At 43.3% G+C, this 57,671-nt stretch carries 58 protein-coding genes and 1 pseudogene (1 of these 59 cut by a window edge); 32 read left to right on the plus strand and 27 right to left on the minus strand.

Features of this window, described 5'->3' with window-relative positions; all coding sequences use genetic code 11:
- A protein-coding gene (gene lysS / locus EBB54_RS28915) for a lysine--tRNA ligase (RefSeq protein ID WP_125130275.1) crosses the window boundary here: on the plus strand, positions 1 to 428 show its 3' end. The gene continues 1,504 nt to the left of window position 1, outside the view; only the last 428 of its 1,932 coding nucleotides appear in the window; its start codon lies off the left edge, out of view; it ends in the stop codon at positions 426 to 428.
- A gap of 222 nt (positions 429 to 650) precedes the next feature.
- Here lysS and EBB54_RS28920 read toward each other — a convergent pair whose 3' ends face one another.
- Positions 651 to 1,001 carry a winged helix-turn-helix transcriptional regulator gene (locus EBB54_RS28920; protein ID WP_125130277.1) on the minus strand — a complete coding sequence of 117 codons (351 nt, stop codon included), beginning with the start codon at positions 999 to 1,001 and terminating at the stop codon, positions 651 to 653.
- Between the two features lie 138 nt (positions 1,002 to 1,139).
- Here EBB54_RS28920 and EBB54_RS28925 point away from each other — a divergent pair, with 138 nt between their 5' ends.
- Positions 1,140 to 1,658, plus strand: coding sequence for a nitroreductase family protein (locus EBB54_RS28925; RefSeq protein ID WP_125130279.1), 519 nt, complete (start codon positions 1,140 to 1,142; stop codon positions 1,656 to 1,658).
- A gap of 180 nt (positions 1,659 to 1,838) precedes the next feature.
- On the opposite strand, the gene tnpB (EBB54_RS28930) is transcribed toward EBB54_RS28925, so the two are convergent.
- A complete protein-coding gene (tnpB, locus tag EBB54_RS28930; protein WP_125130282.1) occupies positions 1,839 to 2,219 on the minus strand; it encodes an IS66 family insertion sequence element accessory protein TnpB in 381 nt (126 codons plus the stop codon).
- A 59-nt stretch (positions 2,220 to 2,278) separates the two neighbouring features.
- Between tnpB (EBB54_RS28930) and EBB54_RS30735 the strand changes: the two genes are divergently transcribed.
- On the plus strand, positions 2,279 to 2,632 hold the full coding sequence (locus EBB54_RS30735) for a hypothetical protein (RefSeq protein WP_205128772.1): 354 nt from the start codon (positions 2,279 to 2,281) through the stop codon (positions 2,630 to 2,632).
- Between the two features lie 51 nt (positions 2,633 to 2,683).
- Here the strand turns inward: EBB54_RS30735 and EBB54_RS28940 are convergent, their stop codons facing one another.
- Positions 2,684 to 3,298: a response regulator transcription factor gene (locus tag EBB54_RS28940; protein ID WP_004083121.1), complete on the minus strand. Its 615-nt coding sequence runs from the start codon at positions 3,296 to 3,298 to the stop codon at positions 2,684 to 2,686.
- Positions 3,267 to 4,511, minus strand: a complete 1,245-nt coding sequence (locus EBB54_RS28945; protein WP_125130284.1) for a sensor histidine kinase — start codon at positions 4,509 to 4,511, stop codon at positions 3,267 to 3,269. Before EBB54_RS28945 ends, EBB54_RS28940 begins: the two co-directional genes overlap by 32 nt.
- 140 nt (positions 4,512 to 4,651) lie before the next feature.
- Here EBB54_RS28945 and tnpA point away from each other — a divergent pair, with 140 nt between their 5' ends.
- The 3 genes from tnpA to tnpC all read left to right on the plus strand — a co-directional run bounded on the left by tnpA (position 4,652) and on the right by tnpC (position 7,122).
- Complete coding sequence (gene tnpA / locus EBB54_RS28950; RefSeq protein WP_125126868.1) at positions 4,652 to 4,990, plus strand: IS66 family insertion sequence element accessory protein TnpA; 339 nt, start codon at positions 4,652 to 4,654, stop codon at positions 4,988 to 4,990.
- Entirely contained in the window at positions 4,984 to 5,361 is a 378-nt protein-coding gene (tnpB, locus tag EBB54_RS28955) for an IS66 family insertion sequence element accessory protein TnpB (RefSeq protein ID WP_125128754.1), read from the plus strand. Before tnpA ends, tnpB (EBB54_RS28955) begins: the two co-directional genes overlap by 7 nt.
- Positions 5,362 to 5,496: 135 nt before the next feature.
- A complete protein-coding gene (gene tnpC, locus EBB54_RS28960; RefSeq protein ID WP_243127744.1) occupies positions 5,497 to 7,122 on the plus strand; it encodes an IS66 family transposase in 1,626 nt (541 codons plus the stop codon).
- A 64-nt stretch (positions 7,123 to 7,186) separates the two neighbouring features.
- Here tnpC and EBB54_RS28965 read toward each other — a convergent pair whose 3' ends face one another.
- The 3 genes from EBB54_RS28965 to EBB54_RS28975 all read right to left on the minus strand — a co-directional run bounded on the left by EBB54_RS28965 (position 7,187) and on the right by EBB54_RS28975 (position 10,303).
- Entirely contained in the window at positions 7,187 to 7,462 is a 276-nt protein-coding gene (locus tag EBB54_RS28965; protein ID WP_193554397.1) for a hypothetical protein, read from the minus strand.
- Between the two features lie 74 nt (positions 7,463 to 7,536).
- Positions 7,537 to 9,543, minus strand: coding sequence for an FtsX-like permease family protein (locus EBB54_RS28970; protein ID WP_125130286.1), 2,007 nt, complete (start codon positions 9,541 to 9,543; stop codon positions 7,537 to 7,539).
- Positions 9,544 to 9,553: 10 nt separating this feature from the next.
- A complete protein-coding gene (locus EBB54_RS28975; RefSeq protein ID WP_125130288.1) occupies positions 9,554 to 10,303 on the minus strand; it encodes an ABC transporter ATP-binding protein in 750 nt (249 codons plus the stop codon).
- 617 nt (positions 10,304 to 10,920) lie between these two features.
- On the opposite strand from EBB54_RS28975, the gene EBB54_RS28985 reads away from it, so the two are divergent.
- The 9 genes from EBB54_RS28985 to allB all read left to right on the plus strand — a co-directional run bounded on the left by EBB54_RS28985 (position 10,921) and on the right by allB (position 21,743).
- Positions 10,921 to 11,598: a response regulator transcription factor gene (locus EBB54_RS28985; RefSeq protein WP_125130290.1), complete on the plus strand. Its 678-nt coding sequence runs from the start codon at positions 10,921 to 10,923 to the stop codon at positions 11,596 to 11,598.
- Complete coding sequence (locus tag EBB54_RS28990) at positions 11,586 to 12,686, plus strand: HAMP domain-containing sensor histidine kinase (protein WP_125130293.1); 1,101 nt, start codon at positions 11,586 to 11,588, stop codon at positions 12,684 to 12,686. Before EBB54_RS28985 ends, EBB54_RS28990 begins: the two co-directional genes overlap by 13 nt.
- 93 nt (positions 12,687 to 12,779) lie before the next feature.
- Positions 12,780 to 13,532 carry an ABC transporter ATP-binding protein gene (locus EBB54_RS28995; protein ID WP_125130295.1) on the plus strand — a complete coding sequence of 251 codons (753 nt, stop codon included), beginning with the start codon at positions 12,780 to 12,782 and terminating at the stop codon, positions 13,530 to 13,532.
- On the plus strand, positions 13,529 to 15,580 hold the full coding sequence (locus EBB54_RS29000) for an FtsX-like permease family protein (protein ID WP_125130297.1): 2,052 nt from the start codon (positions 13,529 to 13,531) through the stop codon (positions 15,578 to 15,580). The genes EBB54_RS28995 and EBB54_RS29000 overlap by 4 nt, the downstream gene beginning before the upstream one ends.
- A gap of 5 nt (positions 15,581 to 15,585) precedes the next feature.
- Positions 15,586 to 16,506 carry an ABC transporter ATP-binding protein gene (locus EBB54_RS29005; protein WP_125130299.1) on the plus strand — a complete coding sequence of 307 codons (921 nt, stop codon included), beginning with the start codon at positions 15,586 to 15,588 and terminating at the stop codon, positions 16,504 to 16,506.
- Positions 16,499 to 17,227 carry an ABC transporter permease gene (locus tag EBB54_RS29010; protein ID WP_125130301.1) on the plus strand — a complete coding sequence of 243 codons (729 nt, stop codon included), beginning with the start codon at positions 16,499 to 16,501 and terminating at the stop codon, positions 17,225 to 17,227. The genes EBB54_RS29005 and EBB54_RS29010 overlap by 8 nt, the downstream gene beginning before the upstream one ends.
- A gap of 414 nt (positions 17,228 to 17,641) precedes the next feature.
- A complete protein-coding gene (locus EBB54_RS29015) occupies positions 17,642 to 18,910 on the plus strand; it encodes a Zn-dependent hydrolase (protein WP_125130303.1) in 1,269 nt (422 codons plus the stop codon).
- Positions 18,911 to 18,936: 26 nt separating this feature from the next.
- Positions 18,937 to 20,376: an amidohydrolase family protein gene (locus EBB54_RS29020; RefSeq protein ID WP_125130305.1), complete on the plus strand. Its 1,440-nt coding sequence runs from the start codon at positions 18,937 to 18,939 to the stop codon at positions 20,374 to 20,376.
- A 17-nt stretch (positions 20,377 to 20,393) separates the two neighbouring features.
- Positions 20,394 to 21,743 carry an allantoinase AllB gene (allB, locus tag EBB54_RS29025; protein WP_125130307.1) on the plus strand — a complete coding sequence of 450 codons (1,350 nt, stop codon included), beginning with the start codon at positions 20,394 to 20,396 and terminating at the stop codon, positions 21,741 to 21,743.
- A 117-nt stretch (positions 21,744 to 21,860) separates the two neighbouring features.
- On the opposite strand, the gene EBB54_RS29030 is transcribed toward allB, so the two are convergent.
- Positions 21,861 to 22,889, minus strand: a complete 1,029-nt coding sequence (locus EBB54_RS29030; RefSeq protein ID WP_004083110.1) for a LacI family DNA-binding transcriptional regulator — start codon at positions 22,887 to 22,889, stop codon at positions 21,861 to 21,863.
- Between the two features lie 193 nt (positions 22,890 to 23,082).
- On the opposite strand from EBB54_RS29030, the gene EBB54_RS29035 reads away from it, so the two are divergent.
- The 6 genes and pseudogenes from EBB54_RS29035 to EBB54_RS29065 all read left to right on the plus strand — a co-directional run bounded on the left by EBB54_RS29035 (position 23,083) and on the right by EBB54_RS29065 (position 27,534).
- Positions 23,083 to 23,835, plus strand: a complete 753-nt coding sequence (locus tag EBB54_RS29035; protein ID WP_125130309.1) for an SDR family NAD(P)-dependent oxidoreductase — start codon at positions 23,083 to 23,085, stop codon at positions 23,833 to 23,835.
- 16 nt (positions 23,836 to 23,851) lie between these two features.
- Positions 23,852 to 25,204, plus strand: coding sequence for an amino acid permease (locus tag EBB54_RS29040; RefSeq protein ID WP_125130311.1), 1,353 nt, complete (start codon positions 23,852 to 23,854; stop codon positions 25,202 to 25,204).
- Between the two features lie 15 nt (positions 25,205 to 25,219).
- Positions 25,220 to 25,609, plus strand: a complete 390-nt coding sequence (locus EBB54_RS29045; protein ID WP_004083098.1) for a RidA family protein — start codon at positions 25,220 to 25,222, stop codon at positions 25,607 to 25,609.
- Positions 25,610 to 25,802: 193 nt separating this feature from the next.
- A pseudogene (locus tag EBB54_RS29055) lies at positions 25,803 to 26,243 on the plus strand (nitroreductase family protein); the annotation flags it as partial.
- Positions 26,244 to 26,354: 111 nt separating this feature from the next.
- On the plus strand, positions 26,355 to 26,705 hold the full coding sequence (locus EBB54_RS29060) for a hypothetical protein (protein WP_125130317.1): 351 nt from the start codon (positions 26,355 to 26,357) through the stop codon (positions 26,703 to 26,705).
- A gap of 541 nt (positions 26,706 to 27,246) precedes the next feature.
- Positions 27,247 to 27,534, plus strand: a complete 288-nt coding sequence (locus tag EBB54_RS29065) for a CD3324 family protein (protein WP_125130319.1) — start codon at positions 27,247 to 27,249, stop codon at positions 27,532 to 27,534.
- A 75-nt stretch (positions 27,535 to 27,609) separates the two neighbouring features.
- Here EBB54_RS29065 and EBB54_RS29070 read toward each other — a convergent pair whose 3' ends face one another.
- From EBB54_RS29070 to EBB54_RS29085, 4 genes are all read right to left on the minus strand, one after another.
- On the minus strand, positions 27,610 to 29,502 hold the full coding sequence (locus EBB54_RS29070; protein WP_125130321.1) for an acyltransferase family protein: 1,893 nt from the start codon (positions 29,500 to 29,502) through the stop codon (positions 27,610 to 27,612).
- 75 nt (positions 29,503 to 29,577) lie between these two features.
- Positions 29,578 to 30,000: a hypothetical protein gene (locus tag EBB54_RS29075; protein ID WP_125130324.1), complete on the minus strand. Its 423-nt coding sequence runs from the start codon at positions 29,998 to 30,000 to the stop codon at positions 29,578 to 29,580.
- Positions 30,001 to 30,088: 88 nt separating this feature from the next.
- A complete protein-coding gene (locus EBB54_RS29080; protein WP_125130325.1) occupies positions 30,089 to 31,420 on the minus strand; it encodes a sensor histidine kinase in 1,332 nt (443 codons plus the stop codon).
- A complete protein-coding gene (locus EBB54_RS29085) occupies positions 31,417 to 32,148 on the minus strand; it encodes a LytR/AlgR family response regulator transcription factor (protein WP_125130327.1) in 732 nt (243 codons plus the stop codon). The genes EBB54_RS29080 and EBB54_RS29085 overlap by 4 nt, the downstream gene beginning before the upstream one ends.
- A 325-nt stretch (positions 32,149 to 32,473) precedes the next feature.
- On the opposite strand from EBB54_RS29085, the gene EBB54_RS29090 reads away from it, so the two are divergent.
- The 3 genes from EBB54_RS29090 (at position 32,474) to EBB54_RS29100 (ending at position 35,303) form a co-directional block, all read left to right on the plus strand.
- On the plus strand, positions 32,474 to 33,505 hold the full coding sequence (locus tag EBB54_RS29090) for a glycosyltransferase family 2 protein (protein ID WP_125130329.1): 1,032 nt from the start codon (positions 32,474 to 32,476) through the stop codon (positions 33,503 to 33,505).
- Between the two features lie 144 nt (positions 33,506 to 33,649).
- The gene (locus EBB54_RS29095; RefSeq protein WP_125130330.1) at positions 33,650 to 34,222 is read left to right on the plus strand and encodes a hypothetical protein; all 573 of its coding nucleotides are present in this window, start codon (positions 33,650 to 33,652) and stop codon (positions 34,220 to 34,222) included.
- On the plus strand, positions 34,212 to 35,303 hold the full coding sequence (locus tag EBB54_RS29100) for a lysylphosphatidylglycerol synthase transmembrane domain-containing protein (RefSeq protein WP_125130332.1): 1,092 nt from the start codon (positions 34,212 to 34,214) through the stop codon (positions 35,301 to 35,303). Before EBB54_RS29095 ends, EBB54_RS29100 begins: the two co-directional genes overlap by 11 nt.
- Before the next feature lie 124 nt (positions 35,304 to 35,427).
- Here the strand turns inward: EBB54_RS29100 and rd are convergent, their stop codons facing one another.
- On the minus strand, positions 35,428 to 35,589 hold the full coding sequence (gene rd, locus EBB54_RS29105) for a rubredoxin (protein WP_125130334.1): 162 nt from the start codon (positions 35,587 to 35,589) through the stop codon (positions 35,428 to 35,430).
- Between the two features lie 272 nt (positions 35,590 to 35,861).
- On the opposite strand from rd, the gene EBB54_RS29110 reads away from it, so the two are divergent.
- Positions 35,862 to 37,556: an AAA family ATPase gene (locus EBB54_RS29110; protein WP_125130336.1), complete on the plus strand. Its 1,695-nt coding sequence runs from the start codon at positions 35,862 to 35,864 to the stop codon at positions 37,554 to 37,556.
- 566 nt (positions 37,557 to 38,122) lie between these two features.
- Here EBB54_RS29110 and EBB54_RS29120 read toward each other — a convergent pair.
- The 3 genes from EBB54_RS29120 to EBB54_RS29130 all read right to left on the minus strand — a co-directional run bounded on the left by EBB54_RS29120 (position 38,123) and on the right by EBB54_RS29130 (position 39,959).
- Positions 38,123 to 38,371 carry a hypothetical protein gene (locus tag EBB54_RS29120; protein ID WP_125130338.1) on the minus strand — a complete coding sequence of 83 codons (249 nt, stop codon included), beginning with the start codon at positions 38,369 to 38,371 and terminating at the stop codon, positions 38,123 to 38,125.
- A 20-nt stretch (positions 38,372 to 38,391) separates the two neighbouring features.
- Entirely contained in the window at positions 38,392 to 39,333 is a 942-nt protein-coding gene (locus tag EBB54_RS29125; protein ID WP_334295295.1) for a M56 family metallopeptidase, read from the minus strand.
- A gap of 254 nt (positions 39,334 to 39,587) precedes the next feature.
- A complete protein-coding gene (locus tag EBB54_RS29130; protein WP_125130342.1) occupies positions 39,588 to 39,959 on the minus strand; it encodes a BlaI/MecI/CopY family transcriptional regulator in 372 nt (123 codons plus the stop codon).
- Positions 39,960 to 40,340: 381 nt separating this feature from the next.
- Between EBB54_RS29130 and EBB54_RS29135 the strand changes: the two genes are divergently transcribed.
- From EBB54_RS29135 to EBB54_RS29160, 6 genes are all read left to right on the plus strand, one after another.
- Positions 40,341 to 40,580 (plus strand): hypothetical protein, encoded by a 240-nt coding sequence (locus tag EBB54_RS29135; RefSeq protein WP_125130344.1) that lies wholly within the window; start codon positions 40,341 to 40,343, stop codon positions 40,578 to 40,580.
- Positions 40,581 to 40,703: 123 nt separating this feature from the next.
- Positions 40,704 to 41,735: a hypothetical protein gene (locus EBB54_RS29140; RefSeq protein WP_162307235.1), complete on the plus strand. Its 1,032-nt coding sequence runs from the start codon at positions 40,704 to 40,706 to the stop codon at positions 41,733 to 41,735.
- A gap of 39 nt (positions 41,736 to 41,774) precedes the next feature.
- Entirely contained in the window at positions 41,775 to 42,539 is a 765-nt protein-coding gene (locus EBB54_RS29145; protein WP_148099411.1) for a hypothetical protein, read from the plus strand.
- A gap of 10 nt (positions 42,540 to 42,549) precedes the next feature.
- Positions 42,550 to 43,422, plus strand: a complete 873-nt coding sequence (locus tag EBB54_RS29150) for a hypothetical protein (RefSeq protein WP_125130350.1) — start codon at positions 42,550 to 42,552, stop codon at positions 43,420 to 43,422.
- 42 nt (positions 43,423 to 43,464) lie between these two features.
- Entirely contained in the window at positions 43,465 to 44,112 is a 648-nt protein-coding gene (locus EBB54_RS29155) for an ATP-binding cassette domain-containing protein (protein ID WP_125130352.1), read from the plus strand.
- Positions 44,113 to 44,155: 43 nt separating this feature from the next.
- Entirely contained in the window at positions 44,156 to 46,273 is a 2,118-nt protein-coding gene (locus EBB54_RS29160) for an extracellular solute-binding protein (protein ID WP_125130354.1), read from the plus strand.
- A 198-nt stretch (positions 46,274 to 46,471) separates the two neighbouring features.
- On the opposite strand, the gene EBB54_RS29165 is transcribed toward EBB54_RS29160, so the two are convergent.
- The 9 genes from EBB54_RS29165 to EBB54_RS29215 form a co-directional block, all read right to left on the minus strand.
- Complete coding sequence (locus tag EBB54_RS29165) at positions 46,472 to 47,668, minus strand: tyrosine-type recombinase/integrase (protein ID WP_125130357.1); 1,197 nt, start codon at positions 47,666 to 47,668, stop codon at positions 46,472 to 46,474.
- A gap of 89 nt (positions 47,669 to 47,757) precedes the next feature.
- The gene (locus EBB54_RS29170; RefSeq protein ID WP_016284327.1) at positions 47,758 to 47,961 is read right to left on the minus strand and encodes an excisionase; all 204 of its coding nucleotides are present in this window, start codon (positions 47,959 to 47,961) and stop codon (positions 47,758 to 47,760) included.
- A gap of 445 nt (positions 47,962 to 48,406) precedes the next feature.
- Positions 48,407 to 48,658, minus strand: coding sequence for a helix-turn-helix domain-containing protein (locus tag EBB54_RS29180; RefSeq protein ID WP_125130359.1), 252 nt, complete (start codon positions 48,656 to 48,658; stop codon positions 48,407 to 48,409).
- Positions 48,642 to 49,082, minus strand: a complete 441-nt coding sequence (locus EBB54_RS29185) for an RNA polymerase sigma factor (protein WP_125130361.1) — start codon at positions 49,080 to 49,082, stop codon at positions 48,642 to 48,644. The genes EBB54_RS29180 and EBB54_RS29185 overlap by 17 nt, the downstream gene beginning before the upstream one ends.
- Positions 49,083 to 49,557: 475 nt before the next feature.
- Positions 49,558 to 51,777, minus strand: a complete 2,220-nt coding sequence (locus EBB54_RS29195; RefSeq protein WP_125130363.1) for an FtsX-like permease family protein — start codon at positions 51,775 to 51,777, stop codon at positions 49,558 to 49,560.
- Complete coding sequence (locus tag EBB54_RS29200) at positions 51,767 to 52,534, minus strand: ABC transporter ATP-binding protein (protein WP_125130365.1); 768 nt, start codon at positions 52,532 to 52,534, stop codon at positions 51,767 to 51,769. The genes EBB54_RS29195 and EBB54_RS29200 overlap by 11 nt, the downstream gene beginning before the upstream one ends.
- Before the next feature lie 97 nt (positions 52,535 to 52,631).
- Positions 52,632 to 53,645, minus strand: a complete 1,014-nt coding sequence (locus EBB54_RS29205; protein WP_125130367.1) for a sensor histidine kinase — start codon at positions 53,643 to 53,645, stop codon at positions 52,632 to 52,634.
- Complete coding sequence (locus tag EBB54_RS29210; protein WP_125130369.1) at positions 53,642 to 54,313, minus strand: response regulator transcription factor; 672 nt, start codon at positions 54,311 to 54,313, stop codon at positions 53,642 to 53,644. Before EBB54_RS29210 ends, EBB54_RS29205 begins: the two co-directional genes overlap by 4 nt.
- The gene (locus EBB54_RS29215) at positions 54,300 to 54,485 is read right to left on the minus strand and encodes a helix-turn-helix domain-containing protein (RefSeq protein ID WP_334295296.1); all 186 of its coding nucleotides are present in this window, start codon (positions 54,483 to 54,485) and stop codon (positions 54,300 to 54,302) included. Before EBB54_RS29215 ends, EBB54_RS29210 begins: the two co-directional genes overlap by 14 nt.
- A 162-nt stretch (positions 54,486 to 54,647) precedes the next feature.
- Between EBB54_RS29215 and EBB54_RS29220 the strand changes: the two genes are divergently transcribed.
- On the plus strand, positions 54,648 to 55,001 hold the full coding sequence (locus EBB54_RS29220; protein ID WP_125130373.1) for a helix-turn-helix transcriptional regulator: 354 nt from the start codon (positions 54,648 to 54,650) through the stop codon (positions 54,999 to 55,001).
- 200 nt (positions 55,002 to 55,201) lie between these two features.
- On the opposite strand, the gene EBB54_RS29225 is transcribed toward EBB54_RS29220, so the two are convergent.
- Both EBB54_RS29225 and EBB54_RS29230 read right to left on the minus strand, forming a co-directional pair.
- Entirely contained in the window at positions 55,202 to 56,887 is a 1,686-nt protein-coding gene (locus EBB54_RS29225; RefSeq protein WP_125130376.1) for a recombinase family protein, read from the minus strand.
- A 116-nt stretch (positions 56,888 to 57,003) separates the two neighbouring features.
- Positions 57,004 to 57,240 carry a DUF6870 family protein gene (locus tag EBB54_RS29230; protein WP_330554663.1) on the minus strand — a complete coding sequence of 79 codons (237 nt, stop codon included), beginning with the start codon at positions 57,238 to 57,240 and terminating at the stop codon, positions 57,004 to 57,006.
- Between the last annotated feature and the right edge of the window lie 431 nt (positions 57,241 to 57,671).

Here is a 57,671-nt window from a genome sequence, read left to right on the forward strand (position 1 = left end):
AAGGCCAGGAAAAGCCGGCGGAGAAATCCGCGGAAACGGTGAAGGAAGACATTGACTTTTCAAAGGTAAAGATCGAGCCGTTATTCTCGGATATGGTAGATTTTGAGACATTCAGTAAGTCGGACTTCAGAGCGGTAAAGGTAAAAGCATGCGCCGCAGTGCCGAAGAGCAAGAAGCTGCTGCAGTTTACCTTAGACGACGGAACAGATACGGAACGCACCATTTTAAGCGGTATTCATGAATATTACGAGCCTGAAGAGCTGGTAGGCAAGACCTTGATTGCCATTACAAATCTTCCGCCGAGAGCCATGATGGGGATTGACTCCTGCGGAATGATCATCAGTGCGCTTCATGAGGAAGAGGGAAAGGAAAAGCTTCATCTTCTGATGGTGGACGACCATATTCCGGCGGGGGCGAAGCTGTATTAAGGCGGATAGCAAGTTCAGATATGAAAATCAATTTAGTAAAAGGCGGCGGTTATACGCCGCCTTTCTAGTTTGTTCCAATGAGGAATACAGCTGGCCTGCCGCCGATACCCGTATTGAAGAAACGCTGTCATAATTGCCGTTGGCTACCGTGTCAACACCGGCAGGGCAACACAGTTCCGGCAATGGCAGATTGGGCTTCAAAGCTGGATACATTTCTGCAATTTAACGATGCAGAAGACATCTCCCTTTCCCCGCCCCGTCCAGATAGTCCGCCCCCCACGCGCACATAGCCTCCAGCACAGGAATCACGCTTTCTCCAAAGGAAGTCAGGGAATAGATCGTTCTCGGCGGCTTATGGGGAATGACTTCACGGCGGATCATGCCGATCTCTTCCAGGCTGCGGAGCTGTTGGGAGAGCATTTTCGGGGTGGCCTGGGGTATGAGCCGCTGCAGCTCCATATAATGCAGCGGCGCTGAAATCAGATGCCACAGGATCAGTGGCTTGTATTTCCCGCCGATCAAAGTGATGGTTGCTTCAACGGGACAGTTGAATTGTTCTTTTGTATAGTTCATAATGTGATGACTCCTGCTATCATTTTGGGTAGTATCTACCGGAAAAGTACATTCTTGCGGATTTCATTGCGTATGTTACAATAAATTCGATAGTTGCAGCAACATATTAAGAATAACACAAAGGAAAGGAAGAAAACAATGGATTTTATTCAAATTGCAAAACAACGTTGTTCCATGCGCAGTTATACGGAACGGAAGGTAGAACAGGAGAAGCTGGAACAGATCCTGGAGGCCGCGCATGTGGCTCCGACGGCGGCAAATCTGCAGCCCGTCCGCCTGCTTGTGGTTCAAAGTGACGAGGGGCTTGCCAAGATAGGAACGGCAGCCAATATCTACGGTGCGCCGTTGGCAATCATTGTATGCGCCGACCACAAAAAGGCGTGGGTGCGCCCCTTTGATCAGAAACAGACCTGCGATATCGACGCCTCCATTCTGACAGACCATATGATGCTGCAGGCCGCGGAGCTGGGGCTTGGAAGCGTGTGGATCTGCTATTTCAAACCGGATGTCCTGAAAAAAGCATTCGATCTGCCGGACCATCTGGAACCGGTCAACATTTTGGCAGTCGGTTATTCCAATGAGGAAGCCGCCGCTGCAGACCGTTTTGACAAAACACGGATTCCGGTGGAACAACTGGTCTCCTATGAAAAACTGTAAAGCGGCAGGTTCATATTTTCCGGAAATGATTATTTTATCCGAATCTAGGAATTTTTTGCGATAATATGGCATGATACAAAGAAAAAGCAGGAGCGGTTTCGGAAACACAATAACGGATGAGCAGGAAAGGGTTCGTTTTCAGAAATGAGAGGGATAAAGGATGGATCCCGCATGCCATCACTATCTTTTCCATCTGCTTTTGGGGTCGTTTACAAGAGGGATCCGTTTGGGCCCAACAGAGGGGTCAATGGAAAAGCCGTCCATCAGCCTTTTAAATTCCTCTGTAGTAATGCTTCTGGCTTCCTGTGCGGTTCTTGGCCACAGGAAGCATCCCTCTGCCAGCCGGATATACAGAAGGATGAATCTGTCCCCGATCCAGAGCAGTCCCTTGATCCGATCCCGTCTGGTGCCGCAGAACAAGAATAAGGTATCTTTTTCTAATGGGTCGAGGCCGTACTTGAACCTCACCATAGCGGCCAGTCCATCAATCCCTTTACGGAGATCGGATCTGCCCGTTGCCAGAATGAGCCTTGAGAAGGTAAAACCGTTTTCAGTCAGCATATTTTAACACCCTCAATACCACGGAAAGTTGTTTTTCATCTACACCGTCATTGAAATCTATGGAGAAACCCACACACCGGACGCTGATTCCCGTATTTCTGCAAATCGTATTGCCCGATGGATTGCGTACAGTTTGGGGCGGTGTCAATATTGCCTGTGTCATCATGGGGCTGTGCCTGTCCATTATCTGTGCTAAAAATAATGAAAGCCGGAGCCTGATAAATATTCTCTCTACAATTATCAGCGCCTTGTTGCTGATGCTGGTTATCGGGATTATATTTTCCAGCACAGCCTGTTCAGGATTGGACTCTTTTGCGGATAATCTGAAAAGTGGCGCGGAACAATTAATTAATGATGTTGCAATTGGACAGGATATTATAGGTAAGCGATTCAAAACTTACCGTAGTGTATAAAATCTGATTTTCTGCTATACTGCTTTTAAAAGAACAGAAGGAGATAAGAAATTAACAAATCGGCGGGAGGTACCCTAATTGAATCGCCTTGGTTACAGCTTCGACAGAGGAGGAAACATCAAGTTTTTCAAATATATGCTGTAAATGGTTGGAGAGGGTACGCTCGCTGATATAAAGTGTGCCTGCAATCTCTTTCCGCTTTCTGCCGTTAGCTATAAGCTGCAAAATCTGTTTTTCGCAGTCAGTTAATTCTTCTAAAAACGGAACCGAACTGTTGAAGATAAATTTTCCCTGCATGATCTGTGAAAGATAAGCGATCAGCATTTCCGGTTCTGTATTTTTGTTGATAAATCCTTTTGCCCCGATTTTTTTGGCTTCGTTGCGGTATACTGGAAGATCGTATCCGGACAGGATAACAATTTTCTGCTCCGGATGACGGTGTAATATCTGCTTTGCCAATTCCAGACCATCTTCAGATGTTATATTTTTTAAATTGATATCCATAAGCAGGATGTCCGGGGCATCTTCTTCAATGAATTTATCCAATAGGGAAATATCATTGATACTTTGAAAGGTTTTTATATCCGGGTAGTCTGATAATGCAATCTCCAGACTTTTGGAAAATAGAACGTGGTCATCGACTAATAAAATATTGATAAGAAGCATCTCCTTTCATTGGCAGGTTGATACAGACACAGATTCCACGTGGGAAATTTTGGGTTATACTTATAGTGCCATCCATGCTTTGCACACGGTCAGTGCTTAATGCAAGACCTCTATGTTTTGATGAGTCTGCATAGGTGAGGCTGCCGGCATCTGCACTCCCATTATCCTTTACGCATAATACGATCATTCCATTATCCTGTGTAAGTGTTATCCATGCTTTTTCTCCTGTAGAGTGTTTATAAACATTCGTTACGAGTTCTTTTAAAAGCCGGTATATGAAAATATCATATGGCGGAACTAAAAATAAAGAGTCTGGACAGTCAAAAACAATGCTGATGCGGCGCTCAGGAAATGATTGCGCAATATAGGCAAGCAAGTTTTGGTAATTCTCTTTTATAGTAAGTTTTGACAGTAATACAGGATGGTAATTCTGCATCTGCTCACGGATATAGATATTCATACTATCAAGAGTTTCTGTGATTATTTTCTGTATATCAGGTTTTGTTGATTTATACATCAAATTTTTTATGGAAAGCAGATCTTGAAGTATATTATCATGAAGAAAATTTGAAAATTCAAGATTGATCTGCTCTTCCTGCTGTAACTGTGCCAATGCTGCATTGTATTTACTTTCCATAACCATGTTGCCTCCTCCCTGCCTTAAATTAAAATCCAGAATGATATTGCAGACATAGATAAATACAAACATAGCGTCCAACATAAGAAGGAAGGATAACCAGCCGATCCCCAGAGTCATTGTAATCAGACCACAAATGGTAACACCGAAAAGCAGGATCAACATTAACTGGAATCTGCTAAATATGGCAGTCAATGGAAAACTGTGATGCTCTTTCAGTATAATACTATGAATACTCATGGAGAACAGCAGGACAGGGATATACACTCCAAAGTTTGAAAGATTTCCTTTTATTCCCATTGTGGTAAGACAGTATGCAATGAATAAAATGATGATTACCACAAGAGAGAACAGAATGGATTTCCATTCTGCTTTAAGGACAAAAGCAGTTCTTTTTCTATGGTAAACGACAACAAAAACGAAGCATAGCCAGCTTAGCAAAAACTGTATGTCATACAACAAAGCAAACACATTGTCTGATATTAAAATGCCGATAAGGGAGCAGATACAGGTTCCGGTCAGGCAGAGATTTGCTGCTTTTTTGAATTTATAACCGCTCCCCTGAAATAAAAACATAAGTATAAAATTTATGAAAATGCACCATATAATTGGACTTAAGGCATAAAAAACAGTAAGCGATTCAAAACCTACCGTAGTGCATAATCTCTCTTTCCCTGCTATACTGCTTCTAAAAGAGCAGAAGGAGGAATCAGTCAGTGAATGTACATTACAGCCATGAGGAATGGAGGATGATCTTTAGCCAGCGGCTCCAAAGTGGTCTCTCCGTTCGTAAGTGGTGTGAGAAGAACAACTTCAAATATGATACCTATAAATACTGGGAGAAAAAGATCCGGAGGATGGACACCGAACCAGAATCCTTTCCTGTTGCAGAACAGCCTTTCATAGAGCTCCCGCTCTTCCACCAGGAATTGCCAACGATACCGGAATCCCTTTCCCTAGAGGTCCGATACCACGAATTTCATGTGGGCATCCACAAAAACGCAGATATGGGACAGGTTTCAGGAGTACTGCGGCTCCTGCAGTCCCTATGCTGAGCATGATCACCCAGGGGGCGGAACATATCTTCCTCGCCTGTGGTGCGACGGATTTTCGAAAACAGATTGAGGGGCTCGCAGCCCTCGTTACTTTGAAATACCATTTGGATCCCTATTCCCCGGTCTGTGTATTTTTGTTCTGCAATAAAAAACGAGATTGTCTGAAAGCACTCCGTTTTGAAGGTGGAAACGGATTCCTCCTGGCAACAAAGAAGCTCCTGCCGGACATGCGTTTCCAATGGCCCAGGACACCTGACGATATCAAAGACATCACTGCGCAGCAGGTACGCTGGCTCCTGGAGGGGCTGTCTATTGAACAGAAATATGCGCATAAGCCGGTAAAGATACAGCCGGAGGATACCTGCTTCTGAGCAGAAAAAATGACGGATAACCCACGGATTATCCTTAAAAAATCAGCATTTTTCAGGTCAAAAAAAAGCCTGGAATGCTGATTTTTTCATAAAAAGATGTTAAAATGAAGGAAATGCGGGGAGGGAGGAAGAGCCATGCAGACAGCAGCACAACAGGAAGAAGTAACCAGACTGCGGGAACAGGTGGAATCTCTGAAAAAGATGCTGGGAGAACGGGATGCACAGATCGAAAGACAACGTATCCAGATCGAGAACCTGACCCAGGCAGTTTTGCATGCGCGTAAAAAGATGTATGGCCCATCCAGTGAGGCCACCCAGGTTACAGGACAGCTGAACCTGTTTCCGGAGCAGGAGCAGCTCCTGCAGGAACTGGCAAAACAACAGAAAGAGATCACAGTACCGGAGCATACACGGAAAGTACGTCAGGCAGGTGTGCGCTCAGAAATGCTCTCTTCTCTTGAAACAGAGATCGAACGCTGCGTAGTAAGTGAAGAAGAAACCTGCCCTGTATGCGGTGCACAACTGACAAAAGTAGGAGAAAAAGTAGTACGGACCGAAGTGGTATATGAACCAGCGAAGCTGAAAGTAAAACAGTATGTGCAGGAGATAAAAAAATGTACAAAATGCGGCAGCCAAGACAGTGAGAAGCTGTCCCCCACATTCGTAGCGGCCAGAGTCCCCAAAGGTTTGCTCCCACATTCGATCGCAAGTCCATCCCTGGTTGCAGGGATCCTATACCAGAAATATGATATGGGAATCCCCCTGGCAAGGCAGGAGCGGGACTGGTACCGCATTGGGCTTAGTATCTACCGTTCCACCATGTCGCATTGGGTGATCCGATGCAGTCAGGAATGGCTGGAGCCGATCTTCCTGAGGATGCACCAGGTCATCATGGAGACCTGCTCCGTATTGATGGGTGACGAAACCCGGATCCAATGCAACAAGGAACCGGGAAAGAAGGCCAGCAGCGAATCCTTCATGTGGGTGGTGCGGACCGGAAGCTTTGAAAAGATCCGCGCAGTGCTCTTCCACTATGCAAGGACCCGTTCCGGAGCAGAAGCAAAACGGCTGTATACCGGATTTGCTGGATATCTGGTAACAGATGCCTGCGACAGCTACGAAAAAGTAGAAGGAGTCAGCCGGGCTCTGTGCTGGTCGCATCTGCGTCGCTACTATATAGAGAGCATCCCGCTGGACTCTGCGGGAAAGGAGCTAAAGGGGAGCAAAGGAGCGGAGGCGCGAGAATGGTGCGACCAGCTTTTTAAAATCGAAAAAAAGATTCAGGGCCTAGAACCGCAGGAGCGGCTGGAGAAACGCAAAGAACTGAGCCAGCCGGTACTTGAGGCTTTTTGGTCATGGGTAGAAGAAACGAGCGAAAAATATACTGCCAACGAATCTTTGAAAAAGGCGCTGCAATACAGCCGGAACCAGAAAAAATATCTGAATACCTTCATGGAGGATGGAAGGCTTCCGATTTCGAATAATGAGTGCGAAGCCTGTATACGTCCCTTTGCAACCGGCCGTAAATCCTGGCTGTTTGCGGACACACCGGAAGGGGCGAGAGCCAGTGGGATTGTCTATTCACTGGTAGAATCATCGAAATTGAATCAATTGGATGTATTCCGATATCTGTCTTATCTGTTGGAAAAGATGCCGGAAATTGATTACCAGTATCAAAATGATCCAAGTATTTTGGATCCATATCTGCCATGGTCCAGGGAACTCCCGGAATACTGTAGAATTCAGAAAAAGATGAAATGATCTGTTATGGAAGTATTACCATAGCAGATCATTTTTTACAATACGGTTTCTTTTGCATCGCTTACTAAAAAACAATATCTGCTATAGTGTTGTCCGAAACGGAAAGGAGCATATACCAACCGTCTAATGCCAGCAGACCGCAAAACAAAGAGATAGCTTTATTATCTCTGATGTTGCAGGAACTCACATAAGTAGCGTCTATCAACATCAATGATGACAGGAGTAATGATACGATTTTGCTGATGCTGCACGGCATCTGAATGTTTATTTCCAGCCCCATATATATTATAAGCAGGGTAGAGTTTATAAAAAGCAAAAGCTTAGGATTAATGCGCTTCATATTTTTGCCCCCTTATCCATGCCTAAATTATATCATTTATCTGTGTGCATACAACTAAAATTTTCGCATAATCTTTATTTTCCCAAAACCATTTTACAGCAGGTATGGACAGTCATACAGTAATAAATCAGGTAAATAATTAGTGTCAGCGCAATAGCTAATATCGTAGGGGCGTATAAAACAATGCTGTTCGCCAAAAGGTTCTGCATAAGCGCTGTTTTATATACTAAGGTGGCAAAGATACAGTCTGCCAGCCCAAACAGGAACGGAATGCTAAAAAATGTAATTGCCTGTTTCCTGATGATTTTTTTTATCTTCCTGTTCGTATATCCCATTTTTGTAAGGATATCGTAATCGGATTTTGAATCGGCTATCGCCGAAATGTTATTAAAATACAGGATGCTTCCTGTTGCTATAAAGAATAATACCACAAGAAAGCCTATCAACAGGAAAGTAGAACTATTCAGGGAAACCACTTCGTGTATTCTGTGGGAATTGCCCTGCAGGTAAGGACTTTTATCCAAATATGCAGATAGAGCCTGAAACAGATCCTCGTTACCTGTTATGGAATTTCCATTTATACTTAAGACTTTTGTTTCGGGAGCAGCATGTTCAGATATCATTTTGTATAAACTGTCACTTACAATTAAAGTACCAACACTGTTCGCAAATGAAATAGGATTATCTAATGTGGTCATAGTCACAGTGACAGGTATTTCAGTATTGTTTATGAGCAGTGGATAAGTGCTGCCTGTTTCGTCCTTGCCGGAGGCCGGCTGGTATCTTACAAAAATACACTCATTGTTGTTTAGTGCTGTAAATTGCTCCAAAGCCTTTTGCCGCCCTTGTGCTTTCAGAATGGCAGTATAGTCAGAATATGAGATACATTCAAAACCTGCATTCCGAAGGATTTTTTCGTTGTCAGCATCTCCCTTGGAAGTTCCGACACTGTATTCCATGGGAAGCTGCCCGGCAGTAGAAGTAACTTTATAAATATCGGTCTGCAGAAATGTAATATCATCTCCGGATGAATCGTTATTTACGATCTCCATGATTGCGGACAGATCGTTCTCTTTTTCAATACGGCACTCTATTTCTGACGGCGCAATGCGGGATATTGCTGCAATCGGATAATACAGGGTTAGAGCCATAACACTTGAAACAGTCAGAGTTGCGGCTGACAGTAATGTGAGCATGATCAGCGTTTTTGAATTGGAGCGCATCCGGTATATAAAACCCGGTGAAGTGATGATTCTTGTTTCCGTATAAAATTTCTTCTTATTTTTCTTGCCAGTCTGTACCGCATAAGGGAGAAAAGATGCAATAAAAAGCACTGTCCCAAAAAGAATGAGAGTAAATGTAAGCATTCCAACAGCATAAAACCCGACTGAAAACCAGACAGATTTTTCGCCCCGTAGAATGTCAAGGGCAATACAGTATCCCAAAATGACAGAAACAAACCCGATTATGGAAGGAACGGCATGAAACTTTGTCTGCTTTTCCGCGCTTTTTTCAAACCGCACTAAATCCATCAGGGAAGATTTAAAAAGAAATCTGCTGTTGGACAGCGATAAAATGATAATAATGGCAAAAACAAAACATGCAGTCTTTACCATAGCATTCAGGTTAAAAAACGGAATCTCTGAATTGTTGATTGTCAAGCCCAGTAGTTTTGTAATGCCAAACACAATGCCTTTGTGAAACAGACCGCCCAAAAGGATTCCAATCACGAAAGCCCCGAAACAGGAGAGCAGATTTTCTGCTGTAAGCAGGGACAGTATCGTGGATTTCCGGTATCCTAATAATGCATAAATACCTAATTCCTTTGTACGTCGGCGCAGGAAGAAACGGTTTGAATATGACATATAAAAAATAACGAATGCCATAAGGAATATAGAAATCGTGTTGCACATGGTTTCTACCCGCCCGTCAACTGATATTTTTTCCAGCATGATTTTATTCATGGAAAACGAAGTGAAAGCAAAAAAAATAGTGATCACAAATGAAATGGATAATAAATAGAGGACATAAAAGGAAAAATTATTTTTTAGGTTCTTAAGTGCCATAGATAAATGATTCATGGGTACTGCCCTACCTTTCTGTGTCTAATTTTGCGGTTGTCTGTGCAATGGATTCATAGAATGCACGCCTGCCAGCATTTTGTTTCAATAATTCCTGAATGATGCAGCCATCTTTAAAAATCAGGATGCGGTCAGCAAAACTTGCGGCATAAGCATCGTGTGTGACCATTAGTATCGTAGTATGGAGTCTTTCGTTTGATTCCTTTAAAGTGTTCAGCAAATCTGTTGCGGAACTTGAATCCAATGCCCCAGTCGGTTCGTCCGCAAATAAAATGCTTGGACGTTTCACAATAGCCCTTAGAGCAGAAGCACGCTGCCTTTGCCCGCCTGAAAGTTCACTTGGATATTTATCTAACTGTGCGTCAATACCAAAGCTTTTCGCCAGGCTCCGTATCATGTTTTCTATTTTTTTAGGCGGGAGTTTCTGCAAAGTCAGTGGAACAGCGATATTCTCCAAAATTGTAAGGCTGTCTAACAGCAGATATTCCTGAAAAATAAAACCCAGATTATCCCTGCGGAAATCCGCTGCTTTGGAATCAGTCAGATTTTTAAGATGGATACCGTTTATTGTAATGCTGCCGCTCGAGGGTGTATCAATCGTAGAAAGAACATTAAGCAATGTGGTCTTTCCTGATCCGGAAGCCCCCATAATGGCGATAAATTCGCCGTCCGTTACGCTGAACGATACTTTATTAAGGCTTGGGTGCTGTGACTTCGCATAAATTTTTGTTACATTTTTCGCTTCCAATAATGCAGCCATTTCTTTTATTCTCCTTTGCTTTTTTGATGACAGTATTATAATTTGGGGGCTGTAAAAAAGAATGAGTAAATCACGCAGATTTTTTACGTGATTTACGTAAGCGATTCAAAACTTACCGTAGTGTATAAAATCTGATTTTCTGCTATACTGCTTTTAAAAGAACAGGAGGAAAAACAGACAGGCAGAATTTCCATAAAGGAAAAGCTGGCAGAGCCTGCCGGACAGGTCTTGGGGAAACTGGAAGTCATGAACGATGCGAAATTTGCAGGGGGCATTGGAAGCGGCAGAGTGATTAACGCAAATCTTTTATAGCATTATTCGCATAACGTGCTATAATTCTCTTAGTCAGATTAGAACGAGTAGGGATAGTCTGCGGTTGTCCTACTGGGGGAAATGATTTCAATAATCCAGCCGGGGGCGCCGCCACATCCGCGGTCAGATCGTTTGTTTTTGCTGTAGTAAGCGCCTTCCACATAAGGGGCTTCAATCGTGTCCGTGGGGATGTCGTCGAAGTAGAAGCCGGTACCGGCGCAGGCAATCTTTCCGAGGTGGGCCGAGAACTGTAACCACCTTTTTTTAGTTTGATTGCAGCCAAAGGCAAAGAAACGGAGATTTTTATGGAAAGATATAAGATTTTAATAGTTGATGATGAGCAGGGCATTGTCACTATGTTGAAGGATTATTTTCAATTTCATGGATATCTGGTAAATACAGCTATGAGTGGAACAGAAGCTCTTAAGGAAATCAATTCTAAACCTGATATTATTCTGCTTGATATAAATATGCCTGGCATGGATGGGCTTGAAGTATGCAGAACAATCAGAGATCATGTAGCATGCCCTATTATTTTTTTGACTGCAAGAATAGAAGAAATGGATGCAATTATTGGGTTTCAGTCAGGTGGAGATGATTATGTGGTAAAGCCCTTTAAGTTAGGCGAGTTAGGCGCAAGGGTAGAAGCGCATTTACGTCGTGAAAGCCGAGGGGGTTCTGGTTTTTCAGCAAAATTTTTTGAAAACCTTACCATAAATTATGACAAAAGGCAGGTGTCTTACCAAGACAAAGTGATACCGTTTACCAAAAAAGAATTTGATATTATTGAATTACTTACAAGGAATCCGGGACAGGTTTTTGATAAAGAAAGAATCTATGAAGTTATCTGGGGATATGATAGTGAGGGGAATAGTTCCATTATAGTAGAACATATGCGGAGGATTAGAAAAAAATTTATGGAGTATACGGAGAAAACTTATATTGAAACGGTCTGGGGGATAGGGTATAAATGGGAAAATTAAAAACAGTTTATAAAAATCTTTCTTTGAAAAAGGCTTTGACCATTACAATCGTGAGTTCTCTTTTTATCGCTTTTTTAGGGGCGATGACGATATTATTGGCAACACGTCCAAGCTATTATGCCATTGTAACAGAAAATCCAGAAAATCCGATTTTGCATTGGCATGATTTCCTTTCTATATCAATTACAGGTATTTATGTGGCTGTGGTAATTATTGCAGGTTCCTATTTTTTTTATAAGTTAAAACTTTCCGTTCCTTTAAAAGTATTAACGGAGGGAATAGAGCAGATAGCCGTAGATAATCTGGATTTTTCGATACAGTACGATTCAGAAGATGAATTAGGAACACTCTGTGGGTCTTTTGAACGGATGAAGAATGAATTGCAGAATAATTATAAGAAGATATGGCGAATGACAGAAGAACGCAGAAAACTCAATGCAGCCTTTGCACATGATCTACGTACACCGCTCACGGTATTGCAGGGATATACGGATTTTTTGGAAGAATATATCTTGTTTCCAGAAAAAGAAGATGCAAAACTTATGGAAACGAACCACATGATGGCATATTACATTAAGCGTTTGGAAGATTATGTCGGAGTTATGAACACAATCCAAAAATTAGAGGATACACCAGTGAAAATACAGACTGTACCAATAGATAGTTTTATGAGTATGTTAGATGACAACATAAAATTGACAGCTAAGGAATATGGGAAAGATATTTCCGTCACAAATGAAGCTGATCTACAAGAGGTTAGGGGGGATATTTCCTTGATTTTCAGAGTGTTAGAAAATGTTATGAGAAATGCCTGCCGATATTCTGAAAACAAAATTTTTGTGCATCTGTATGAGCAGAATCATTTGCTTTCTTTTGAAATGATCGATGATGGAGCAGGATTTAGTCCGAAAGCTCTGGAGCAAGCGCTAAATCCCTTTTATTCTTCCGGACAATCCGAATCCTCGCATTTAGGTCTTGGATTGAATATCTGTAAAATTCTATGTGAAAAACATGGTGGAGGCATTACGATCAGCAATACGCCGGATTCTGGTGCCAGAGTACAATTTTCATTTTTATTGGAAAAGTAGATACTTTTGTGATATTTTTCATTTACACTCTCCTTGTATTATTGAGGAGAGTCTTTATTTTCTCTGGAAAAATTTGTGAAGGAGTATCGGTATATGGAAAAAATATTATCTGTATCGGGATTGGAAAAATCCTATATTACAAAAGGGAATACCTATCCTGTACTAAAAGGTGTCAGCATGGAGGTAAGCAGAGGAGAGTTTGTGGCGGTCATGGGACCGTCCGGAAGTGGAAAAACGACACTGCTGAATATCGTGTCAGGTTTTTTATCAGCAGACAGCGGTAAAGTGAATGTGGGTTCAGTGGATATGCTTCATACGGATAAAGAAAAACAGGCTGAAATCCGTTCCGGTATATTAGGCTTTATCTTTCAGGATTTTATGCTGATAGATGGGTTGACAGTGCAGGAAAATATTTTTCTTTCACAGATTATCGCAAAAAAGCCTGCCGCAGATATGGAAAGAAAGACAAGAGAGCTGTTGTGCGCATTTGGCATTGAGGATATTTCTGATAAATATCCGGGCGAGCTTTCTGGCGGTCAAAAACAACGGGTGGCTATTGCAAGGGCTTTATCAAATGAGCCGTTGTTAATCTTAGCTGATGAGCCGACTGGCAATCTTGATTCAAAGTCAAGCAATGCTGTTATAGAAGCGTTTTTGTTTGCTAGGAAACAGTTGGGGGCTACAGTTTTGATGGTGACACATGATGCGATTGCTGCTTCTCATGCGGATCGTGTGATTGCTCTATCGGATGGGATGGTAGTAAGGGAATTGGTGCGTCAGAAAGAACAAAGGCAGTTTATGAATGATATTCTGGAATTTTTGAAAATTGTGGAGGTGGGACAATGACATTAAATGAAATTACCCGAAAGCTGATTTGTCAGAACAAAAGCCGATACATTCTTTTTGGACTGTCAATTTGCTTTGCAGTTGCCATGACCGGGGCTTATGGTGTCTTGCTTTTTAGCAAAGTTATAACCGATGTATTGATGACAGATGGATCGACTTACTTAATTTCACTTGGAATGTATGGAATTACACTGATCGGTATTATTGTTTTTCTTTTTTACGCTAATGCTATTTATATGCAGCTTCAAATGGGGGAGATTGGGGTATTCCTTTCCCTTGGTCTTTCACCAAAATCTGTTGGTAAAATGCAAAACCAGCAGCTTGACATCACATTTTTGATCGGAGGGGCTGCCGGTCTTGTTTTAGCTGTTCCGTTTTCTTTTGGCATATGGTCGCTGCTGTCTTTATTCATTTCCTATACGGATGGAGAATTTCGTGTGGGATGGGAAGGACTGCTGATTGCGGGAGGGTTATGGATATTGGTATGGGTTATCCTGCGTATCAGAAATGCAGTTCATATTGCAAGATTAGATGTGATTAGGATTCTGCGTTCATCATCTGAAGGAGAGGAAGTGAAAGCCTCCCACCCGGTTTTGGCTATTATAGGGCTGATAGCAGTTCCTTTGGGACTGATATTGTTTAATATTACTGCGGTTATCTATTGGTTGAAAAGTTTCTCCGTTTTCTTCCTTGGCGTTAGTGTGATTGGAATGTATATTCTGACGGCACAGATTACTTCTATAGGTAGAATTATAAAGTGTTTTTTTCCTAACGCATACCGAAAAGATATCTTGTTTTACAATCTTGTAAGGCAAAAAGGGAACCAATACACATTGTCCTTATTTGTTTCCTCACTGTTGATTACGCTTACGATATTTTCTATATGTTTTAATGGGGGTATGTTCTTGGAGCTTTATTATTTAATCAAGGAAGAACCATATGATTATGCTGTTTTAGCCGAGGAATCAGGAGAGAAGCTTGATGAAAGCAGGATATGCTCCTTTGCAGAAGAAAGCGGTATTTCTTTAAACGAATGGCATTCGTTGGATATGCTTCTGCTGGGACGGGAGCATCAGTATATGGATGTTTCAAGAAATGAGTGGGCATCGGAAATTGTTGTTAATGTGTCAGATTTTAATGCACTTTCCGGAATGAACCTGTCTGTTCCGGATGACGGATATATTTACTTTCAGGATTCTGATGATTCCATGTTTCAAACCTGCTCGGAAGATAGAGGACTGTTTTACAATCCATGTATAAAAGAAGACTTTACATTGCAAAAAATTAAGCTGGTCTCAAAGAGAAGTGTACTGAATGAAACCGCAAAGATAAATTCCTTTGCAGTCGTTAGTGATAATACTTTTTACAGAATAAGTGATACTTTGGATTCCTCATATAAAATGACCTATTATCTGTTTCATGGCAGCAATACTGAAAACAGCAGAGAATTTCAAAAGAGACTTCTGGCGGAGATTGTAGGAATAAACAGGGGGGAGATATTTGTTAGCTGGCAGAATCAGGTTATTAAAGATAAAATAAAGAATTATGAAGATATTTATATCCCTTATGATGGAAACGAATTGTATGCCGCCCGATGGTGGGAATTTTATCCTTATGCAAAACAGACGGAGCTTGATGTCCAGATGGAGGCAGGCGCAGTTTATCTGATCCTAATTTTCTTTATTGCCATTATTTCTTTTGTGTCAGCAACTATGATAATGGGATTGAAAATTGCAGGAACGATAATGCAGGATACTGAGAGCTACAAGAGGGCGATGTATCTTGGGCTAAAAGAAAATGACCTGAAAAAGATTATCCGGAAACAGATAGGGCTTATTTATTTTTTTCCTGTAATTTGCGGATGTGTCACAGCATCATTCATGATAAACCGTTTTATGGAAGCATCTTCTGCTACACGCATATTTGAAATAACGCTGGTCGCCATAGGATTATCGCTTATAGTATTCCTCATGCAGCTTATCATATTTTTCTTTCTTCAGAATAAATTGGTCGTTTCGACATCAAGGATAGTATATGAAGGCAGGTGACAGGATTGGAATATACGATACAGACTTATGAGTTATGCAAAAAATATGAGGGGTGTTCTGTTGTCCGGAATGTATCCATGCACATTCCGAAAGGACAGATATATGGGTTATTGGGCAGAAACGGGGCTGGTAAAACTACAATTATGAAAATGCTGCTTGGACTGGTGAAAAAAGATTCTGGCTCAGTGACATTATTTAATCAGGTGATGGCAGATTATCAGAGTGGGATTTATGCACGTATTGGAAGCACGATTGAATCCCCCGGCTTTTATTCAAATCTGACAGCGGTGGAAAACCTCTCAGTTTTTTCAAGATTAAGGGGAAAAGTGGATAGAAATAAGATACGCAAAGCACTCGGTGTCGTAGGACTTCCGTATCAGGATAAGAAGATATTCTCAAAGTATTCATTAGGAATGAAACAGCGGCTGGCAATCGCTAATGCAATCGTAAATGATCCTGAATTACTCATTTTTGACGAGCCGACAAATGGACTTGATCCTATTGGCATAGCAGAGATGCGGACACTTATACGGCGGTTGAGTCATGAGTGTGGGAAAACTATTTTAATATCCAGCCACCAGCTTTCGGAGATGGAGCAGATGGTGGACTGGATCGGAATTATCCATGAAGGCAGGATGTTGGAAGAATGTTCTTATCAACAGCTAGAGGAAAATAGACATTCTTATATACGATTAGTTGTGAAAGAACCAGAACAGGTATATGAGTACTTGAAAAAAAACCTTTCAATCGAAAATATTAAGAGACCAGAAGCATCTGTCATAGAGATTTATGATTTGAAATACGGCACTTTGGAATTAAACAGCAGACTCTTTGCTGCTGGTTTTGCAGTAGCTGAGATTTCTAAGTGCCAAAACAGTCTGGAAGATTATTTTAAGGAATTGACAGGAGGTGCTGGCATTGCATAATGCAGTTTGTTCTGAAATTATAAAATTCCGCAGGAATAAAATGGCATGGGTGGGAACTTTGATCATTGCTACAATTCCGCTTTTTATGATATGGAATCGTTTGGTTATTGACCCACAGAGAGAATATATGGAATGGTTGATGAGCGTACTCATGTTAAATACTCTCATATTACCTATCGTAAATGGATTTATAATCACTTCGAATATGCAAAGGGAATATCAGGACAGAACAATACGGAATGTCCTGACCGCTCCAGTATCGAGAGAAAAATTCCTGACAGCTAAATTAGTTGTGTGGTTTTTGTGGTATTTAATATCATTTTGTTTGTCTGAGGTGATAGTGATAGCAGGCTGTTATATCCTTTTTCCCGTTGAATTTACAACAAGGAATATGAGGTATGCTTTATCTTTATTTACCCAGAATAATTTCTTCTCTTTTATTGTGGGGATTCCTATTCTTTTGATATGCGTGAAACAGCAGGCATTGTTTTATCCGTCCATGCTTGCAACATTGGGAAGCGCAGTATTGCAGGCGGCAGGACTGCAAGTATCAGAAGAACTAATACTGCCAGCTTGTATATGCCCTTGGACGGCAGTATCCATTTCCGGTATGGTGGGTTGGGGAACGCAGTATTGGAGAATATGCACGATTACTATAACAGTTTGTGGGATAATCGGATTTATTGGAGCTTTAGTTTCTTTTAAAAGACAAGATCAATAAAAATGATAATATTGTTAATGTGATGTAAGATATCATATAGTAGTAGAAAAGCATATTTGCTTGCTGGCTATATTCCTTTTCGAGAGCATTATTCAATTTGTGCATGTGAGTGAAATGTCTGTGAATAGCAACCATAAAAACCATCTCTGTCAATGATAGTCCTGACTACCTCAAGTTATCGCCGATTCTGCCCCGGCATTCTTCTTTCAACTGTTCTGATATGTCTCAAAAGGCTTCAAAGCCCAGGAAAAGTTTCATTTTCTTATTGACGTGAAAACAGAACTAATATATAATTAAAACGTATTAATAATATATTGTTTGCTATTACGTTTAATTGTTTAATTTTACTGAAAAGATAAGTTTTATTTTTGTAAATCAAAAATGACTGGCGATCTTTGAAAAAGGAGGAATAAAATGGGCCGCTTAATTGATATCAATGGAGAGCGCTTATGGTCCCGTTTAAATCAGGTGGGCGCAGTTGGTACGGATGCGAGAGGTGGCATTAACCGCTTTGCATGGGAACCATCTTACAAAGAGGCAGTGAAAATGATGACAGGATGGATTGAGAAGGAGGGCTTAAGCTACCGTATAGATACGGTCGGAAATGTTTATGCGCGGTTAGAAGGAGAAGAGCCGGGTGAACAGACGGTACTGAGCGGTTCTCATTTTGATACCGTTCCCCAGGGGGGATATTTCGACGGTCTCGCAGGAGTAATGGGGGCACTGGAATCATTGGTTGCGATCAAAGAATCCGGGATTCCCCACAAGAGGCCGATAGAAATGGTGGCTTTTATCAATGAAGAAGCAAGTCAATTTCTCGGCGGTACGTTTGGCAGTAAGGCCATGTGCGGAATGCTCCCCCATGATTATGCATATCAACTCCGTCACAGACGGACAAATCAGCTCTTAAGTGATGCGATGAAAGAATATGGTTTTGGACTGGACCCGGATAATATTGAGGGGAGCATTATCAACCCGAAAGCATACTATGCATTTATTGAGATGCATATTGAGCAGGGGCGCTATCTGCTGGATAAGGACATTCCGTTATCTGTAGTACAGGCCGTTGCAGGAATCAAACAGTTTTACATAACGATCAACGGGGAAGCCGCGCATGCCGGGGGAATGGCCATGAAGGACCGTCATGATGCAATGGCGGCGGCAGCGGCGATCACAACAGAAGTGGAAAGGCTTGCCCATACAATCAGTGCTGATGCGCGCGGAACCGTTGGATACATAGAAACACATCCGGGAGAACATAATATTATAGCTGAAAAATGTATCATGCCGGTTGATTTTCGGGAGGCCGACCTGGAAAAATGGAAAAAAATGTATGATGATCTTATGCTGTTTACAGACCAGGAGTGTGAAAAAAGAGGATTGACCTGGTCTGTGCATTATACATGCAATCTGGAGCCGGCTCCCTGCAGGGAAGAACTCAGACAATTGATGGACAATACAGCGGATAAGTTAAATATAGTACATAATTCCATGATCAGCTTTCCGGCACATGATGCAATGAATATTTCCCGCATTATGCCGATGGGAATGATTTTTTTAAGAAGCTCTAACGGCGGAGTCAGCCATTGTCCTGAAGAGTTTACAACAAAGGAGGATATGGTAAAAGGAACCCGGCTGTTAGCAAATACGCTTTTGCAAATGGCTGCCGTAGATATTTTATGATTGATGGAACATAGGGAGTAAGTAAAATGGAGAATAAACTGGACATTTTATTTTTACATGCGATAGTGATTACGATGCGGGGAAATGGGGTTGGGATCATAGAAGACGGGGCGGTCGGCGTAAAAGGAACCAGGATTACGTTCGTCGGCAGCAGCGAAGAAGCTTCTGGCTATGTGGCTGAGCGGCTGATTGATGCTGCGAATCATAAAGTGATCATGCCGGGATTGATTGATGCACATATCCATTCAGGGGACGGACTGATCCGCGGAACAGCTCAGGATCTAAATCATTGGATGCAGCACGGGATCTGGCCATTTGAGCAGGCGCTGCGCCAGGATGAAGATGCGGTTATCAAAGGCTCGCTCATGAATATTATGGAAGCATTGAAAGCAGGAACTACCACATTCTGCGATTTTGATACACCAATGACTAAAATAGTAGAGAATCATGTCAAGCTGGGAACCAGAGCACGGGTAACGGAGCTGATCAGCGAACTTCCGAAAGAAAACAAGACGGCTATCGGTGAATTATATGAATTTGACCCGGCAGAAGGAAATGCAAAATTTGAAAGATGTAAGAAACTTTTTGACCGGTGGCATGGACAGGAGAATGGAAGAATCACGTGTATGTTCGGACCACAGGGAGCGGACATGCTTAGTAAGGAACTGCTTCTGGAAATAAAATCCGCAGCGGATCATCGGAAAACCGGAATCCACATGCATGTGTCCCAGGGCGACCGTGAGATTGACCAAATGATAAAAAGATATGGTATGCGTACAATTCCATTTTTAGAAGAAGTCGGTTATCTGGATGAACAATTGATGGCAGTGCATTTGACAGAGGCAACAGAGGAAGAGACCAGATTTCTGGCCGGCCGCGGCGCAGGAATGGTCCTGTGCAGCGGAAGCATCGCAATCATTGATGGAATTGTTCCGCCGGCCGCCGCTTTCCTGGAAGTCAGCGGTCGGCTGGCACTGGGATCAGATCAGGCCCCGGGCAATAATTGCAACAATATGTTTAACGAAATGAAGTTTACCGCAATACTGAATAAGTGTAAATTCGGAAATCCAAGCATTTTTCCTGCATGGAAAGTACTAAGAATGGCAACCATTGAAGCTGCCCGTGCAATCGGCCTCGGAGAGGAAACAGGTTCTATTGAGGTCGGAAAGAAAGCAGATATCATTATGGTTGACTTTACACAGCCATGTCTGGCGCCGATCATTCATTATCCGGTACGGAACATAGTTCCGAATCTGGTTTACTCAGCAAAAGGCAGTGAAGTTGAGATGGTTCTGGTGGATGGAAAGGTATTGATTGACGGCTTTAAAGTAGTATCCGTTGATGAAGGGAAGGTAGTCAGAGATGCGCAGGAGGCGGCATTCAGAGTAGCAAAAGCAGCGGAAGGACCATTTTCCAGGATTCCGGATACACCGCTGCGTGAAATGATGGAAAATGGGGAGTTGTAGGAGGTGTTTGGATATCAATGGATTTGATCATTTATAATGCCAATATTGTGACAGAAGAAAAAACAATTTCAGGATTTATTGGGATTGAAAACGGAAAATTTGCGGTTATCGGAGAGGGAAGACCTGAGATGGATGCAAAAGAAATGGAAGATGCCGGCGGTAATTATATTTTACCAGGAGCTATAGACACTCATCCGCATTTTTTTGATCCCGGGGCCGAATGGCGGGAAGACTTCAAACATGGAACAAGGGCGGCGGCAAGCGGCGGATTTACGACGGTTTTGGATATGCCTAATACGACTCCTCCGGTCAAGGACCGGAAAACATTCGAGCTGAAAATGCAGAGAGCAAAGGAAAATTCTCTGATTGATTTTGCTTTTTGGGGTTCGGCAATGCCGGACAATATCCATGAGTTTGAAGTATTAAAAGAATTAGGCTGCATAGCATTTAAGGCTTTTACAATTGATGCGGGGCCGAATTTCATGTGGTCGGACGAGTATGACCAGTTCAGAGAAATGGAAAAACTGGCTGAACTGGGATGTATATATGGAGCGCATGCCGAAAATCCCGGTATGGTAAAACGGTTTTCAGAAAAAAATATCAGCAGGGAATGGAGCCTGGAAGTCCACGATGCGGAGAGACCGTGGCAGGCGGAACTTACAGCGATTCACACACTGCTGCTGTATGCCGGATGTACGGGATGCAGGCTGCATATTTGTCATATGTCAATACCGGAGGGAGCCCGGCTTATAGCGGAAGCAAAGATGAAAGGCATCGATGTGACGGCAGAGACCTGCTCTCATTATCTTACACTGAATTATGAGGACCATGCAAAATACGGTACATTTGCAAGGATCAATCCTCCTCTTCGAAGCCGGGAACGTATGAACCGTCTTTGGGAATTTGTGCTGGATGGCACGATTGACTACTTGGGGACGGATCACGCCCCTTATCTGGAAGAGGAAAAGCTGTCTGGGGATGGGAATCTGAGGAACGCTATGTGCGGCGCGCCGGAAATTGATATAGCAATCCCTTTGTTGCTTGATGAAGGCGTAAAAAGAAGAAACATGTCATTGCAGAGGTTTGCTGCATTTACCGCTGCAAATGCGGCTAAGAGGTTTGGACTCTATCCGAAAAAAGGAGCAATTATGGTTGGCTCGGATGCCGATTTTTATATTGCCGATCTGAATGCCGGATGGATCTGCAGCAGAAAAAACACTTTTTCAAAGAGTAAAGTCTGCAAATTTGCACATGAAGGAAAAACATTGAGCTCCAGGATTGTAAGCACATATCTGCGAGGAAATGTAATCTTTGAAAACGGAAGAATAAAAAAAGAACCGGGATACGGACGATATATATCGGTATAGAAAAATTCGGTTTATATGGAGTTGTAAAAATGGCTGACGATATAGTAGGTGGTTCATGGAATGCTACCGCAATATATTGTCAGCCATTTTCCGACAGCCTGATAAGTGACCGAATGATTAAAGCGGCGCAGGCCCGGTTGATTCACCGATAATCAGTTTTGGCTCGCCGGATAGTTTTAACACATCGATACTGTTGTTATTTAGCAGCATATCAACGGCAAGCCTGCAGAGAGGTTCTGTACAGTATTCAACAGTTGTCAGTGTTGGATGGGCCATATGAGCCAGATAAGTATTATCAAAACCACAGATCGAAATATCCTCCGGGATACGGATACCGTCCATGTTAAGCGCTTTTGATAAAAGTCCAAATGATACCAAGTCATTTACACCGATAACGGCAGTGTTCCGCTTTTTTTTCAATATAGATTCCATAGCGGCAAATCCGGCGTTTGCCTCCAGATTATCGGAAGCAACGACGGGATTTGTAATGACTTCTAAAGCATCTTCACCCAGACCTGCATTCTGGACAGCGGCCTTGATTCCCTGCAGACGCATCTGCCGGGTCAATGAAACTGAGGTGACAGGACTCATTACATAGGCAATATTTTTATGTCCCAGCTGCAGTAAATGTTCTGTCAGAATCTTTCCGCATTGGAATCCATTCAGGCTGATGGTATTTATTGAAATATCCTCAGACTTTTCACTGATCAAAATAACCGGGATATTGTGAGAAATCCTGGTAATCTGCTTGACCCAGTTGGGTGTAAAGAGATAGATGATCCCATCTACCTGGTGTTCGACACATAAATCCAGATAAGATTTTTCTCGTTCTGCATTTCGATAGGTACAGCAAAGCATCACGTTATATCCAAGCTCAGCCGTATAATTTTCGATATATTGCATAAGCTTCTGATAAAATGGGTTGGCCATTGTAGGCAGAAAAATTCCCAGCAGTTTAGAGCGGCTTGTTTTTAACCCCTTTGCAAAGGAATTTGGTATGTAGTTCAGCTCTCTGGCCGCATCTAATACTTTCCGCCGTGTCTCATCGGATAAGGAGATGCCGGGGGTATTGTTTAAAACAAACGACACGGTAGTCTGTGAAACGCCGGCCAGCTTTGCTACGTCTTTGGAAGTTGCTCTCTTCATAAGGATACCTCATTACTAATATTTATTAATAATATTATACGTTCAGAGGTGTAAAATTTCAAGTTTTTTGCATTCTCTTTTTCAATAAAAAATTAATTTATTTCATTTTTCTATTGACATTCGCGTATATAAATAATAAAATTAAACAAACAATTAAAACGTATTAGTAAATAGATAAATAAAGGAGGAGAACATGAGATTAGAAAACTATGTGGCATTGATCACCGGAGGGGCGAGCGGAATTGGGGAAGCTACAGCGCGTTTGTTTGTTGAAAGAGGCGCGAAGGTTGTAATTGCGGATCTGGATGAGGAGAGAGGAAGGAAGATTGAAAGTGAACTGGCTCCAAACGCCGTATTCTGCAAAGTAGATGTGAGCAAGTCCGAACAGGTGGAAAAAATGTTCCGGATGACAGAGGAAAAATTTGGCGTTTTGGATGTCCTGTTCAACAATGCGGCATATTCGCTGAGCAAAACATTGTGGGATACGACGGAAGAGGACTGGGATCAGGTAATGACGGTGAATTTGAAAGGATATTTTTTATGCGCAAAATATGCGCTCCCACTATTGAAGAAAAGTTCCCATGGAGCGATTGTATGTACCGGAAGTGAACTGGGAATCGTAGGGTGTGTGGAGTCGCTTGCATACAATACATCCAAAGGCGGAATTATCCAGTTCGCGAAGAGCCTTGCACTGGAACTTGCACCGTTTGGTATCCGTGTTAACGCTGTGTGCCCGTCTGGTACAGAGACCCCGGCATTTGTAAAAGATATGTCGCGTTCCGGGGATTACGAAGGAGAATGCGCAAGGCTGATTGCAAGCTATCCGCTGCATCGATTGGGACAGCCGATTGATATTGCAAAAGCAGTTGCATTTTTAGCAAGTGAAGAGGCCTCATTTATCACGGGAACACATCTGATGGTTGATGGAGGATACACCGCACAATAGTTTAGGAGGAAAGAAAATGTCAAATACGGAAAAGAAACAGGGTGAATTAAAACGTAAATTAGGTGTCGGAGCGGCATTGGCAATTGCGGTCGGGACAACGGTTGGCTCAGGAATTTTTACTTCGCTTGCTGAAGTGGCAGGCGCATCCGGTTCGGCAGCTATGATGATTGCAAGCTTTATTATCGGCGGTTTGATAATGATTCCGCAGAATATGCTTTACGCAGAATTGTCGTCCGCATATCCAGAAGATGGGGGACAGTTTACATGGTTAAGGGAGGCGAATTGGAGACCTATCGCATTTTTGAATGGATGGCTGGCTTTTTGGGCAACAGATCCATGTACCTGCTCAGTTATGTCACTTTCTATTGCCAGTTATGTTGCCTTTTTTATTCCGTCGCTTCAGGGATTTCCGATTAAAATCATGGCAGTATGCATCATTCTGGCTTTTACATATCTGCACTATAGATCCGTAGAAGCAGGTGCAAAATTCCAGGAGCTTATCACAAGCCTGAAGATGCTTCCATTCTTTCTGCTGATCATCGTCGGACTGTTCTTTATGAATGGCTCCCAGTTGGCAGAACCTGCTATCGTTGGCGCGCCGGTCGGCATTGCGGCACTTTTGGCAGGCGTCTCCGCTACAACATGGTCTTATGACGGTGCAATCGGTGCATGCTATATGACAGGGGAGGTAAAAGACCCGTCAAAGACGATGCCGAAGGTTATGATTGGATGTATTGCGATCGTGATTTTACTATACGGAGGACTCTCGACGATAGCGGCAGGGCTGATACCGATCGGAGAGCTTGCAGCTACGGATACACCGATTGCGCTTGCATTTTCAGAAATTCCTATGATCGGAAAGGCAGCAGGCATCGTGACGGCGCTTCTGGCGATTCTTGTAATAACCGGCTCTATGTCCGGCGCAACAATGTATCAGCCGAGACTGGAATATGCGATGGCGAAAGACGGCTTATGGTACAGTCGTTTTGCAGAGGTTCATCCGGAATATAACACGCCTTCCTTTGCACTCGGCGCGCAGGCGGTATACGCTATTTTGCTGGTATTCCTGTCAGGAATCAATGATCTTCTTGGATACTTTACCGTAATCTGCCTTGTGAAAAACATGCTGGTATTCTGTACGATGTTTGTACACCGCAGTAAAGCGTCCTATAATCCGGGATGGAAATGTCCTGCGTGGAAGATTATGACGATCATAGCCATTTTTGCAAATGGAATCCTTTTGGTTTCCACGTTCCTCTGGGCGCCGGGAGCATCCTTGATCGCAGGTGTTGTTGCTCTCATAACAGGACTTCCGGCATACTATTATTTTGAACACAAAAATAAGAAAAAGCAGGCACAGGCCAGATAGGGGGAGGAAACGATTTTGAAAAAGGAATTGATTTCAACAGATCGGGCTGCACAGCCGGGAGGATGGTATTCCCAGGGGTTTCAAGTCGGAGATTTTGTTTTTACAGCCGGAATAACGGGAACAGATCCGGAAACCGGGAAGCTGGTTGGTCCGGACGATATCCAGGCTCAGACACATCAGATTATGAAGAACATGAAGGCGATCCTGGAAGCTGCCGGAACCGATCTGGAGCATGTATTCAAAACACTGGTATTTGTTGCCGATATCGATCAGTTTTCAATTTTCAACGAAACCTATAAGCAGTATTTTCCGGAAAATCCCCCTGCACGCTCTACGATGCAGGTTGGAAAATTTAATGGAGGAATGGCGATCGAGATTGAAGCGATCGCGGTAATAGAAAAGTAAATATATTTATAATATTAAGAAAAAGGGATGGTGCCTCTACGTATATTTATGTCACCATCCCTTTTTATCCGAGATTTCATTCACAGATTCTTTCCCGGCACATCTCCCTTTCCCCGCCCCGTCCAGATAGTCCGCCCCCCACGCGCACATAGCCTCCAGCACGGGAATCACGCTTTCTCCAAAGGAAGTCAGGGAACAGATCCTGGAGGCCGCGCATGTGGCTCCGACGGCGGCAAACCTGCAGCCCGTCCGCCTGCTTGTGGTTCAAAGTGACGAGGGGCTTGCCAAGATAGGAACGGCAGCCAATATCTACGGTGCGCCGTTGGCAATCATTGTATGCGCCGACCACAAAAAGGCGTGGGTGCGCCCCTTTGATCAGAAACAGACCTGCGATATCGACGCCTCCATTCTGACAGACCATATGATGCTGCAGGCCGCGGAGCTGGGGCTTGGAAGCGTGTGGATCTGCTATTTCAAACCGGATGTCCTGAAAAAAGCATTCGATCTGCCGGACCATCTGGAACCGGTCAACATTTTGGCAGTCGGTTATTCCAATGAGGAAGCCGCCGCTGCAGACCGCTTTGACAAAACACGGATTCCGGTGGAACAACTGGTCTCCTATGAAAAACTGTAAAGCCGCAGACTCATATTTTTCGGACATGATTATTTTTCCAAATCTAGGACTTTTTTGCGATAATATGGTATGATATAAAGAAAAAGCAGAAAGAATGGAGGAGAAATACAAATGATTCAGAAAATTGCCATCGTACCCTATGTAACGTATGGGAGACTTGCCCAGGCCGGATATGACGGTCACCTGAATGTGTTCAAAAAGAAGAGAAGCGCTGTGCTGAAAGAAAATCTGGAAGCTGCGATATCGGAGGAGAAGTGGAACATAGAGGTGATCGTGGATGTAAACCATGGAGACCTGCAGGGGCTGCAGCGTGAAGGTGTGGATTTATTTCTCATTCCGGAAGGAGCCGCAACCTATGCGGATTATGAGAACATCGACAAAAAGATGTGCTTCAAGCTGAATCAAGACGAATATGAAAACGGAACGGTCGGCCGGATCATAGAGTATATCAGAAACTTTTGATCTGTGATACATAAAATAGTTCCTGTTTTCACGGCACATTTTTAATTTTAAAGAAATATGTTCTGTGTTTTTCCGGGCGGCATGATACAATAGAAGAGTGGGAGATCAGGTACCCACGTATCATTCAAGGAAGGAGTGATTCTTGATGAAGGGGGAAAAAACAAATTTTCCGGCCCGGAAATACACAGCAGGTTTTCCATAGGAGCGCCGTCAGCACCTATTACCGATTCAGACGGATACCTTGTGAAAGGGCCGAATGGCCATGATTGGGTACCTTTAGGTATGACGTCTGGTACAACAAAAAAGAAAGGAATGCAGGATTGCTGATATCTGCCTGTCGTTATGGACTCTTTCGGCAGCAGGCTGCAGATTCGCCTGGGGCCCGCTGCCAAGTTTGAGAATAACATCAGTTATGAATGACCGATTAACTGAGCCGGATGATTCAATCCGTGCATAAGGCAAAATGAAATGAAAATATTGTTGTTTCCGGTTTCGCGGGTGCTTTTTTCGGGGGCGCTCAAGAAGATCAGGGGGGCATATTATGGATTACATACGTGCGGCTGAGATCCTGCCGCAGGAATTGATCGAACAATTGCAGCAATATGCAGACGGCGCCGTGATCTATATTCCGAAAAAGGAGGAGGAGAAGAAAGCCTGGGGCGAGCAGACAACCACGAAGAAAGAACTTGCGCGGAGAAATGCGGAAATATATGCGGATTCCCTGACCGGGAAGCCCATCAAAGAACTGGCAGAAACATATTTCCTTGCGGAAAAGAGTATCCAGCGGATCATTCGCCAGGAAAAGCGCAAATCGGAAAAACACCGTTGACCTGCCGTATATTGCAGCACACATATGTCAGACATCAGGTCAAAACACATGAGGGGCGGTATTCTCACCGTCCCTCTATTGATTTCGATATACCTCGGCTGCCGCTTCTTTGATCCCATTGACGTAAGCCTGACAGCCCTCATAAGTCAGATGAATCCCGTCTCCGGCAAAATATTCTCCGTGCCCTTCGCTGATCTTGTACCAGTCCACCAGATATGTATTTTCCCTGGCCTTTGTAAATGCATAGATTTCCTCATTGTTCGGTCCCTCCCAACTGACGTAAGGCACCCGGACCGTGACGAGGAACAGGGGCCTGTCCGGGCCGAGCATGTCACGCAGCGTATCCAGGGAATGATAAAGTAGCCCGTTGGCGCCCAGGGCGAAGATCACGCCGTCCCCGTTCCAGCCGTGTACATTTACATAGGTATCATAGATGCCGATGATCTCCGTCGTCTGACGCCCTACAGCCACATCGCTGATACTGCTGGGAAAAGCCGAGTAAAATTCATCCGTAGCGCCCATGGCGACGGAGTCCCCGATCAGCAGCAGGCGCAGCCCGCTTAAAAGTTCCTCATCCGCCAAGGCTGTCTCCACGCCGGCCTGGGCCGGATTCGGTTTTGCGGATTCCTTCCATTCCAGTGTTTTACGCCTTGCGATCTCTTTCGCTTTTTCCTCCTGCTGTTCCAGTTCTTCGATATGCTCCAATGCATTTTCACGGGGAACAAAAAGGATGCAGAGCAGGACGCCTGCTGCGATTACAAAAGCTGCGGACACCGCTCGTATGCTTCTTTTCAGCGTCCGGATCTGCTTTCGGCGTTCCCGTTTCGTCTCAGGTTCGCCGCGGATCACAGCAATGCTTTTCCCTATGATCCCATGGCGGATCGGAGTCTCGATAAAGCGGTATGACAAAGCGGACAGCAGGATTGTCAGCAGGATTTCCAAAATGCTGACCCACAAGGGGGCTTTCTTACCGCCGCTGATTAGAAGTATCACCGGATAATGCCACAGATAGATGCCATAGGAGCGGTCGCTGATCCATTTTAATGGGGCTGCGCTCAGAAGCCGGCTCAGGATGCCGTCCGTATTCAGAAGCGAACCGATCACCAGGACCGTGCAGACAGAGACGAGCCCCTGTCCGCCCCGGTACAGGAAGCTGCTGTATCCGTCCGTCCGGGCCGTCATATAGAGAATCACCAGAAGCCCGGCGATTCCCGCGGCATCACGGAACAGACAGGAGGCTGGCGTTCTCTTCTGCTTTCTTTTTGCAGAGCCGTCCCCTGCGGCAAATGCCAGAAAAGCTCCGAACAACAGGGAAAACACCCTGGTGTCGGTTCCGTAATATACCCGGCTGGGGTCATGGGAGGGATCAAACAGAACCCACATGGCGCCCATGGAAAGTATGGCCAGAAGGAGCGTTGTGCAGGCGGATCGTTTCCTCCAGTCCGGAAATTTTGCAAAAAAAATAAGCAGAAGCGGGTACACCAGATAAAACTGGGCTTCTACGGATAAAGACCAGCAGTGTGTAAGCGGTGACGGCATGCCTGCATTTTCAAAATAAGAGACATTTCTGAAGATCTGATGCCAGTTATTGTAGCAAAAAATCGCGGACAGCAGATCAGAACAGGTTTTTGTAAAAAGAACCCTGTTCCAGACGGCGCCCGCAAAGATCAAAAAGCTCACCATGACCAGGACCGCAGGCAGCAGTCTCCGGATTCGGCGGACCCAAAATTTTTTCAGATCAATTGTGCGGGTGCTTCCGAGCTCCGACACCAGTATCCGTGTGATTAAAAATCCCGAGATTACAAAAAATACAGTGACGCCGAGCAGCCCGCCCTTTGCAAATGGGAACTGCAGGTGATACGCAAGCACCATCAAAACCGCAATTGCCCGCAGACCGTCAATACCGGTGATGTATTGGCCCTGCTTACTGTAACTCTTCTTATCCGTTCTCATTTGTTCACCATCCACAGCATATGACCCCCTGCTCCCTCATAAGTGAGGAGCGGGGGGCCTGTATGACATTCCCTTTCCATTCGCGGTCGTTTAGTACTGGCCGGCCTTTTCGTTCAAAGAAGCTCCATAAGTATACAGTAGTGGAAAGAACAGCCCAAGGACCGCGCTGGTCAGAGCAGGAATGACCGGATCGCCCTGCAATATGGCAAAGATTGTATTGCTGGCTCCTGCGATCAATGACGCGAGAATCAGCAGAAATCCTTTTTTCTTCAGAAACGCTGCCTTTTCTGCGCAGTCACAATATTTGATCCCTATCGCAGCGGCATGAAATTCCAGAACAGCAAAGACTGTATAGATCACAGCGATTGCAACCACCATCCAGCCCAGCGGTTCACCGGTGTCTATGGTGCCGCAGGCCAGGATCAGGTCTATGACCAGATAGAGCACAATACTGATCACCCCGCTTACAGCCATAAAGATACTTGGTATTTTGATAAAATTTTTCCCCGGCATAAAGTAGTCCTCCTTCGTATTGTAACCAGCGGCGGCGTAACGCCCTGCGGATACAGTCTAGCATAAAGTGCGAAAAAGAAAAGCTGCCTTACGGATATTGCGAAATTATTACCGAAACCTTAAAAATCTGATTTTGATACTCGATCCTGGCAATACCGTGATATTTTTCGGTAATACTCAGGACAGAGGAAAGCCCGATCCCTTTCCGGTCTTTTCTTTTGGAGGAAAGGAAAGCTCCGTCCGCCGTCTGCCGCACGGCCCCTTCATAATTGTTGCAGACCTGGATCGTTAAGATAGACCTGCTGGGCATGGACAGGCTGATATCCAGAAACCGCTCCTGCGGCTTCATGCGGCGGTGCGCTTCCACCGCATTTTCCAGGAGATTGCCGACAACAATACAGAGCTCCGCGTCGGGGATGGGAAGGGGATCTGAGAGGGCGGCATTTACGGAGATATCCACATGCTCTTTTTCCTCCTGCTCCAAATAATAGGACAGCAGGGCATTGACGGCGGCGCTGCAGCAGAAAGTCTCTGTCTGGCGTGCAGGGAAGATCGCTGCAGACTGCCGGATATAGGTTTTCAGCCCCTCCAGATCATGGTCCCCCAGAAACCCTTCCATTGCCAGGAAATGATGCTGTATATCGTGTCTGAAACGACGGGTTTCCTGAATATTGCTCTGCAGCAGCTCCATCTGTTTCTGTTGGGCCGCGATCTGGGTCTCCGACAGGTGGAGGTTTTCCTGGAGCACCGCGTTTTTGCTTACGTCGATCATCATTTTCAATAAAATCCCATAAGTGGAGAAGGTCAGAAGGACCCAGAAAGGCGGGATCGGGAAAAAAACGTCCTCCGGGGAAAGGCCGAAGCGGGAATATTCCGGCGCGATCGTGACCGTATAGACCGCGTTATTGCTTACAGGGATCAGCCAGACCCACTTCCAGACGGAGAGCGAGACCGTATAGTCCAGGGCGGGCCGCATAAAATGTCTGTAAAACAGCCAGATAGCAGGAAAGGTCAGCAGGGTGAGCAGCGTCGTAATAAATGCGATCGGCAGAATAGGCTGTCTGGGCAGTTCGCCGTTCATCAGATAATAGAGATCCATGGAGAGAAAGCGGATATTTTCAGAATAGGAATTGACCACCTCAATGATAAAAAGGCTCTGCCAGAAATTATATTTACATGCGCTGCTAAAGATCAGTACGCCGGAAAACATGGAGGCGGCGGAGATCAGCAGATGATGAAGGGGTGTTTCGAACAAAAAATAGATGTAGGTTCCCCAGAAAGAAATGGTCAGAAAAACAGAGCCGCCGATGAAAATCCGAAGGACCGTGGGCGTTTTCAACTGATCCCAAAAAACCAGAAGGAGCAGTAAGATACAGGGTACGACAAAAAGCAGGCTGTTGATAATATACGCAAGCGTCATGGCAGTATGACTCCTTTTGAATAGTGGTCAAAAATATAGTCGGCATATTTCTGCACGGCATCGCGCCTGCGGGCGGCGGCGATCTGGATGCGTTCGCCGTTTTTCAGTAAAAATTCCTTTTGGCCGAAGGACTCGATATAATCCATATTGACCATGCAGTTTCGGCAGCAGTGCAGGAAATTGGCGTAGGGCGCCAGCATCGGAAGGAATGCGTCAAAGGACATATGGGAGCGTATGACGCAGTCTGTCGTATGAACCTGGATATAGTGGTTGGAATAATCCGTATACACAATATCGGAGACCAGTACCCGGGTATAGTAACGTCCTTCCTTTAATTCAATATAGCGGGCAAATCGGGCCGCGATCTGTTCAAAACGATCCAGAGCGTCTGACAGATCCGCATAGCAGTAAGGCTTTACCAGGTAATCCAGGGCATGGACGCGGTAGGCGCTGACCGCATGCTCCCGGCTGACGGTGGTAAAGATGATCTGGCACTTGGGGTCGGCCTCCTGTACCCGCCGGGCAAGCTGGATGCCGGTCGTATGCCCCAGATAAATGTCAAGAAAAACCAGATCATAGACCGTGTGCCGCAAAGACTTTAAAAATGCAGTTCCCTCCGAAAAGGATTCAATATTCATATGTATATTGTGCTCATTGCAATAGCGGGATAAATCCCTGCGTAAAAGTTCGATGTCGCTTCCGGAATCATCTACCAGTGCTGTCGTCATATTCATCCTCCTGTATAGCGGTTCTGGCAGCCTGCCTGTATGTCGGCATGGCATATCATTATACCATAGAACTAAGAAACAGTTAAGAACCATATCTTGTAAAAAATACTGGATATCAGTAAAAATGGAAGGGGGCTGTTCTGCCGAATTTCTTATAAGTATCTTCCTTTATTATTTAGATTTATCTATAGAAAAAATTAAGAATTACCTGATATCCTGAAAACATCAAAAAGCAAGATCAAAAAACAACATCAAAAAAAGCAGTATCTGAGAAAGCTGTCAGCCGCTGTATGCTGCGGCAGCTTTGCAGAGGAGGAGGGTTATCATGAAATACATTACATTTGCGGTTCCCTGCTACAATTCGCAGGATTATATGGAACGCTGCATCAACTCACTTGTACGGGGCGGAGAGGATGTAGAGGTACTGGTTATAGACGACGGCTCCATGGACAGTACCGGAGAGATCGCGGACGCTTACGAAAAGAAATATCCGGGCATCGTGAAAGCCGTTCATCAGGAAAACGGCGGACACGGGGCAGGGGTCAACAAGGGGCTGGAGCTGGCACAGGGACAATATTATAAAGTGGTGGACTCAGACGACTGGGTGGAGGAATCGGCATACAAGAAGCTCCTGGCAAAGGTGAAAGAGTTCTGCGATGCCGGACGCCCCGGGGAGATGCCGGATCTGTTCATCTGCAACTACGTCTATAACCATCTGGACGAAGGAACCTCACGGGAGATGAATTATCGGAATGTATTTCCGGCAGATACGCTGTGTACCTGGAATGATATCAATCATTTTTCCCCGTCCCAGTATCTGATTATGCACGCCCTGGTCTACCGGACAGAGGTGCTGCACCAGTCCGGAGTCCGTCTGCCGGAGCATACATTTTATGTAGACAATCTGTTCGCGTACCAGCCCCTTCCCTATGTGAAGAAGCTGTACTATATGGACATTGCCCTGTATCAATACTATCTGGGGCGGGAGGATCAGTCTGTCAATGAAAAGGTGCTGATGCGCCGGATCGACCAGCAGATCCGGGTGACGGAGCTGGTGGCGCAGTGCATGGATCTGGACGAGGTGGCAGAGCAGTATCCGAAGCTGGCGGTGTATATGCGGAGAAATATTTCCATCATGATGGCGATTTCCTCGATCCACCTGCTTCTGATCAATTCCAAGGAAGCATATACAAAGAAAAAGAACCTTTGGAGCGGCATCAAATCCAATGACCGCAGGCTGTATTACCGTCTGAAGTTCGGAACCATCAGCGGATTGACCGATCTGCCCGGAAAGCTGGGAGGGAAACTGACCATCGGCGGTTACCGCCTGGCCAAGAAGGTATATCAGTTCCAGTAGAGCTCGGTGCAGTGGACGAAGCAGATTTGGCGGAAAAAAGGAATGGGAAGCGGCAGCGCTTAACAGGCCGCGCGTTCTCAACAAGCCGCACGTTCAGATCACAGGGTAGATAAGTGCATAAAAAGACAGCGAGGGGGAAAGACAGTGGCGCGGATTTACATAGCATTGGTAGACACACCGGGGATTTTTGCGTATCTCATACGGCGTTTTTTGAAACAGAAATACATCCATGTGGTCATCTCCATGGATGCGGAGCTGGAGGAAGCGTACAGCTTCGGAAGGCGGAACCCGTTTATCCCGGTGATCGCGGGATTCGAAAAGGAAAATAAAGAAAAGATACTCCGGGCATTTCCGACCGCGGACTACATGATCTGTGAAATGGAATGCACAGGGCGGCAGAAGGAGCAGATCCGGCAGACGCTGGAACAGGATATGCGGAACCGATTCCATTATCACTATGCGGTGCTTGGACTGCCATTTATCCTGTGCGGCAGGCCCTTTTACCAGAAGAACCATTACACCTGTTCTTCCTATATCGCAAGGTTATTGTCGGAAAATGGGATTCAGGTATCGGAAAAGCATTTTTCCCTGGTTACGCCCAAAGATTTTTATGAGTATCCGGACAAACAGGTTGTGTTTGAAGGGGCGTTGGAGGAGATCGTGCATCCAGAGGCATCCTGGAAGCTTCGGAAACCGGAGGCTGTATATGAATACTGACAGAAAGCAGAGAATCCGAAAAAATCTGATCAATTATACGATATTTCTCCTGATCATGGGACTGACTTTTTATACCGTGCTGCGCGGACAGGACTGGAATCAGATCTGGGAGGCGCTCAAAGGGCTTTCCCTCCCCTGTCTGCTGCTGATCCTTGCGTCCGCATTGTTTTTCGTGTGCGCAGAAGGGAGTATGATCTGGTATCTCCTGCGGATGATCAACCCGGACAGCAGCGGGCTCGGCAAATGTATCTCCTATTCCTTTATCGGATTTTTTTATTCCGGTATCACACCTTCCTCAACGGGAGGACAGCCGGTGCAGCTTTATTATATGAAGAAGGATGGAAATGCGCTTTCAGACAGCTCGGTCGTCCTGATGACGGTTGCGCTGCTCTATAAATTCGTGCTTGTGATCATCGGATGCGCCATGCTGTTTTTCTGGTATGACCCGCTGAGATCCTACCTTCGGAAATATTTTGGCCTGTATATCCTGGGACTTGTGCTGCATGTGGTCCTGGTGGCCGTGCTGCTGGCGGTCATGCTGGCGCCGGAGGCAATGAAGAGACTGATCTTTCAGATCGAGCATTTCCTGACACGGATCCGGATCTTGAAGCCGTCAGCCGGAAGAGCGGAAAAGATCCGTCAGTTTATCGGCGGCTATCAGGACGCGGTCTATTTTCTGGCAAAACAGAAGTACAGGATGCTGCTGGTTCTGGGAATCACATTTCTGCAGAGGTGCAGCCTGTTCTTCCTGACAGGGCTGGTGTATCTGGGCTTTTCTCAGCAGGGGACCAGCCTTCTGACGGTGATGCTTCTGCAGGCTTCTGTGTCCGTGGCGGTGGATATGCTCCCCCTTCCGGGGGCGCAGGGAATCACGGAACTGATGTACTGCCGGGTGTTCAGCCATGTGTTTTCACAGGCCTGCCTCATGCCGTCGCTGTATGTGGCGAGAGGGAGCAGCTTTTACTTTTTACTGGTGGTCAGCCTTCTCGTGGTGCTGCTCAATGAAGCGGTCCGGCGCAGGGGAGAAACGGTGAAGGACAGGCAGTGCTTGAGAGCCGCAGGACGCAGGTATACCTTGTGAAACGGCCGAATGGCCATAACGGGATGCCCTTGGGTATACTTTATAAAATGGCCGAATGGCCATAACAAAAAATATGTAAAGCAGGGAATCATACGGCGATTTCCTGCTTTACATATTTTTGATGCTATTCTTCTTCCACAAATTCGTCTTTTCCAAGTCCGCATACCGGGCATACCCATTCATCCGGAAGATCTGCAAATTCGGTGCCGGGCTCAATTCCGTTGTCCGGATCACCCACTTCGGGATCATAGATATATCCGCAGGGTTCACATACATAGCGTTTCATGATCAATACCTCCTTGCTTATTTTCATGTACTCTCAAAAGGGAAATTGTCACAGGCCACATCTTGGTCTGGCATGCCCTGTAACGGGAAATTCCCTGATTCGATACAATAACAGTATAACGCACAGGCAGATGATTATGCAAGTATTCTTTCTCAAAGTTCCGCGGCTTTAACCGGAAGCATCAGGTGAATCAGTAGATGCAAAAATACGGTATACAGAAAAAGGAAGATAGGTTATAATTGATACATGATCAGAGAGGGGGGGGAGATGCTATGGCTCGAACGGTTGGTATCGGACATCAGGACTTTGAGACGATTCGTAAAAAAGGATATTTTTACGTTGATAAGACAAATTTTATCAAAGAGTGGTGGGAGAGCGGTGACAGAGTCAGTTTGATTACACGCCCGAGAAGATTCGGCAAAACTCTGAATATGAGTATGACGGAACAGTTTTTTTCTGTAGCATATGCTGACAGAGGAGACTTATTTGAAGGGCTTTCCATATGGAAGAATGAAGAGTATAGACAGCAGCAGGGAAGTTATCCGGTGATCAGCCTTTCATTTGCGAATATCAAAGAAGAAAGCTATGCTACAGCGCGCAGAAAGATATGTCAGATTCTATCCAACTTGTATTCCGGATATAATTTTTTGCTGGAGCATCCGATCCTGGATAAAAAAGAACAGAAATTTTTTGAGGATGTTTCCGCAGATATGGACGATGTGACAGCAACGCTTGCAATTTATCAGCTGTCGTCATATCTCACAAGATATTATGGGAAGAAAGTGATCATCATTCTGGATGAATACGATACTCCGATGCAGGAAGCTTATGTGAATGGATACTGGGATGAACTGGCTGCTTTTATCAGAAGCCTGTTCAATTCTTCATTTAAGGAAAATCCATATCTTGAACGTGCGATTATGACGGGGATTACGAGGATCAGCAAGGAATCCATTTTTTCGGATCTGAATAATCTGGAGGTGGTTACGGCGACATCCGAAAAATATGCAGATGCATTTGGATTTACGGAAGCAGAAGTATTTGCGGCGCTGGATGAGTTTGGATTGGCTGACAGGGCGCAGGAAGTGAAGCTGTGGTATGACGGATTTACATTTGGCGGGCTGACAGATATTTATAATCCATGGTCAATTATCAACTATCTGAGCAAGAAAAAAGTCGGCTTGTATTGGGCGAATACCAGCTCCAACCGCTTGGTCGGTAAGCTCCTTCGGGAAGGAAACAGGGAGGTAAAGAAGGCTTTTGAAGGACTTTTGGCAGGGAAGCATTTGATCACACCGATGGATGAACAGATTGTGTATGATCAGCTGAATACCAATGAATTGGCAATTTGGAGCCTTCTTCTTGCCAGCGGGTATTTAAAAGTCATTCATTATGAGAAATATGAGGAGCTGGGGGATGATTTCCGTGAGGTGAATTATGAACTGGATCTGACAAATCACGAGGTACGTCGGATGTTTGGCAGTATGATCAAAGGATGGTTTACAGAAACCAGCGCGGACTATCATGATTTTATCAAGGCATTGCTGCTCGATGACCGGAAGGCTATGAATGTTTATATGAACCGTGTGTGCTCTGAGATGTTCAGCTATTTTGATACAGGTACAAAGCCATCCAAGGAAGAACCAGAACGCTTTTATCACGGGTTTGTGCTGGGACTTATGGTGGAGCTGGCAGACCGGTATGTGATCACGTCCAACAGAGAAAGCGGTTTCGGCAGATATGATGTCTTGCTTGAACCTCGGAATAAAGCGGATGACGCAATGATCCTGGAATTTAAGGTACAGGAAGCGGAGGAAGAAGCGGCGCTTTCGGATACAGTAAAGGCGGCATTGGAGCAGATAGACAGGAAGGAATATGCTTCGAATCTGATCGCAAAAGGGACTCCGAGGGAAAGAATCCGAAAGTACGGATTTGCTTTTTGTGGCAAAAATGTCTTGATCGGTTAAGAAGACTGTCTGTTTTTTTCGTAGATTAACTTTGCCTGTTCCGCTACCGCTTCTTTCAGATGGGCAGGTGAAAGGATATCTACCCGGGTTCCGAGCGTGACCTTCGGATATTCCCCTTCGAAGGTCTCGGTCGGCCTCGGAGGATTCAGCTGCGAAAACCCTTCCTCCAATACCTCCAGTTCTAAAATACGGTTTAATTTGAAGACCCGCCAGTCCTGCTTTTCTGCATCAGATTTATCTCTTATTTTTTATCAGGGGAAGTTCTTCTGGATCAAGGAGACATCAAAAGAGCCGAAAATGAATGTTTTGCGGCGGGAATTGTCTGACGGCAAGAAAGCTGCCGCGCGAGACTGATGTCAGGATAACAGAGTTTAGATGGAAATGCAAGAGCAATTTCGGAATAAAACAGTGCAAGGCAGAAATACAACCAGGTACGGAAGGGGGATTTGTTTCCATACCTGGTTTTTGGCTTTGAAAGATGCAAATAATCCGGCAATGATGGGTTTTATGTAATGCGAGTTGTGTGAGTTGCCAGTGAAAAATATTGTGTTTATAGCAATATAATATTACGGCACTAATTCCCAGCTGCCAATCCATTGTTTTTTCGTTTCATTGTATCTGCGGCGATACAGCTTGTTCCCGATCGTCTTATACTTCCAAACAATTATATCTGACATAGGCATGATGGCTTCAGTATTGCTTTCGGCTGCGGCAATTGGAGTTGAAACCGCAACAGTATAGGATTCTTCCGCAAATACTGTTGATGGTGTAAGCATGGATAAAATAGATAATAGGATGATCATTTTCTTTTTCATGCGATATCACACTCCTTTATTTAATCTAAATTATTCTCATCATAAACGGGAAGATCCCGGATTTCTTCCAGATCTCGATTTGTTATAATTCCCAGATAGTGTTCATCATCCATATAAAGTTCATATTTGCCATCCTTGCGTATCTGTAGATAACTGTCATCATCTAAACTAAAAACTTTGCCATTAAGTTCTTCTTCCGGCTTCCAGGAAGGCTCAAAGATAAATAATGTAGAAGCAAACAGCATCAGGACTGCAATACCCGTAATAAAATAATTTGTAAATGACCTGTGTGACTCCGTGTTTATCAGACGTAATACCCGGCATGTAGTAGATCCCGGAGAAGACTTTGAAAAAGGCAAGGTCATTGCCGGAAGCGGCTGTTTCCTCTGCTGGCTGCGTGCAACCTTGATCAGGCAATCCAGATACAGCTCTCGCCTTGTGGGCGGCAGACTGGAAAAGGTTGCGTTGTCAGCATGGTATTCCAGGATATCTGACAGCTGCTTTCTCAGCAGGATTACAAAAGGATTCCACCAATTCAGGACACGTAGAATTTCCGCAAACAGCATCCAGATAAAATCCATATGCCGCAGATGGCTTAATTCATGGAAAAGGATACAGTATAATTCTTCCTGTGTAAAATCAGAATCAGGAAGAAAAATGACAGGCGAAAAAAATCCTATGACGCAGGGGGTGTTTACAAATCTTGTGCGGATTACCTTTTTTACCGGGCGGCGGATCGGATTTGTGTTGTAAATAGCCGTCAGTATTGCAGATACCTTGCCGCCAGAGTCATCGGCCAGATCAGGAAATCTTGGGATGATGCGATATAATCTCATATAGTTTCTGACGGTACTGCATACAATACAAACAATGCCGCCGATCCAAATGGATAAAAACAGTACAGATGGCGTTACGGCAATATGTCTGATCATGAACAAAACCTGTTCGTTACAAAAATCCATGATCGCAGGCAGAATTTGCTCCGAAGGCACTGTTATGGTGTGGAAAAACTCAAAAGGCAGTATCAGTCTCAGCAGGACAAAAAATGAGAAGTATTTCAGGAAGCGAATACTTAGCTTCTGAGAAATACGCCCGTCTCTCATGATGATACATAAAAAGCAAATTAAGCAGTTTCCACCTAAAACAGCCATGATATAAGATGTAGCTGAAAAATGCATTTTATTTTCACCTCGTATTAAGTTGTATTTTTGTAAGATTACTTTATGCTGCGCCTGCGTTCCCGGATGATCTTTTCCAGTTCATCCAGATTCTCATGGTCTGTTTCCTGCCTGACCAGGGCGCTCATCAGGTTCAGCGAGTTAAAATTCATATGTTGAAGCTGACCGCTGAGATAATCTTCAAATGAAATCGTCGGACGGTAAGTGCGGGTTAATACAGTCCCGCGCTGGGCGATATCGGCAACCTCGATCGCAGATTTTTGCAACAGGTTTTTGATTGCCACACGGACAGTATTGATATTCAGCGCACTTTCTATTTTCGGAATATCACTGGATGCAAGTGCTTCATCCGTATTCCAGAATACAAGCATAACATCCATCTCCTTATTGCTTAACTTCAAATTCTTCATGATGACCTCCTTCCTAACTAGTATTAGTAATTAGTATGCAAACCTTACAGAACCCGATTCATTGAGCGTTGCGGCTACATTACTTATTTATCCTACGCAAATCAGTATAGCATTATATTATGAGTATGTCAATAATAAGTATTAAAAACAATATTGTGTAAATATAGAATATTATATTTAATTTTATAATATTTTTAATAATATATAATAAAAAAATATTGACTTAATAAAAAATATATGATATATTGCAATTAGACTGAGGTTTTCGAAAACATACAGCAAATATTTCAAAAAGGGTCTGCGATCACGGCAAATGCTGCAGATTATATAGATTTTGATGTAACATATCCTAATGATCCTTATTCTTATGCAATGAGAAAAATGGATGATGAACAGAATTTTTATATGACTGGAACCTATTTTAGTAAAAGTGGTAGATTATCTGGAAGTTCTATACAGGTGGGTGATAAAAGTGTTATTTCTTACATTGCGACCATCACGCCAAGTAGCCCTAGAGCTTCCAAAGGATATTCTAAAACAGCAAAGAGAGGCTTTGAATACGAACTCCATACTTTTTCTAATGTAAATGGAATCAATGTCAGAGGAAGATATACACCATAAAATAAAAATAAGCAGGGACAGAGAGAACTGTCTCTGCTTATATGAGGAATGGGCATGAAAAAGAGATATATGATTATTCTGATATGTTTAGTGTTTAGTCTAATAGGCTGTAGCAGACAGAAAATGAATAGGGATAGGACGGACTCAAATACAAGCAATAGATTATATATGCAGACATCAGGTAATGTGGGAAGTACAGAACAAAGATATTTTTTTCCGGCATCTTATTCGGAGCAAAGTGGAAAAATTAATATAAAGTGTAATCTGGAAGTGCCGCAGGAATTTGAAATGTATAATTTTCACATTCCCAAAGTCAAAGACTTGCGACAATACAATACCGGTAAAGCATATACATATTTTATAGAAGGAAAGGAAATTTTAGAAGAGCAAGTACAATTGAAAAATACGTATTATACATTGACTGATGGAAGCTCTATTGCGATTGGTGAATGTTTAAGTTACGACTTACCGGAAAGTGAAATATACCGTAGGATTATTCGATCTAGTGAACGTATGGCGCCGCAGAGAGATTTTTCTTTCGGGACAGGTGATAGCTGTGTGACGAAGATTAAAGAACTGCTGGAGGGGATAAATTACCCAATAGAAGAATTTTCGTTTTCATGGTTTTCTACAAGTGGAAAAGAATATAGTATTCTGGAACAAAGAGCATATGAAGATAATGTAATAGGCTCCAAAGAGTTGAAATCTGGTGGTTGGACAGAGGATAATGATGCATACGAAATTTATGCATGGCAGATTTATGAAAATATTCCTATATTTCCACAAATAATGACCACAAATATGACAAGAGCGGTTGAGAGTTACCAACGAGCACCAATTTCTGCAGTCTATAATAAAAAAGGCCTGCTTACATTAATGGCAGAAGCGCCATATGAATTTGAATCGACTGAGGAAATTGCAGTTTTTAAATCATTTTCAGAAATTGCAAAAAATTTAATAAAAAAATATGAAAATCTATTGGATGATTGTTCGTATTCTGTTACGCGTGCAAAACTGGCCATACGGGTATACTTCGATAAAAAACAGCAATATCAGGCGGAACCCGTTTGGTATTTTGAAGTATATGATAATGAATTTAATATGGAAATTGCGATGTTTAACGCCATAACAGGAAAGGAAATCTACTTACGGTAGAATACGTAAAGGAATAAGAAGATGAGGGCATTGAGATGTTTGAAAAAATATGTATTGACAGATATAGATAGATGGTTTCGAAGCTATACATGGTGTATTGGTGTAATAGGAGTTATGGCATCTTTATTTTTTTCTTTGGATCGACGTGGGCTGATAGAAGATGTAGTGCTTACATACGGTTTTTCAACGAGTATGACAGGGGCATTATTATCATATGTTTTTTGCGCGTTCTCATTTGCAACTGTCTATATTGAGGACATAGAACATAAATATATTCGATATAGCACTATAAGAGGAAGTCTGAAAAGTTATGTTTTTTCTAAAACAGTAGTAATTTATTTGAACTCTATTGTGATTATGTTTATAGGGACACTTATGTTTTTGCTGTTGTGCCGTACACAGCTTCCATGGGCGGCATATAATCCATATGATCAAAATTCATATGGTGTGGAGCTTGCTGGATGCTATGCTATGTTCTTTAAAAAGAAATGGTACTTGTTATATTGTTTATTGTGCTCACTGCATATGGGAGTTATTGCTGGCGCGCTATCAAATATTGCGTCAATGTGTTCCGTATTTATATCTAACAGAGCATTAGTGTTAGCAATTCCAATACTAATATTTCGGATATTTACTTCCGTAGGCTTTGGACCAAATGGATTTTGCAATATTTATGCATTATATGCTGATTATAAATTTTTTAAACAAGACATGTTTGATCTGCTTTTTGTGGTACTTCTTACTGCTATTTTATCATTGATATCTGCATTTGGAAGTTATTTTGGACTTAAAGAAAAATTGTAGGGAGAGAAAGATGAAATTAATTCGGTATATTGGAAAAACGACGATAACAAAAATTTTTAATAGTAAAATCTGTATTTTCTTTTTTGTTTTTTTGATATATGCATGGAGTTTTGAAAGACCTTACTTACATTTTATAAGTGAAAAAGGATATCATATTTCATGGTGTATATTTCCATTTTGTATGACATCTTATAGTATTCTTTCTTTTTTTTATTTTGGGGTAATATTTATAAATTCTGATGTGCCTTTTATGCAACAGACAAACATGTACCATGTAATCCGGATGGGAAGGAAACAGTGGGTTTTGGGACAGATTGGAGGAATTTTAATCAGATCTGTTTTTCTTACTGTAATCTCTATAATTGTTTCTGTTTTACCGGTTATCGGTCATATTGAGTTCTCAAATAATTGGGGAAAAGTAATATATACACTTGCGTCTAGTAGACATATGGAAAAGTTTTATATGGAAAATGATGTTGAATTTATATTTCCATACGAGGCGCTTCAAGATTTTAATCCGTTGGAACTCATGGGATTAGTACTGTTATTATGTATACTGATTCTTACTTTCCTGGGAATAGCAATGTTTATGTTGAGCCTTTTTGGAGGAAAACTATGGGCTGTTCTGGGTGGTTTTTTTATTGTTTTCCTATTATTTTTTGTAGAAAATACTCCAGGATATAATCGCATTACAATTGCTCGTTTTGTGCCAGTCTATTGGTTGGAATTGGCTTTATCTTCAACACCAAGCAGCGGATATTACCGTATGCCATCAGTAACTTATATGTTGATATTTCTTATATTATCCATTTTGGCAATTTCACTTGTTATATGTCGGAAAATAAACCGTATTGAGCTTAATTGGGAAAACGAAGATGTATAGAAGTGGATTAAAAATTATTATGTGAAGGGAATTAGATAAATAATGAGAAACACTATAGAGAGGATAGAAATTACACATGTTTTTAAAAGATTTCGAACAAAAGAAGTATTAAAGGATATTTCGTTGGATTTAAGGGCTGGACATATTTATGGAATTGTTGGACATAACGGATCTGGAAAAACAGTTCTGTTTAAATGTATCTGTGGTTTCTTTTACTGTACCAGCGGTGAAATCCTGGTTGACGGGAAACGGATAGGAAAAGATATGGATATACTTACTGATGCCGGTATAATTATCGAAGAACCAGGATTTTTGAAATATTGGAATGGATTCCAAAATTTAAAATTTCTATATACAATCCGTAATCGAAACTGTAAAGGGCATCTATTTTCTATATTGAGAAAAGTGGGGCTTGATCCGAATAACAAGATGCCAGTGGGCAAGTATTCCCTTGGCATGTGCCAACGTCTGGCAATAGCACAGGCGATTATGGAGGATCCCTCTGTTTTATTATTAGACGAACCTATGAATGGGTTGGATAAAAATGGAATTAATGAAATGCGTGAACTCTTTTCTCAAATGAGAGATGAAGGAAAAATGATCCTTCTGGCTAGCCATAACAGAGAAGATATAAATATTCTTTGCGATGAAGTATACGAAATGGTAAATGGAACCTTAATTAAAGAATAGTCTGAAATTAAATTGAACTGGTAAGGTGAAAAGAGGCGTAAGCATGTTAAAAAAAATAGAAAGTATAATACTATCTTGGGTGATCATTATTGCTGTATGTTCATGTTCAATAAAAGATGAAGGTAAGATGGAAAATGAAGGCGAAAAGAAAAATGTTGAAAATGTATCAGATGAAGAAGCATCATGGCTGAGTACAGAGCTTTGGCTGCCGGATGGAGTGGAATTTGTTAATTCATTAAACTATCTTCTGGATGGAACTTTACGAATTGCCACGGCAGGTCAGGATGCTGCCGTCTGGGATAGCCAGAATGAAGGAGGGGGCTGGGAAAAGCCAGACGCTGATATGAGTCTGACATCAGACTATGGATATCATTATTCCTCAGAAGGAATGCTCTATGTGTATGATGACGAAAAACTGGTACTATCGCCGGCGGATGGGTCAGAAATGAAAACAATCAGTATAAATGATGGAGATCAATTTATCAGTACTGCGATATCAAATAATATACTGGCGGTTTTAGTTCAAAATATGAATAGTATGCAGCTGCATGTAGAGATATATGATTTACAAACAATGGAATACAGGAGCCTGGATGATTTGGAACTTTCAGAATACTTAAGCAATTCGCAATCAGATGTGGGGAATGTTGCTTTAAACAGCACGGGGGAAATACTGTATATAGCTATAGACGGCACAGGAATAGGACGGTATGACTTGAAACGGAACCAATATAGTTACTTGATAGAGCAGGATTTATTTCAAAATTTGACAAATTCAGAACAAAAGGAAGGATTAAATCATGAAGCGGAAATTTGTACTGGATTTGCAGTAGATGATACAGAAAAAAAAATAGTTCTCTGTATGTTAAATATGATAAAAAATCAATCAAAGCTATATTTGTGTGAATGGGGGATACCGGAAGACAAGGAACAGGCATCAAAAGATAAACTGCGGATTTATAGCTTGAAAAAGCATGGAGAAATTCAGCAGGCTGTTTCGCTTTTTCAAGAAAAGTGTCCGGAATTAGAAGTTACTTTTGAAGTGGGATATACTGGAGAAGATGGAGTGGAGCTGTCAGATGCAATACGGACATTGAATACGGAACTGATGTCGGGAAATGGGCCGGATATTTTGGTCTTAGATGGATTACCGGCAGACAGTTACATTGAGAAAGGTATTCTTGAGGATATTACCAGTATCGTAGACCAGGAGAAAGAAAATATTTTTTATAATATCATTTCTGCCTATAATAAAAAAGAAAGTATTTATCAGATCCCAACAACCTTCAGTGTGCCAATTATCTTGGGTGATGCAGAAGTTATAGATGCAAAAAACAGAAAAGAATTGATGGATATTTTGGAAAAAAAAGCAGTTACTGGACTTCCGCTTATCACTCCGGAAAATTTTGCGGAAACCGCTGTTGACCTGTTTATTACATCAGATATTTTGGAAGGAACAATAGACGAGGCAAAACTGTCAGACTTTTACCGTGATTTGAAACAGATTGCAAAACAAAGTTTTCCAGACAATGAAATTGATACATCTGAGGAATTTAGTCGGATGACATACTGGGCAGAAGAGTATCCTTATATAGGATTTAATCCGGAAATGGATATTTTCCTGGGAAATGCACAGGTAGGAATTGACAAAATCTCTAGTTTTGAAACATATCTGGAAGTGCTTTCAGTATGTAGTGAAAAAGATCTGTCATACCAGTATCTGAATAGAGAGAAAGGGAATTATTTTATAGCGGAAGCTGTGTTTGGAATAAATTGTACCGGAAAATACAGGGATGACGCAAAACAATTTCTGCGATATTATCTGTCGGGTGAAGCGCAGAGTGCGATGTCATATACAGGATTTTCTATTATCCGAGATATGATGAAAGATTCAAAGTATGTGTCGGAAAACGGTGAATTTGTGGGAAGCAAAACCAGAGATGAAAACTTAGATAAGGGGTTAAACCTATACAAAGTGACACCTTCCAAATTGCAGGGGTTGATTGATTTTTTTGAAGGATTGAATACTCCGGTAAAGGACGATGCAGTAGTGTTGCAGAAGGTAATGGAGCAGGCAGATGCCTGTTTGTTTGAAGGAAAAGATCCGGAAAGCTCGGCAAGGGATGCATGCAGCGAGATAAATTTATACTTAAATGAATAGAATGCTTGTATAAATTTTTCATTATAAAATTATTGGTGAATTTAGATTATCTCTTTAGAAGTTCTTATATGTCGGTATAGCCCGTATTTCCGGGCTTTCCCGGCATTTTAGATATGGGGAGAAGTTCACATATACCTTTATAACTTCTTAGGTTTTCCCTCTCAATGGTAGTAAAAGAAGTAGTAAATCCGTCTGCGGCTATGCTGCAATCAGCCTTTCCATTTCAGCCTTTGCGGAAGCGAATGTTGCGTGTGCGTAATAGTTCAGCGTCATGGTGATGTTGGAATGTCCCATGATATACTGTAACGCTTTCGGGTTCATGCCCGCATTGGCTAAGTTGGTGCAGAACGTATGGCGCAGGGTGTGGGGTGTCATTACTTTGGGTAAGGCTTCCTCATGGCACTTGTTGTACTTCTTCGCAAGCCCCCGGAACATAGTCGCGTAGTTCACATTCGTTTTCGGGCAACCGTCCCGGTTGAGGAAAAGGAAATCGCTGTAACCGTCAATGGTGATCTGCTTTGTTCCTTTGCGGTTCTCCAACACGCGCCCCAACGCTTCATACACTTTTTCACTCATTGGAATTTGTCTGATACCGCTCTGTGTTTTGGGCTTCTCTATGTAGTAGCCTGTTTCCGCGCTCCGTAAAAGCTGGTGGTCTACATTGATTATCCTGTTTTCAAAATCAAGGTCGGTTTCAGTCAGTCCGCAGAGTTCGGAAATCCTAAGCCCTGTCCCCAGCAGTATGATAACCTCGTCACGGTATTTCTGATAGACGCTATCACCTTGCATAAAGGATAAAAGGCTTTCTTCCTGTTCCGCTGTGAGAGGTACTTTCGGCTCTGTGTCGTCCTCGATCACGGTGTTTAGCTGGAAGTCAAAGGGGTTTTTCCTTATACAGTCGTCCTGTATCGCCGTATAGAACGCGGCTTTTAAGGAACGCTTGTCGTTGCTTATGGTCTTATAGGATATTCCCTTTTCTTTCATGCGCAACGCCCATTCTTTCGCGTCGGACAGCTTCACACTGTCAATGGGGCAGGAACCAAGTTTATCCGCTTCCAACAGCTTCATCAGCCGTTCGCGCCCCTTTGTGGTGTTGTGCCTTACGTTCCCACGGTGGCGGTTCTGCTTCGCGTAAAGCTCGCAGACAGTCATTTTCTTTCCGATTGTGTCTATCCCGTCGTCAAGGTCTTTCTGTATCTCTTTTTCCTTTTCTCTAAGGGATATGTCGTCACGCTTCCCGGCAGGGGTCTTGTCCGTAGGCACTAACTTCCACGCATAGACAAATTGCACTTTACCAAAAGTATCGGTATATTTGTAAGCATATCTCCCGTCTTTTCTCTGGCTCTCTCCCGAACGCAAAATGCGGTTTCTATTATCACGTCTTTTCTCCGACATTGTTTTTGCTCCTTTCCGTGTCGGAAAGAGCCTTGATATGCCTACGTCTATTATAGCATATTCAAGGCTCCTTTTCACTATATTTTTCGCTAAATTGCGTCCAGTGTGTCAATGATTTTTTCAAACTGTTTCCTCTTGATCTGAATACGGTTCCCGTTCAAGATCACCCAGCCAGCCGTGGGATTTTCCTCTGCAAGTTTCCGCAGCTTGTTTTCCCCAATGCGGAAATATTTTGACGCTTCCTCAATGGTAAGCGTGTACTTTTCCCAAATAGGCACATCAGCATTGTTCATTCTATAAATCCCCCTTTCAAAAATGGGTAAATGGTTAATGGTGAAAAAGGGGCTGTGATCGGACGGTTAATAGCGTAACCTCACGGGAGTTTCACCCCTGCATGGTTCTCATGCAGCCCTACCCATTGCCTGCGACGCTTTTAACGCTCGGACTGTGGCGGTAAGGGAGTATCATTATATATTCTGCGCTGTCGTCGCCCGCAAGCTGCTAAACTTGCTCCCCGGCGCGGTGTTGGTCGCTCGGCTGTCCCAGCGGGGGAAAGAAAACCCCGCCGGGATAGCGTCATGGCGCACCCGCTGTCTGGCTCGGCGCAAAAGGGACGTATCCGATCTGCTCTATGCTGCGCCGCCGTTATCTTGCGCCGCTTTCTTTGTCAAGGTGCTTAAAAGGTTCTGCTGGGGGGACGGGCAGCGGAAAGGGGGACGCTGCCTGTCCTAAATCAGCTTAAACCTCGAATGAAAGGACAGCCCGCATAAGCCGTGACCGTAAACGGTCGCGTATGTCCTCGTCTATGCCCCAATAGGTATTGCCGCGCTCGTCGCGGAATTTTCGCATAGACAGGGACGCTATGTAGCTTTCGTAGTGCTTGACGACAATCGCCATAGCTTCCGGGTCGCCCTTTGTTGCGGCTATGATTACCGGGTAAGGCAGTAAGCCGCTTTCAGCGTTTTCATTGTTGCTACCCTTTGTAATCATAGGCGTGTTCCTCCAAATAGCGTTTTAACAGCTTCATAGAGCTTGTCCGGCGGGTCTGTACTGTTGTCCTCGGAATGTTGCAGTATGTCGCAATTTCCCGTTCGCTCATATCAAAGAAATAATACAGCAGTACGGTTTCCCGTTTTTCGTCCGACAGACTGTGCAGGGCTTCGGAAAGCAGCTTCGCGGTAATTTCCTTACCGCCGATAATGAAAGACTTTTCCGCTTCATCATCTGTAAAATACTCGTCGCAGACGTAAAGCCTGTTTTCTTCCTCTGGCGGCAGATCGGAAAAAGTAACTTCGCGTAATTGCCGCTGCTTTGTGTCCCTGTGGGCGTTCATAGCTTCATTCTTCAACGCCCGCTTGCAAAAGCCATTAAAAGCACAACGGATTTGCCATTGGGTACGATTAGGTTCGTTCATGTTCTCACCTCCTTTCGCAGCCGCGAAAGCGGGTGATTTTTTCTGATGTCCCCTTTCGTAAACCCTCAAACCATAAAAATTAAAATTGGACGTTGGTTTCGGGAAATTTCTTAAAAAAACTTTTGAGAAAATACAAAATGCGCCCGTCTGAAAAATACAGACGGGCGCAAAGGAATTGTAAGCAGTATTCAGTTGATTAGACAGTTCATATTCATGGGTAGAATTTTCCCCGGCGGTGGACGGGCTTTTTTTGATATGTCAATGAACGTCGGATTTTGTCGATACGGTATGTGCTTCACGGCGGCTACCTCCTTTAGCCGCCGCTTTTAACAGTGAAACCGCGTCATTTCTTGAGAAGATAAAAAAGAAACGGCGGCTTTGATCTCTCAAAAGCCGCCGTGTAAGAATAGGCGCGTGAAAATACCTCTGCTGTACGACGGCTTTTTTTCTTTTGCCGTCGTGCGGCAGAAAACTATTATTCAGTTACAGATTTCTGGAACAGAATCCATGTGCTGATAAAATAACATATTAGCAATATGACAAGAATACCAATCATAGCTCCTACTTGTGTTAGCAACGCTCCAACACCTATATAGGCGAATATTTGTACCGATATTGTTTCAAAGAAGTATGCAATAACAATGATTGACACAAATGCTGCAATAGTAATCGGCAAGCCAAACCATACAGCTAATTGCTTCAAAATTAAATGGTCTGCTTCTTGTTGATCTACACCAAGCTTATGAAGTACACCAAATCGGTATTTATAGTGGGCTGCGTCTAAAAGCTGCTGCAAAGAAAGAATAGTAAGGCAGATAACCATTAAAACAACTGCACTATATATCATTGTCGCTTGTAAAACAAAGTTCCCGGCGATTGAACTATTGATTTGTTGTGTACTCGTTCTTATATAGTATTGAACTCCATTTCCATTATCCGGCTTTTCGGGATATTTTTGAGCAAAAGTGTTTTCAAGATAAATTGCTTCATTATATGGTACTGCGGTTTCTGTTTTCACATATCGGTTTCGCATAACAGAAAGGAGATTGTTGCAAATGCTATCCGGGAAAACATATATAACATCCGTGTACGAATTATAAACAGTTTCACCAATCGCTTCTAAATGATAAGCATTTTCCGCAAGGCTTAAAGTACCCATATCTGTTGAAATAACAGTATGATTACTTAAAAATTCATTTCGATCTTCCTCGGTTGCTATTGTCTGCCATTGTGTTGTAAATTCTCCCTCATTTAAGAAAACCTGTTCATATCCAAGCATTTCCCGCAAAGCGTTATAGTCAGAGAGAGAGATTGCCACAATGGGAAAATCAAATTTAATCCGTTTATGAAAATCTTCTTGATTGGGTAAATATAAGTCAAAAGTGCAATCATACGTTACCGCAATATTTTTTTCGGCAAGAAAAGTAGTGACAAGTTCGTAATTGCCCTTTGGTAAGTCCTCTATCTCGTACACATCATTGTAGCGTGTGCTGATTTGAACATCATACAGAGAACGTATATCTAAATACCCCGAAGCCCACCCGGTTAATGCCGGAGCTGCCACAAACAAAAATACAGATAGCACTAATGTCAGGCAAATCAATGTCATTGTTTTAGAGGTGGTATTCAGCTTTGAAATAATCTGTCCAAAGAAAAACAAATTAGTTCCTCGATATTTACGTTTTGAGGATTTTTCTTTCCATTCAGAAAGCAAATTACTTACCAAATAAATAATACAGCAAATCCAAAAGGCTACATCAACAAGCAAGAACATCATATAGCTGTTCAGTGTACCCGCACCAATTACAAGCATATATGTGTTTTGAATGATAGGAACGCTTGCAGCAAACCCAGTATTTATAAGCGAAAATATAGCAGCAACAAGGATATATCGGTTGAAGCTCCATTTCTTATGCACAACATACCATACAACACTTAAAAGAAAAGATATTGCTGGAACAATGATATTTCCCCAAAACATAATGTGTACGGGGATAGGAAAACGAGAATCAGAATAAAAATACATTTTTGATATTCCCGTAGCTACCACAAGTATGAGAAAAATCGTATATAAAATTGAAATTACCCGCATATAGCGGCTTCTTTTGATATGTGGATCATTCTGCTTATCTGCATAGAGCATATCAATGATTTTTATTTTTCGTATTGTGTGGACGTTGAACAACCCCATAACCAAAAGACTTAATGAGAAAAAGCATATTGTTAAAATAACCGTATCGGGAAATAGTGTCCAAGATAATTTGTAGCCTTGCCCGTAGGTAGATAGCAACATACCTGTTATAAACTGCGAGCAGAACACACCTAAAGAAATACCAATAACGATTGATACCGCTCCCATTAAAAAGGTTTCTGCAAAGAATATCCACGCGACAGTCTTTTGTTCCATTCCCATGACAGATTGAATGGCGAACTCTTTTTGCTTCCTCCGTAGCATATAGTTGTTCACATAGCGTATAAGGAACAATAGCAACAGGGTCACTGCACAAATTGCCATTTTCAATCCGTCACTTACTAAAGTAAACTCATACTCTGTCCCAATGTCAGGATTATAATACTTGCTTGTAATGGACAGAAACGCATAGAACAGCATGACGCAAATTGTCATGGTGATAACATATACTAAATAATCCTTTGCTGAACGCTTTGCATTTTTGAAAACTAATTTAGCATACATCTGTTTGTCCACCTCCTATCATAGTGAGGACATTCAGAATTTTATCAAAAAAAGCTTTACGGGCATTATCGCCTTTTAGCAGTTCTGTAAAAATCCGTCCGTCTTTTAAGAACAATATTCTATTTGCATAACTCGCGGTAAATGCGTCATGTGTTACCATGAGGATAGTTGCACCAAGCTGTTCATTTATGCTTTGTATTGTAGATAACAGCATTTGCGATGAATGACTGTCTAATGCTCCGGTCGGTTCGTCTGCCAAAATTAGTTTTGGGTTATTTATAATTGCTCTTGCACAAGCGCAACGCTGTTTTTGACCGCCGGACACTTGATAAGGATATTTGTCTAAAATATCCGCTATGGATAATGTCCTTGCAATGCTTTCTACGCGGGTATCAATTTTTGCGGCGGGTACTTTATTGATCGTAAGAGCAAGTGCAATGTTTTCAGAAATAGTCAGTGTATCTAACAAATTGAAGTCTTGAAAAACGAAGCCTAAGTTGATACGGCGGAAGCGTGCAAGCTCTTTTTCTTTTATTTCTGTAACATCCGTCCCATCCAAGTAGATATGCCCTGCGCTTGCCGTATCAATAGTAGATATGCAATTAAGCAGCGTTGTCTTGCCGGAGCCAGAAGCTCCCATAATGCCGATAAACTCGCCTTTTGCAACTGAAAAGCTAATGTCGTCTATGGCTTTTGTAATATTCCCCTCATTGCCATAATATTTTTGGATATGTTCTAATCTCAAAATCTCATTCATAATGTCTACCTCCAAAGCCATTGTAAACGAAACCGGCTCTCGTTTGTATCAAGTTTTCTTACAGAGTTCTAACAAAAATGTAAGAAGTGCAGTAGCTTTAACTCTGCACTTGATGTATATAGTGGTTGATATTGAAAGACAAGATGACTGTTGTACCGTTTGTATTAGAAACAAGATCAAGCCCTATTCCCAATTTGTCGCATAGACGTTTGCAAAGATAAAGACCAATTCCTGTGGCATTTTGTCTAATTCTACCATTTTCACCAGTAAAACCCTTTTCAAAAACACGGGGCAAATCATTTGCAGAAATGCCAATACCATTATCCTCTACATACAAACAAATTTTGTCGTTCTGTTGCTTTGAATAAATGTCTATTTTGAACTGTTCTGTACGATATTTTACCGCGTTTATAATAAGCTGATTGAGGATAAACCTAACCCACTTTTCGTCAGAAAATATCATATAGTCAACCTTTGAAACATTTATAGTAACATTATTTTTCGTAAGCAAATACTTATTATCTGCAATGGCGTTATGCACAATTTCAAGTAAACGTATTTCATGTATTGAATAGTCCTTTTCGGTATGTTCACTTCGAGCATAGTAAAGCGTTTGTTCTGTATAGCGAGTAGTTTTTTCTAATTCTACCAACAATTCTCTTGTGAAAGGATATTGATTATTCTCACATAACAATTTCATAGCAGTAATCGGTGTTTTTATCTCATGTATCCATTGTTCAATATATTCTTTATAATCAGCACGTTCACGTTGGATAACTTCAATATGTTCTAACATGGATTTTTCGGCGGCTTTTAGCAAGAAATAAAATACTTGATCGTCCGCACGTTTAGGTATTTTCATCAGTTCCGGGATTAAATATTGTTCTCTTAGCTGTTCTTGAAATCGAAGTAGTTTAACCATTTCTTTTTTTCGTTTTTGATAGGCAAATATCATAATAGTAGCACAAATCAATATCCATGCAAAAAGGATTAAGAGTATGCTATCCAAGCTATTACCAACAGCTAATAGAAAAAAGGAAAGCGTCAGCATACATAACAGTTGAAATATTAAAAAGGGAAGTTTATTTTTCCAATACAGTTTCCCGTTCATAGTGTGTACCCCTGTCTGTGTTTTGTTTTGATAAAATCATTTAGTCCAATGGACGCCAATTTGTCACGAATACGGTTAATGTTCACGCTTAAAGCATTATCATCAACATATAGCTGATTATCCCATAAATAATCAATAATATCGTTTCTTGAACATATCTTTCCGGCATTGTTGAAAAGAAAGTAAAGAACTTTTAACTCATTCTTTGTAAGCTCTACTTTTGAACCATTATATTCGATTGAGCTGCTTTCTAAATGCAGAACAGCACCCTGCCATTCATAATCTGTATGCTGTTGAACTTCATATACACGCTTTAGCAAAGAAGCAATCTTCGCAAGTAGAATAGCTGTATTATACGGCTTTGTAATAAAAGCATCACCGCCCAACATGATACTGTTCAGCTCGTCCATGTCAGTGTCACAACTCGTTACAAAAATAATCGGAACATTTGAAAAGCCCCGTATTTCTGAACAAATTGAAAAGCCGCTAATATTAGGCAGCTTTATATCCAAAATAATTAAGTGCGGCTTATATACTTTAATATCCGCAATGGGATTGGCAAAATCAGATATGGCGCACACATCATATCCATTGCCAATCAATAGCTTTTTTAATTCTGCCTGTATCACAACATCATCTTCAATAATCATAATCTTATTTGCGTTCATGTTTTATCCTCCTGTCAACGGGTTTCAATGCGTCCTTTGGTATCAGCCACAAGCGGCTGAATTTTGCCACGCCCGGTATGCGGTTTTCCTCACATAGCTTTTGCACCCGTCTTTCTGAAATGCCCCATTTCTTCGCCGCTTCCGGGGCAGAAATATACTCTAACATCTTCATTCACCCTTTCTCTAATCTCTATCAGTATAATTATATGCGTCCAGCCGAATAACTTCAAGATACTTTTTGTTAAGTTTGGGAATTATTTTGGCTAACTGATAGAACAGTGTAGACATATCCAAAAAGAAAGATGAACAGTAAAATGTAATAGGGTGAATGAATATGGCAAAAAGACCAGTACCACGATACAACTTTAAGGCTTTTGGGGAAGCAATCAAGACAGCCCGGAAAGGGCGCAAGGAGAGCCGGAAAAAGGTATGCGATGAAATGTATATATCCCCGCGCTATCTTGCGAATATTGAGAACAAGGGGCAGCACCCCAGCTTACAGATATTCTTTGAGCTTATGCTGCGTTACAATATCTCGGTAGACCAATTCCTTTTGGAGCAGCCCGCCGGGAAGAATACCCAGCGGCGGCAGCTTGACGCTCTGCTGGACGATATGAGCGATACGGGAATACGGATAGTTACCGCAACGGCGCGGGAGATCGCAGAGGTTGAGGGTGAGGGAGAATAACCACTGTCCGGCTAAAATTGAATAGCGGCTAAAGAAGCGTTGTAATCTTTTTTGAGATTGCAGCGTTTTTCTTTTGTAAAAGTCCGTCATTTTCGGTTTTTTCGGTGTTGTAGGTAGTAGGAAGAACTTTCGTAGCAAGCATAAGATTGCGTTTTATTAGGAAAACACACTGTCAAAAGGGTTTCATGCTTTGGCGGGGGTCAGCCCGCCTCGGCGGTGTCAGTGGTGTTGATTTCAATATACTCGGCAATCCGGCGGAACTCGTCCGCAAACTTAAAGTGAACACTGATATTGCCGTTTTCGTAAACCTTGATATGGTCTACCAGCTCAATCAGAATTTCGCGGGTCAGCTTCTCGATGTTCTGATATTTCGCAAAAGCTACCAGCGCGGGATGCTGCTGGTCAACGCCGTTTGAGAGCTCTTTCCGTTCAGCCGTCAGCCGGGCCAGCAAATCCGAGAGCCCAGCGGCCTGCCGTTCATAATCGGCTTTCATTTCCCGGTATTCCTGCTGGGAGATTTCCCCGTCTTTCCAGTCTTGATACAGTGACTGCTTGTAGCGGGTGATTTTCGTCAATTCCTTTTCCTTTGCGGCTATCTGGTCATTAAGGCGGTGGGATTGACTTTTTTTCAGCGGGGCCGCATTGATACGGGCTACTATTTCCGAGTAGGAAACGGCGGTGCTCACTTGATACTGGATGGCGAACAGAACGGCGGCCTCCAGACGGTTGTGCTTGATAGAGTGCATGGTGCAGGCTGTCCGGGAGCGTTTCTTGTAAGTGGAGCAGGAATAATAAACATTCTTCCCACTCTGGCTCCGGGTCACGGCCTTGCCGCAGTCAGCGCACCTCAGAAAGCCGCTGAATAAATGGAGCTCCCGCTTTTTAGGGGCCGTCCGGGTGTCACGTTTCAGAAGTTCCTGCACCCGTTCAAAGGTTTCGTGGGTGATGATTGCCTCATGGGTATCGGGGACGCGCACCCATTCTTCCTCCGGCACAGCCTCAATCTGGTGTACCTTGTAGCTTTTCACCCGGCGGCGGCCTTGTACTAAATCCCCGGTGTAAATAGGATTTCTGAGAATATCCGTTATAATCTTGTTCCCCCACATGGGAGCGTCCGATATAGCCGGGGAGTAGGGCAGGCCCTTTAGCTTTCGGTAAGCTGTGGGGCTGGGTATGCCGTGGTCGTTCAGATACATCACGATTTGAAGTTTAGCCATACCTTGCAGGCACAGCTCGTAAATCTTCTTGACGATTTCAGCGGCCTCTGGGTCAACGATTAGCTGGTATTTGTCTTTGGGGTCTTTTATGTAGCCGTAGGGGGCGAAAGAGCCGATGTACTGGCCGTTGCGCCGCTTATAATCGAAAACCTGCCGGATTTTCTTTGAGGTCTGATAACAATACTGGTCATTCATCACGTTTGTTATCGGAACGATAATGCTGTTCACGCTATCCGGGTTTAGGTAGCTGTCCACGCCCTCGGCCAAGCTGATAAAGCGGACGCCCATCTGCACAAAAAGGTTATCAATCAGACTTCCGGCATCGCTGTAATTCCGGGCGAAACGGGAAAGGTCTTTCACCACAACGCAGTTGATTTTCCCGCTCATCACATCGCCTAAAAGCCGCTGGAAACTTTCGCGCTCCGTATCGGTTCCCGTGTGGCCGTCATCCACATACTCGGTGTAGCTTTCAAATTCTTCCGCATGGTTGAAGTGAAAATCGTTGAGTATGTCACGCTGGTTTTTCACGCTGTTGCTATCGTCAAGCCCCCGGTTGATTTTCTGTAAATCCTCTCGGGAAAGCCGGATGTAGCCGCCCATTTTCCAGAACCGGGCCGTATAGGTAGGGGTCAAAGTCTGCTGATACCCTCTGTTTTTTGTTCGTGCCATTGTTCCTCCTTCCCTATCACATTACACTTATATTATAACTCTGTTCCGGGGTATCGACAAGGATGCCGATGCCTCGGGACATTTTGTCTCGAAGTGGGAGCAGGCCGCAACAGCAGTTACAGCCCGCTCTTTTGCCGGATAAGAAAGGCGGTCAGCGTATCCTGGAGGGAGGGGCCGCCCTCGGCAAATTCGATTTTCACGCCCACGCCGCCCACGCTAAAGCAGTACGGATTGACGGCCCGTTTCACAAACCGGGCCAGCCGCTCCTCCCGGGGGAGGGTGCGGTCAAAGGCCATACCGCTCACGTCAGCCAGCGCATCCGCGCTCACCGCGCCGATGTTCACGCTTTTCATTTGTTCCAGTTCTTGTGCGGTCAGTTTCACGGCAAAACCTCCTTTTGCGTTTTGGGTTGGTGGGGAAACGCGAAAGGACAGCACTCCGAAAAGTGCTGCCCTTTGGCCTATCCCTACCTTGGGACAAATTGTCTCAAACTTGTTTGAAAGAGGAAACGCCGGGCCCGTATGTTTGGCCCGTCAAAAGACAGCAGGTAGCGGCCCGGCGTTCCCTTGTTTTGTGCGGCGGCTCCAAGCGGCAAGCGGCCAGCTTGTCCCTCGCGGATCGTGGCCGTGGGGCTGGCAAGCTCCCCACTCGCGGCGGTGGTGTTGGTCGCTCGTCCTCCCGTGGGAGAAGTCACAGCGCACCCGCCGCCCGGCTCCCCGCGTTCACCCGGGGCCGCCCGCTATTCAGTTGTGGAGAAGAAAAAACTTCCTCTCATATACCACCA

The sequence above is a fragment of the Schaedlerella arabinosiphila genome (genome assembly GCF_003885045.1).
Classification (GTDB): Bacteria; Bacillota; Clostridia; order Lachnospirales; family Lachnospiraceae; genus Schaedlerella; species Schaedlerella arabinosiphila.

Bases quoted from the DNA above. Each gene is read 5' to 3' on its own strand.
- EBB54_RS28920 (WP_125130277.1), bottom strand. From the start codon at position 1,001: ATGAACTATACAAAAGAACAATTCAACTGTCCCGTTGAAGCAACCATC.
- EBB54_RS28925 (WP_125130279.1), top strand. From the start codon at position 1,140: ATGGATTTTATTCAAATTGCAAAACAACGTTGTTCCATGCGCAGTTAT.
- tnpB (WP_125130282.1), bottom strand. From the start codon at position 2,219: ATGCTGACTGAAAACGGTTTTACCTTCTCAAGGCTCATTCTGGCAACG.
- EBB54_RS30735 (WP_205128772.1), top strand. From the start codon at position 2,279: ATGGAGAAACCCACACACCGGACGCTGATTCCCGTATTTCTGCAAATC.
- EBB54_RS28940 (WP_004083121.1), bottom strand. From the start codon at position 3,298: ATGCTTCTTATCAATATTTTATTAGTCGATGACCACGTTCTATTTTCC.
- EBB54_RS28945 (WP_125130284.1), bottom strand. From the start codon at position 4,511: ATGTTTTTATTTCAGGGGAGCGGTTATAAATTCAAAAAAGCAGCAAAT.
- tnpB (WP_125128754.1), top strand. From the start codon at position 4,984: ATGCTGAGCATGATCACCCAGGGGGCGGAACATATCTTCCTCGCCTGT.
- tnpC (WP_243127744.1), top strand. From the start codon at position 5,497: ATGCAGACAGCAGCACAACAGGAAGAAGTAACCAGACTGCGGGAACAG.
- EBB54_RS28965 (WP_193554397.1), bottom strand. From the start codon at position 7,462: ATGAAGCGCATTAATCCTAAGCTTTTGCTTTTTATAAACTCTACCCTG.
- EBB54_RS28970 (WP_125130286.1), bottom strand. From the start codon at position 9,543: ATGAATCATTTATCTATGGCACTTAAGAACCTAAAAAATAATTTTTCC.
- EBB54_RS28975 (WP_125130288.1), bottom strand. From the start codon at position 10,303: ATGGCTGCATTATTGGAAGCGAAAAATGTAACAAAAATTTATGCGAAG.
- EBB54_RS28985 (WP_125130290.1), top strand. From the start codon at position 10,921: ATGGAAAGATATAAGATTTTAATAGTTGATGATGAGCAGGGCATTGTC.
- EBB54_RS28990 (WP_125130293.1), top strand. From the start codon at position 11,586: ATGGGAAAATTAAAAACAGTTTATAAAAATCTTTCTTTGAAAAAGGCT.
- EBB54_RS28995 (WP_125130295.1), top strand. From the start codon at position 12,780: ATGGAAAAAATATTATCTGTATCGGGATTGGAAAAATCCTATATTACA.
- EBB54_RS29000 (WP_125130297.1), top strand. From the start codon at position 13,529: ATGACATTAAATGAAATTACCCGAAAGCTGATTTGTCAGAACAAAAGC.
- EBB54_RS29015 (WP_125130303.1), top strand. From the start codon at position 17,642: ATGGGCCGCTTAATTGATATCAATGGAGAGCGCTTATGGTCCCGTTTA.
- EBB54_RS29020 (WP_125130305.1), top strand. From the start codon at position 18,937: ATGGAGAATAAACTGGACATTTTATTTTTACATGCGATAGTGATTACG.
- allB (WP_125130307.1), top strand. From the start codon at position 20,394: ATGGATTTGATCATTTATAATGCCAATATTGTGACAGAAGAAAAAACA.
- EBB54_RS29030 (WP_004083110.1), bottom strand. From the start codon at position 22,889: ATGAAGAGAGCAACTTCCAAAGACGTAGCAAAGCTGGCCGGCGTTTCA.
- EBB54_RS29035 (WP_125130309.1), top strand. From the start codon at position 23,083: ATGAGATTAGAAAACTATGTGGCATTGATCACCGGAGGGGCGAGCGGA.
- EBB54_RS29040 (WP_125130311.1), top strand. From the start codon at position 23,852: ATGTCAAATACGGAAAAGAAACAGGGTGAATTAAAACGTAAATTAGGT.
- EBB54_RS29060 (WP_125130317.1), top strand. From the start codon at position 26,355: ATGATTCAGAAAATTGCCATCGTACCCTATGTAACGTATGGGAGACTT.
- EBB54_RS29065 (WP_125130319.1), top strand. From the start codon at position 27,247: ATGGATTACATACGTGCGGCTGAGATCCTGCCGCAGGAATTGATCGAA.
- EBB54_RS29075 (WP_125130324.1), bottom strand. From the start codon at position 30,000: ATGCCGGGGAAAAATTTTATCAAAATACCAAGTATCTTTATGGCTGTA.
- EBB54_RS29080 (WP_125130325.1), bottom strand. From the start codon at position 31,420: ATGACGCTTGCGTATATTATCAACAGCCTGCTTTTTGTCGTACCCTGT.
- EBB54_RS29085 (WP_125130327.1), bottom strand. From the start codon at position 32,148: ATGACGACAGCACTGGTAGATGATTCCGGAAGCGACATCGAACTTTTA.
- EBB54_RS29090 (WP_125130329.1), top strand. From the start codon at position 32,474: ATGAAATACATTACATTTGCGGTTCCCTGCTACAATTCGCAGGATTAT.
- EBB54_RS29100 (WP_125130332.1), top strand. From the start codon at position 34,212: ATGAATACTGACAGAAAGCAGAGAATCCGAAAAAATCTGATCAATTAT.
- rd (WP_125130334.1), bottom strand. From the start codon at position 35,589: ATGAAACGCTATGTATGTGAACCCTGCGGATATATCTATGATCCCGAA.
- EBB54_RS29110 (WP_125130336.1), top strand. From the start codon at position 35,862: ATGGCTCGAACGGTTGGTATCGGACATCAGGACTTTGAGACGATTCGT.
- EBB54_RS29120 (WP_125130338.1), bottom strand. From the start codon at position 38,371: ATGAAAAAGAAAATGATCATCCTATTATCTATTTTATCCATGCTTACA.
- EBB54_RS29125 (WP_334295295.1), bottom strand. From the start codon at position 39,333: ATGGATTTTTGTAACGAACAGGTTTTGTTCATGATCAGACATATTGCC.
- EBB54_RS29130 (WP_125130342.1), bottom strand. From the start codon at position 39,959: ATGAAGAATTTGAAGTTAAGCAATAAGGAGATGGATGTTATGCTTGTA.
- EBB54_RS29135 (WP_125130344.1), top strand. From the start codon at position 40,341: ATGGATGATGAACAGAATTTTTATATGACTGGAACCTATTTTAGTAAA.
- EBB54_RS29140 (WP_162307235.1), top strand. From the start codon at position 40,704: ATGAATAGGGATAGGACGGACTCAAATACAAGCAATAGATTATATATG.
- EBB54_RS29150 (WP_125130350.1), top strand. From the start codon at position 42,550: ATGAAATTAATTCGGTATATTGGAAAAACGACGATAACAAAAATTTTT.
- EBB54_RS29155 (WP_125130352.1), top strand. From the start codon at position 43,465: ATGAGAAACACTATAGAGAGGATAGAAATTACACATGTTTTTAAAAGA.
- EBB54_RS29160 (WP_125130354.1), top strand. From the start codon at position 44,156: ATGTTAAAAAAAATAGAAAGTATAATACTATCTTGGGTGATCATTATT.
- EBB54_RS29165 (WP_125130357.1), bottom strand. From the start codon at position 47,668: ATGTCGGAGAAAAGACGTGATAATAGAAACCGCATTTTGCGTTCGGGA.
- EBB54_RS29170 (WP_016284327.1), bottom strand. From the start codon at position 47,961: ATGAACAATGCTGATGTGCCTATTTGGGAAAAGTACACGCTTACCATT.
- EBB54_RS29180 (WP_125130359.1), bottom strand. From the start codon at position 48,658: ATGATTACAAAGGGTAGCAACAATGAAAACGCTGAAAGCGGCTTACTG.
- EBB54_RS29185 (WP_125130361.1), bottom strand. From the start codon at position 49,082: ATGAACGAACCTAATCGTACCCAATGGCAAATCCGTTGTGCTTTTAAT.
- EBB54_RS29195 (WP_125130363.1), bottom strand. From the start codon at position 51,777: ATGTATGCTAAATTAGTTTTCAAAAATGCAAAGCGTTCAGCAAAGGAT.
- EBB54_RS29200 (WP_125130365.1), bottom strand. From the start codon at position 52,534: ATGAATGAGATTTTGAGATTAGAACATATCCAAAAATATTATGGCAAT.
- EBB54_RS29205 (WP_125130367.1), bottom strand. From the start codon at position 53,645: ATGAACGGGAAACTGTATTGGAAAAATAAACTTCCCTTTTTAATATTT.
- EBB54_RS29210 (WP_125130369.1), bottom strand. From the start codon at position 54,313: ATGAACGCAAATAAGATTATGATTATTGAAGATGATGTTGTGATACAG.
- EBB54_RS29215 (WP_334295296.1), bottom strand. From the start codon at position 54,485: ATGAAGATGTTAGAGTATATTTCTGCCCCGGAAGCGGCGAAGAAATGG.
- EBB54_RS29220 (WP_125130373.1), top strand. From the start codon at position 54,648: ATGGCAAAAAGACCAGTACCACGATACAACTTTAAGGCTTTTGGGGAA.
- EBB54_RS29225 (WP_125130376.1), bottom strand. From the start codon at position 56,887: ATGGCACGAACAAAAAACAGAGGGTATCAGCAGACTTTGACCCCTACC.
- EBB54_RS29230 (WP_330554663.1), bottom strand. From the start codon at position 57,240: ATGAAAAGCGTGAACATCGGCGCGGTGAGCGCGGATGCGCTGGCTGAC.